Origin of the sequence: Halomicroarcula saliterrae, assembly GCF_031624395.1 — an archaeon.
GTDB classification, from domain to species: Archaea; Halobacteriota; Halobacteria; order Halobacteriales; family Haloarculaceae; genus Haloarcula; species Haloarcula saliterrae.
The window spans coordinates 55,817-110,927 of the sequence record NZ_JAMQON010000007.1 but is presented as its reverse complement, the minus strand read 5'-3'; the positions used below and the strand labels follow the sequence as shown (position 1 = coordinate 110,927).

The window sequence follows — 55,111 nt, the reverse complement described above, 5'->3', positions numbered from 1 at the left end:
TCCGCCTCTTCTTCTTCGCGGACCTGCTCGGCGCCGCCGTCGCCGTCCCACTTATCTACGGCCTCTACTCCCGGCGGCTCACTGGCCGGGGCGCACTGGCCAGCAGTCTCGCCGGTCTGGCCGTCGGGCTGGCCTTCTTCCCGGACTTCCGGGGCGTCATCACGGCCGTCCCGTTCGTGGGCGACCTGCTGCCCGCCGCCGACCCGCTGTATCTCACCGCCTTCGGCGGCGCCGTCGTCGTCTCCTCGACCTGTACCGTCGTGGCCGCTCGCCTCTCTACGGCCACGTTCGACTTCGACCGGCTCGCCGACGCGGTTGCGATGGCTGACGGTGGCGAAGAAGCGAGCGACTGACCGACTGTTTCACAACCGCCCGTTACGACGTGGCACGACAGCCCGTTTGTTCCGCCAGCCATGCCGTGACCCGGCCGCTCAGTACGTCTGTGCATATTACCGCGGCGGGGTCGCGAGACCCGTCTCAGGACTCGCGCCACTTGTGGCCACACGCTGTGCAGGTGAACAGCCGAACCTCGTAGGAGCCGCCCGGCTTCGGCAGCATCTCGTAGGAGGCCCGGTTGCCGTCGCAGTCGTCCGCCGGACAGGGCTCTTGCATCGTCTCGGTGGCGTCCTGAGTCGCGTCGGCCACGGCGGGTGCCCCGTCGTCTCGCTGTCCGTCCCGGGTCGCCATCGCCGCTTCTGCTTGCGAGTCCCGCGGCTCCTCGTTCTCACAGGAGCGACACACCCACCTGTCGCCCTCCGTGTGCATGATCGAACCACACTCGTCACAGAAGTGCATATCACGTAGGGATACGCGGTTGTCGGATATATCTGTTAATTTCCGACCGTCGTGGATTTCAGGCAGCTGTTCACGCTGACTGTACTGACCGCTCCTATATCTCGAGGTCGGCAGTCTCGAACGACCCCTCGTCGATAGCTGGGTCGTACTCGCGGATGGCCGAGCGGACGATGTCGAGCGTCCCGGCCGGACTCCAGCGACCGGTGTTGACCACGAGGTCGTAAAAGGAGCGGTCCGAGAGGTCGATGTCGTAGTAGGACTCGTAGCGGGACTCCTCGATGACCTCCCGGACCTGCATCTCGGCGGTCATCTCCTCGCGGTCCTGGGTCCGGTCGGCGCGGACGTCCGCCGGCGCGTCGAGCCAGATACGGAGGTCCGCGCGGTTGCCGGCGACCCACCCCGCCAGCCGGGATTCGAGGATAAAGGCCTTGTTCGCGGCCCCCCACTTCTCGGAGATGGTCCGGAGGCGCCGGTCCAGCGCCCGGTCGATCTCTTCGGACGTGCCGGCCTCCGCGATGAGTTGTGTCAGGGTCATATCCCTCTCTTCGGCCATCTCACGGAACACTTCCCCGCCCGAGACGTAGCCACAGTCGAGCGCCGAGGCGAGCCCCTCACAGAGCGTGGTGACGCCCGACCCCGGTGGGCCCGAGACGGTTACGAAGAGATTCGAGTCGCTCAACCGGTCCGAACCGCCGTCGGTGTCAGCCATGTCCCGTCTGTCCGACCGGGTCCACATAAACGCGGGGGCTCCGTCGCCCAATCGGCTGACAGGTCGCCCCGCTCCGACGTGGTCCCGTGTTCGGCCAGCCGCCCTCGGCTCGGCCACCGGGGGCGCTACTGGTCCGCGATAGCGTCTCCAGCAATCGACCGTCCGCGCGCCTCCAGTTGCACTTCCCGGCGGGTCCGGACGGGCTCTAGGATATCCGCCTCCATCAGCCGGTCGTACACGGCCTCGACCTCGTCGATGTCCATATCGACGAAGTCGGGAATCTTGAACGGGGAGATGCCCGAGTACAGCGCCATCAACACCTGCGTCTCCTCGTCCGAGAGGTCCACGTCGTCGGCGGCGTTGCGCTGCTCGCCCTGCCGCACGAGCCCGCCGATGAGCGAGACGTGCCGGGGCGAACCGGAGATGTGGGTCTCGACGGAGGTCCCGTCGATGGTGTGTTCGACTTCCAGGAGCGGCCGCTCCTGCCCGCGAATCTCCTTCTGTTTCTGCTCGACGGTGCCCACGTCGTCGATGTCGAGTTCGACGAACGTCCCGCTGGAGATGGCGATGTTGACGGTGTCGTCCTGTTCCTCGTCTATCTTGAACCGGGCCTTCTCCCAGGTGGCCTCCTGGACGACGCCGCCTTTCAGCGCGGGGTGTTTGACGAGGACGACGATCTGGTCCAGCAGCGTGCTGTACAGCGCCGACTCGAACTTCTCGGCCGCAGCCGCGGAGACGAGCCAGGCGTCCCGGCCGGCCTGTAGCTTCACGTAGCCGTCGACCTGTGCCAGCTGCTGGTTCATCTGGCTGGCGGTGACGCTGGTGAGTTTCGACAGCGGGACGGTCCGCTTGCCGTCGTTGGTCGCGAGGACGAGCCGCTTGTTCGAGAGGAGGATGCGACCCGGTAGCCACTCGATGTCGTTTCGCTTGCGTCCGTCCGTGACGACCTGGACGAACTTCCCCTTGGTGTCGACCAGTGCGTGTTCCCCGCTCATCTACCCGGAATACCTCCTATTCGCCCTCACTCATCTTAACCGGCTCGGCCGACGGACCGCTCATATCCGGCCCCCGAGCTTCGAGATGGCCGAGAAGGCCTTCTTCCGGACGACGTCGTGTTCGGTGTCGTCGATGAGCTTGTCGAGCACTTTCCGGGAGCGGTCACCGCCGACCTTCCCGAGCGTGAAGATGGCCTGTCCCTTCACCGCGGGGTCGACGCCGTCGTCCTCGACGAGTTTCAACAGCCGACGCTCGACCATGTTGTCCTCGCCGCCCAGCTCGGCCAGGCTGGTGGCGGCGAACTGCCGGAGCATCTGGTCGTCGTCCGCCAGCGCTTCGACCAGCGAGTCGATGACGCGGCCCCGCTCGGCCTGACCGGCGACCCGACCCAGCAGCCACGCGGTGTTGCGCCGCTGGGCCGCCTGCGTGCTCTCCTCCAGTATCTCGACCAGCGGGACGACGACGCTCTGGTCGTCCGTGCTCGACAGCGTCTCGACGACGGTGTCGCGGATGTCGTGGCTCCGGTCGGTCGGGACGTTCGAGAGCAGTTCGACGAGCGAGTACACCGCCGTTCGCCGCACGGCCGCCGAGTCGTCCGAGAGCGCCTCGACGAGGTAGTCGACCGGCTTGTCGTTCTCGAAGTTGCCGAAGGCGCCGACGGCGATGCGCCGGACCTGCTCGTTGTCGTCCTCGTACATCGGCAACAGCGTCTGGAGCGCCTGCCGGTTCCCGATGTTGCCCAGGGCCTCGGCGGCCTCCCGTCGCACCGAGCCCTTCGGGTCACGCAACAGCGATTCGAGGGGGTCTGTCGCCCGCGAATCGCCGATTTTCCCGGCCGAACGGACGGCCCGTGCCCGCACCCGCGGGTCCGGGTCCTCGAACCGCTCGGCGAGCTTCGGGACGCTGTCGGCCTCCTCCAGCCGCCCCAGCCCGTTGGCGGCGGCCATCCGCAGCTCTGGCACGTCCGAATCGAGCGCCCGCACGAACGCCTTGGCTTTCATCCAGTCGGCCGCGTCCGCGTCGAGGTCGACGCCGGCCATGCTCCCGATGAGCTGCTCGATGGCGTCGCCCCCGAGCTCGTCCAGCGAGTCGATGGCTGCCGCCGTCACCGCGTCGCTGTCTCGCTTCGCGGCGCTTACGAGCGCGTTGACCACGTCCCGGCGGTCGTCGTGGTCCGGGAAGTTCCCGAGCAACTCCGCCGCCCGGAGCTGGACCCGTTCCGTGTCCGTCTCCCGGAGGACGCGGATGAGCTCCTGGACGTCGCCGTCGCGTTCGAGTTGATAGAGGCTCATACCCGTCGGTAGATGCGGTGTTGCTTGTCCACCGGCTCGAACTCCTCGCGACACTCCGCGGGGAGCGTCTCGGTCATCCCGATCATGAGATACCGATCCGCTTGCAGCGACCCGTGGATGGTCTCGAAGATGGGCACCTTGAACTCGGCGTCGATGTAGATGAGCAGGTTCCGACAGAAGACGAGGTCGAAGTCCCGCTTCGTCTCGCCGCGGATGAGGTCGTGTTGCTCGAAGGTGACCATCTCCGTCACGCGGTCCTTGACGCGGAAGGTGTTGCCCTCCTCCTCGACGTACTCCGCGTAGCTGTCGAGCGGGGCGAGCTCCTCGGCGATATCCGTCGTGTGGGAGGTCTCGTAGGTCGCCGCCCGGGCCGCATCGAGGATGTCGGCGTTGATGTCGGTCCCGAGAATCTCGACACGGCTCGCGTCGATTTCCGGGTCGTCCAGCGCGAGCATCGCCGCCGAGTACGGTTCACGGCCGTCCGCGCTCGGGGCCGACCAGAGCCGCACCGTCCGGTTGTTCGCGGTCAGCTCCCGGAGGACGGGCCGCAGCGCCTCCCACGCCTCGGGGTTCCGGAAGAACCCGGTGACGTTGATAGAGAGGGAGTCGAGCAGGGCATCGCGCTCGTCGTCTTCGCGCTGGAGCAGCTGCTTGTACTGCCGGTAGCTGTCGGTGTCGGTCCGTCGCATCCGGGCCGTGATGCGGCGGTCGAGATACGCGTCGTTGTAGAACCCGGACTCGAACTCCATCTCGGCCTCGATAAAGCCCAGCAGGCGCTGGAACTGGCGGCTGTCGGCGCTCATAGCGTGACCACGTCCAAGATGTGCACGATGTTGCCGTCACCGAGCACCGCGGTCCCCGACAGTCCCGGCGTCCCCGAGAGGATTCCTTCGAGGGGTTTGACGACCACCTCCTCCTGGCTGTTGACCGAGTCACAGTGCAGGGCGACCTGTCGCTCCGACTCCCTGATGCGAACGAGCATGCCGTCGCCGTTCTTGGTCTCGCCTGGCACGTCGAAGGTGTCGTCCAGGTGGATGACCGGGTAGATGTCGTCGTTGTGTTTGATGACCTCGGTGCCGTTGACCTGCTTCACGGCGGACGTGGCGGTTATCTCGTCGACGTTCTTGATAGGGACGCCGTACTCCTCGTCGCCCACCTCGACGAACAGCACCTTCACGATGGCCATTGTCACCGGGAGCCGCAGGGCGACGGTCGTGCCGGTACCGGGCTCGGAGTCGACGTTGACCGACCCGTCGAGCTGCGTGACGGTGTCGTGGACGACGTCCATCCCGACGCCGCGGCCGCTCGTGTCGGTCACTTCGTCGGCCGTCGAGAAGCCCGGGTGGAAGATGAGGTCGTAGATGGCCGAATCGTCCATCGCCTCCAGTTCCTCGGGCGAGCGCACGCCCTTCTCGATGGCCTTGTTCTGGATGCCCTCGACGTCGAGTCCGGCGCCGTCGTCTTCGACCTCGATGATGACGTGGTCGCGCTCCCGGGAGGCCCGCAGCGTGATGTGGCCGGTCGGGTCCTTTCCGGCGGCCTCGCGCACGGCGGGCGACTCGATGCCGTGGTCGACCGAGTTCCGGAGAATGTGCATCAGCGGGTCCGATATCTCGGTCAGAATCGTCCGGTCGAGCTCGATGTCCTCGCCCGCTATCTCGAACTCGATGTCCTTGTCCAGTTCGCGGGCCAGGTCCCGGACCAGCCGCGGGAACTTCCCGACGACCTTCTTCAGCGGGATGAGCCGCATGTCCATCACCGTGTTCTGGAGGTTCGCCGTTATCTTGTCCAGTTCGTTGAGCGTCTCGCCGGCCGAATCGAGGTCCTCGGTCTCGACGGCACGGCGCAGCTTGATTCGGCTGGTGACCAGCTGCTCGACGAGGCCGTGGAGGTCGTCGAGCTGGTCGACGTCGACGCGGACCGACTTGATCTCGTCGACGCTGTGTTCCTCTTCGCCGCCGTCGCCGGACTCGGTCGCCGCCGGCGCGGGGTCGGGCGCCGCCGCGCTCAGCTGGTCGGTCACGTCGGTCGCGGTGAACGACTCGATCTTGCCGACCGAGGCGAGCTCGGCGTCGACCGTCGCGGCGTCGCCCGCGTCGAGATAGAGGTCGAAGGTGTCCTCGAAGTTCCCGTCCTCGATATCGGCCCGCGGGGGGTCGAACGCGACGACGCCGAAGATGTCCTCGACGGCTTCCAGCGCCAGCATCGAGTCCACACCGAGCATATCCGACTCGCCCACGTCGACGGCGACGTGGACGACGCGGCCGTCGGCCACAGTCGGGTCGATATCGGCGTCGATGTCAGCGTTCGCGGCGGCCCCGCCCCCGGCCGCCGGCTCCGAACCGCCGTCGTCGCCCGCTGCGTCGGCCCCCTCTTCGAGGACGGTGCGCAGCTGCGCGACCAGGTCGTCGGCGGTGGTGTCTGACTCCCCCTCGGCCTCGATCTCGGTGACGATGACCTCGATTTCGTCGACGCCGGCGAAGACGAGGTCCATCACGTCCGGGGTGACCTGCATCTCCCCTTGCCGCATGGCGTCGAGTAGGTCCTCCATCGCGTGGGCGAGATTCGCCGCGTCGTCGAAGCCCATCGCGCCGAAGTTCCCCTTCAGCGTGTGTGCGGTCCGGAAGATGGAGTCCATCGCCTCCTCGTCGGAGGGGTCCGATTCGAGGTCCAGCAAGGAGTTGTTCAGCTCGGTTATCGCCTCCTCGCTTTCGCGGATGAATGCGTCGAGATACTGGTCGTCCATTATGAGCTCACCTCGGTCGTTATCGCGTCGAGAATCCCGTTCGCCATCTCGTCGATGGGGAGCACGCTGTCCACGCAGCCGGTCTCGACGGCCCGCTTTGGCATCCCGTACACCGCTGACGTGGCCTCGTCCTGTGCGATAGTGCGCGCGCCCGCGTCTTTCAGCCGTACGATGCCGTCGGCCCCGTCCCCGCCCATCCCGGTAAGGATGACGCCCACCAGCGGGTCGTCGATGACTGCCGCGGCCGTCCGCATCGTCACGTCGACGGCGGGTCGGACGCTGTTTTCGGGCGGGTCCTGTGTCAGCTTCACCCGGAGCCGGCCGTTCCGGTAGTTCTTGACCTCCATGTGTCGGTCGCCGGCAGCGACGAGCGCCTCGCCGCCGGCGAGGCGAGCGCCGTCGGTCGCCTCCCGCACGTCGTAGTCGCTCCGGTCGTCGATGCGCTCGGAGAAGCGGCCGGTAAAGCCCTCGGGCATGTGCTGGACGACGAGCACCCGGAAGTCGGCCTCCCGGGGCAGCTCCGCCATCACCTGCTCGACCATCTTCGGCCCGCCGGTCGAGGAGCCGACGACCAGCGTCGGGTTCGCGGTGTAGCTCCGGTTGCGGGTGCTCGCCCCGCTCGTCCCCCGGCCCGCCCGCGGGGTCGAGGACTGCGTGCCGACGTCGACCCGCGCGACCGACGAGACGATGTCGACGAGCTGGTCTTTCAGCCGCGACATCTCCATCGACACCTCGCCGCCGGGCTTGGTGAAGAAATCGACGGCGCCCTTATCCAGCGCCTCGAAGGTCACGTCGGCGTTCTCGTCCGTGTGCGCGGAGAGCATGAGCACGGGCGTCGGCCGTTCGGCCATGATCTGTTCCGTGGCCTCGATACCGTTCATCTCGGGCATCTCTACGTCCATCGTCACCACGTCCGGCTCGTGTGTGCGGACGGCCTCGACGGCCTCGCGGCCGTTCTTCGCCTCGGTGGCGACCTCGATACCCCCCTCTTCGAGGATGTCTGAGATGACACTCCGCATGAAATGCGAGTCGTCGGCCACTACCGCACGCGTCCCGCCGGTCATCGTCAGGCGTGTCCCGGCGGGGTGGTTCTCGTGTGTGGACGGAACATCTGTATGCTACGCCGAACTCCCAACTGGCCCAAAATAAAGACTCCGCCCACGTAATCAAAGTTGATAGTCCAGCAAGCAGCCTTTTATAGGCCCATCGACGACGTTCAGGTAATCCGGAGCCATGGCAGCCCAGTCAACTACCACCGGTCAGGTGCTCGAATTCCAACTCGGCGAGGAGACGTACTGTGTCAGCATCGGTTACGTGACCGAAATCGTCGACATCGGCGACCTGACACAGGTCCCGAACGCCCCGGCCCACGTCGAAGGGGTGATGGACCTCCGCGGGCGGACGACGTCCATCGTCGACCCGAAGACCGTCTTCGGCATCCACGGCGACAGCGAGGGCCAGCGGATTATCGTCTTCGACCCGGATATCGTCCAAGACCAGGGCGCAGCGGGGTGGCTGGTCGACGAGGTGTATCAGGTCGTCCAGGTCACACCGGAACAGATAGACCAGTCTCCGGCGAACGACTCCGGTTCGATACGCGGCGTCGTCAAGCGCGACGACGAGTTCGTCATCTGGGTCGACCCGGCTGTCGTTCACAGCACACAGTAGCGAGCCAAAGCGTGTCGGGCAACAAGAGTTTTTAACACCCGACAACGACGAACAGGTAACCAACCACAAACATCCCGAATATGATACAGCTAACCAAGACTGGCATCGACGGTCTCGATGCCATCCTCAACGGTGGTATCGTCAAGAACTCCACGACCCTGATAAGCGGTAATCCCGGTGCCGGGAAGTCGATACTCTGTCTCCAGTATATCTACAACGGCGTCGAGATGTTCGACGAGAAAGGCATCTACCTCTCCTTCGAGGAAAACGAGTCGGACCTCCGGCAGGCCGCCGAGTCCATCGGCTTCGACAAGTGGCCCGAGTACGTCGAAAACGGCGATATCAAGGTGTACGACAAGCAGGTGCTGCTCCGGGAGAACGACTTCTCCTCCTCGCTCGAAATCCTGCTGGACGACCTCGAAAACGACGACTACGACCGGCTGGTGCTCGACTCGCTGGCGATGTTCCAGCTCTTCTTCGAGAGCGAGAAGGAGAAGCGAACCTACCTGCTGAAACTCACCGATATTCTCCGGGAGAACGGGCTGACGACGCTGCTGACAAACGAACAGGGAGCGGTGTTCCCGGACACGGAGATCGGGCTGGAGAACTACCTCACCGACGGGAACATCTACCTCATCCAGACCCCGACCGACTCCGGTGTCAGCCGGTACGTCTGGGTCGCAAAGATGCGAAAGCAAAACATCGAGACGGATATCTACCCGATGGAGATCGACTGGGGCGGCCTCAAGGTCCACCAGAACGCGAGCGCCTTCTCGATGATGAGCGAGGAGGAGTCGCCGATATAGTCGCCGTTATTAGGACGTGAAATGTCGCCGAGGAACTCTCTGTCAGTTGGTATCGCGCTCTCCGCGAAAATTCTATCGTCGCTCGAATCGGACAGTATCATCGCCGATAGCTTTATTAAAGTCTGAATTTATGATTTGATAACGATGGCATCCGCGGAGTTGCTCCAGACGCTGGGAAACAAATACAGCGCCGAGATACTGGACGCGACGGACGAACCCATCTCGGCACAGGACCTGAGCGACGAACTCGAGATTCCTATCGCGACCTGTTACCGGCGTATCGACGAGTTGACCGAACACGATCTGCTCGAACTCCACGACAACATCCTCTCGGACGACCGGCGGCGTATCAAAGTATATCGACGTAACGTCGACGAAGTACGGGTCGATTTCGACGAGGGGCTGAGCGTGCAGGTCGAGGAGCGTTCCGAAGTCACGAACAAGCTCGACGAGGCCTGGCGCACCCTCTCGGACAGATAAGCGGGCCGATTATCAGCGTAGATATTTTCGAGCGTGGATTTAATACGGGGGTTCGCCTACGTGGTCCCAGTGCAGATGATAGAACTCCTCTATGCCGTCTCGACGCTCGTGTTCGTCGTCGCCGGACTCACGATGGTCGGGATGGCGATGCGGGCGTACGTCCAGACGTCCAGGCAGGCGATGCTCTACCTGTCGCTCGGTTTCTCGCTCGCGGTCGCGGGCGCGGCGGCGACGATGATAAGCGCGTTCATCAACGACTTCCAGGGCGTCCGGTCGCTCCTGCTCGTCAACAGCGGACTGACGACCTTCGGCTACCTGTTCGTGATGTACAGTCTCGTCACGTACGAGTGACGGGCGTTCCGACACCGCAGTTCTACGCAGTTTCGCTCGGTAGCGACTGTCGACGCGCCGCCACTCGTCCCACGGCCGCTGGGAATCACGGTACCGGATACACCACTCTATCGGGAAAAATCGGGTGTAGAGCGCCATAGAAGCTTATTATCAGCAATAAATACTCGGGGAAAGGGATTATCAGTAGCGAAAAGAACACTCGGATAGGGTAGTACAACCCGGAATATACATGCTCGAAGCTTTCAGACCCAACGACGACGACCGCGGGCAGGTCGGTATCGGCACCCTCATCGTGTTCATCGCGATGGTGCTGGTGGCGGCCATCGCCGCGGGCGTCCTGATCAACACGGCCGGATTCCTGCAAAGCGGTGCCGAGGAAACCGGACAACAGAGCAGCGACCAGGTCACCAACCGACTCCAGGTGGTCAGTGCCGTCGGCACCGACGTCAGCTCGGACGGTGTCGATACGGTCTCGATTACGGTGAAGAAGGCGCCCGGCGCCAACAACATCGACCTGAGCAGTACGACGCTGCAGTTCGTCCACTCCAGCGGGTCGACCGACATCACCTTCGGGACGTACGCGGCCGACGAGTCGACGCTCGACCCGTCCGGGACGGCGTTCGACGTCACCGACGTTCAGGACGAGGGCGGCCAGTCCATCGAGGGTGACGCCCCGGTGCTGAACGACCCCGCGGACCGCGCACAGATCATCCTCGACACCCAGGAGATAACCGGTGGCTTCGCCGAGGGCGATACGGCGACGATCCAGATCAACACCCAGTCCGGTGGCACCACGGAACTGCGACTCGTGGTCCCAGAGACGCTATCCGGCTCCTCCGCGGTCAACCTGTAACGCCACAGGTCCCCTTTTCGGTCTCGACGCTTGACCCCGCAGCTGCTGCGCTCCTCGCGTGTGCGTACCGACACACCGGGCCCGTCGACCACATCCCGGTTCGGTCCCACCGCTTTCTGTCTACAGACTGCCACTCCGCCCCTTCGCGAACGTGAGCTTCGTCTGGAGATTAAGCCGAAAAGCGATGGAAGAGCGCCCACAACGTCTGTTATCAGGAGAGATATTTTGGGGAGAGGTATTATTACTGGTGAAAGGCAGACTGACTGTAGGGTCAGACAGACCCGGAATATACATGTTCAACGAATTACGGAACGACGACGACCGCGGGCAGGTCGGTATCGGCACCCTCATCGTGTTCATCGCGATGGTGCTGGTGGCGGCCATCGCCGCGGGCGTCCTGATCAACACGGCCGGGTTCCTGCAGAGCGGTGCCGAGGAAACCGGACAGCAGAGTAGTGACCAAGTGACCAACCGGCTCCAGGTTGTGAGCGCCGTCGGTGAAGACATCAACTCCGGCAGCGTACAGACCGTCCGCATCACGGTGAAGAAGGCCCCCGGTGCGGGGAACATCGACCTCGGGACGACGACGCTGCAGTTCGTCCACTCCAGCGGGTCGACTGACCTGACCTACGGGAGCTACAACACCGATGGCACTGCCCTCTCGCCCGGTGGCGAGAACTTCGGTGTGACCGACGTGCAAGACGAGGACGGTTCGCTCAGCTCTACCGGTGTCGTGCTCAACGACCCCGCGGACCGCGCACAGCTCATCCTCGACACCAGCAACATCGTCTCCACCACCAGCGGCCTCGAAGAGGGTGACACGGCGACGATCCAGATCAACACCCAGTCCGGTGGCACCACGGAACTGCGACTCGTGGTCCCGGAGACCCTGTCTGGCGCCTCTGCGGTCAACCTCTAAATCCGCGCGACTTCTCTTTTCGGTAGCTCGACGCCCACCAGCGACGGAATTATAGTTCTTCCTCTCACACTGTGGGGTATGGACCGGGGGCCCGACGAACCGAATCCGGAAGACGGGAAGATTCTCTCCCCCGACGAGCTCGATCTGGAAGACGACGAGCACGTCACCCAGATCGACGAGGGTCGGTACGTCGTCTCACCGGACGTGCGCGAGGACGACACCGCCGGCAGCGGGCCGACGCCGCCGCGACCCCGCACCGAGCGGGAACCGGACCCACAGACTCCGGCGTTCACCGACGGGAACGTCCACGAGTGGCTCGCCGAGCAGATGGCCGACTCGAACGCCCGCTACGGGTTCGACGTGACCGCGAAGTTCGACGGCGAGGTCGACCAGCAGCGCCTCTCCTCGAACGACATCGTCACCGTCTTCGAGAGCCTCATGCTCTGGTACGGCCGCCAGATGGACGGGTCGACCGACGTCGAGGACGTCCTCGGTATCCTGCTCTCGGAGTCGAACGTCCCGGTGAAGTACCCGCCGGGCAGCGTCAAATCCCTGGCCCGGTCGGTCGGACTGAGCCCCGACGACAGTATCGCGGACCTCGTCGACGCGGTCGAGGAGCGCGACGGCGCACAGCTGTAGCGGCGAGGGGTTTAAGCCACGGGACAGTCGTTGGTAGCACACGCGATGGTTCGATGGGTGACTGTGGCCGGACTCTTCGTCGTCTTCGCCCTCGTCGGGACCGGACCCCTGACCGGGGTCGACGTGACGAGTGCCGCCGACACCTCCTTCGGTGACGGTGACGCGACAGTCACCGACATCACCGTCGACCGGTCCGAACTGGCACTGACGCCCGGGCGCTTCGGGGCGAACGTCACGTACCTCCGTGTGCCGACGGCCACGGTCACCGTCGGCGGCGTCACCGACCGCCCGCGGCTGCTCTACGTCGTCTCGGTGCCGGCGCTGGATATCAGGCTTATCGAGAGCCGCGTCGTGACCGGCCCGGGAACCTACCGGCTGGCGCCCGACGACCGGGCGATACCGCCGGGCACCGCCGGTGGGTCCTACGACGCGACGCTGTCCGTCCGCGTCCAGAGTTTCACCGGCGACCGTCCCCTCACCAGAGCGACCGTCACCGTCGGGGGGCAGCCGTGACGGACGACCCCCGGGGTCGGCTGGTCGACGGCGGCCGCTGGCTCTTTGGCGACCGGCAGGGCCTCGTACTGTGGCTCGGGCTCGTCTGCTGGTTCGGGCTGGCCTGGCGGGTCGGCTTCTTCATCCAGGACACCTACGCGGTCGCGAACACCTTGGTCGCGCTGGCCGACGGGCAGCTCCACGTCACGGAGCTGCGCTACTCGCTCACGCTCGGTTCCCAGCCCGGCCTCCACGAACACGCCGGCCGGTTCTACGGCCGGAACTACGGCCAGCTCGCGCTCGCGGTCCCGCTGGTGTGGGTTCTCGAAGGGCTCTCGACGGTCGTGGCTCCGCGCGTGTTGCTCGCCGGGCTCTGGGCCGGCGTCGGACTGGCCCTCGTGACCCAGCTGAGCGAGTTCGAGCGCTTCGACCGCGGACGGACCCGCGCCGTCGGTGCCGCTGTCGTCACCCTGCTGTTCGTCGCGAGCGTCCTGACCGCGACCGCGCTTCCGACCGACCGCCTCGCGCTCGTGGCGCTCCAGCTCTCGACGCTGCTGGTGGCGGCGACGGCGGGACTGGTCGTGTACCGCCTCTTCGCGCTCTTACACGGGCGCCGCGTGGGGCTGGCCGCGGGTGTCGCGCTCGGCGTGGCGACGCCCGTGGGCTTCTGGGCGACGCTCCCAAAGCGCCACACGATAGTCGCGACGCTGGTTCTGGGCGCGGTGTACGCGTTCGCGGTGAGTCGGCACCGGGAGGGCGACGCCGCCCTGCGAGCCCGGGCCGGGGCCTACGCCCTCGCCGGCTACATCACCTGGGTCCACGCCTTCGAGGCGCTGTTCGTCGTCGCCGTGCTGGGGGTCGTCGACCTGCTGACGACGCGGGACTACAGCGTCCGGTCGCTGCTGGTCGTGGGGCTCGTCCTGCTGGTGGCGTCGACGCCGATGCTCGCGACGAACTACGCCATCAGCGGGAACCCCGCGAAACCGCCGCGTCTGCTGTCCCCCGTGGACAGCGACGCCGAGTTCTCGCCGCCGCCGGACGACACGAGCGGGGGCGAGGGCGGGAACGATACGACTGTCGGCGGGAACGGCAGTAGCGACAGCGCCGGTGGCGGTGGCCCCGGGGGTGGACAGCCCGCTCCGCCGCTGGTCGATGTCGCCCGGGACGCCGTCGGAACGGTGTCGACGTTCGCCGGTGAGTCCGTCGGCGGCGGCCTCGCAGTGTTGAGCGAGCCCGACCGGCTCTGGCATATCTTCGTCCGGAGCGGGACGATTCCGAGCGTCAGCTACGGTAACAACGACTACGAGCCCATCGACCTCACCGTGCTCGAAGCGATGCCGATTCTGGGCGCGCTGGCGGCGCTGCCAGCGCTCGCGGGGCGTCGCGCTCGGCGCCTCGTCGACGGCCCGCTGGGGGCGCTCGATCCGCGGGCCTGGCGGCCGGCTCGCCAGACCGACCTGCTCGTGGTCACACTCGCGGCGGTGTTGACCCTTGTCTATCTGCCCCGACTCCCACTCTACAGCATGCTCACCGTCCGGTATCTCCACCCCGCCATCGCGCTCAGCGCGTACGGCGTCTGTCGCATCCCGGCGGTCCGGGCGGGCCTGTCCCGGTCGCGGTGGCTCGCGGGGTCGTTTCTCGCCGGTCTCGTCGCCGCTCTGGTCGTCCTGCTCGGCGGAATCGTCGGTCTGGAGCTGGCGGTCGGCGAGGCGGTCCAGTACAGCGCGCTGTGGCAACTCGCAGCCGCGACCGGCTGTGCGGTCGTCACCGTCGGCCGGACCGTCACGGACCGTGTCCCGGACCGGGCCGTCACCGTCGCCGTCGCCGTGTCGGCCGGGTTCACCGCCGCGTATCTCCTGCTTTCCGCGCTGGTCTACTTCCGCTATGGCAGCTACGCGTTCGACCTCGTCGCGCTCGTCGCCGACGCCCTCCCCGCGCTGTGACACCCGGCCGAACCGCTCGCAGCCGGTGGTATCACAAGCGATAATTTACGGGTCAGGTTTATGCCGGTTATTCCGGTAGTAGCTGGCAACATGCCAGACGTACTGATAGCCGACGACTCGGAGTTTATGCGGAACCTGCTACGGGAGATTCTCGAAGAGGACCACACTATCGTTGGGGAAGTCGAGAACGGCGTGGAGGCGGTCGAAGTGTACAAAGAACAGACCCCGGATCTGGTGATGATGGACATCGTGATGCCGATTCGGGACGGCATCGAGGCGACGAGCGAGATCAAGTCCTCGAACCCGAACGCCAACGTCATCATGTGTACCAGCGTCGGGCAGGAGGAGAAGATGAAAGAGGCCGTCAAGGCCGGCGCCGACGGCTACATCACCAAGCCCTTCCAGAAACCCAGCGTGATGGAGGCTATCGAGGACGTCGTCCCGTCATAGATGAACGTCGATATCCAGTCGCTGGGCACGTTCAACCAGCTCGCCCACGAGGGCGCCCAGCAGGCCACCCGGGCGCTGGCCCAGATGACCGGCATCGACGCCGCCGTCGACGTGACCAAAATCACGTTGCTCGACCGCGCCGACATCGGCGAGGACCTCGCGGGCCGGGAGTTCGTCGGCGTCCAGTTCGGCTACGAGGGCGTCCTGCAGGGCGACACCGTGCTGGTGTTCGACGCCGAATCCGCCGAGACTATCGCCGACTCGTTGACGGGCGGCGCCAGCGACGACCCGGCGATGGCCCGCAGTGCGGTCAACGAGATCGGCAACATCATGATGAGCGGCTTCATCGACGGCTGGGCCGACTATCTGGATTCGACTATCGACCACTCGCCGCCCGAATACATCGAGAAGTCCGGGGCCGAGGTGTTGCCGGCGGCCCCCGAAGCCGACGACCACCGGCAGGTGTTCGTCTTCAAATCGGCGATCGAGTGGGTCGGGGAGTCCGTGAACTTCTACATCTACATGCTGCCCGAGTACGAACCGCTCGCGGACGCGATGATGGACAGCGCCGACACGGACGGCGACGCCATCCCCATCGACAAGCTCCAGACGTTCAACGAGATGACGACCAGCGGCACACAGCAGGCCGCCGACAACGTCGAGATGCTGACGGGCATCCCGACCGAAGCCGAAGTGACCCAGATAAGCTTCGCACCCATCGAGGACGTGCCAAAGCAGATCGGCACGGAGACGTACGTCGGCACCGTCGTGGAGTTCACCGGCGTCCCCAGTGGCTACCTGATGGTCCTCTTCGACGAGGTGTCGGCCGAGAACGTCGCCGAGGCGATGATGCCCGTCGAAATCGAGGGCGAGGGGCTGACCGAGCAACACGAGGCCGCTATCGAGGAGCTGGGCAACATCATGACCAGCGGCTTCGTCGACGGCTGGGCGAACGTGTTGCAGACCTCGGTCGACCACACGCCGCCGAAACTCGTTCACGACATGGGGCGGTCTATCGTGGACCCGCTCGCCGCACAGGTCGGCCAGCACCAGGAGCACGCCTTCATCATCGACTCGAAGATGGAGACCGACGACATCGAGTTCCGTGCCGAGATTCACGCCCTGCCAAACGAGAAGGAACTGCGCGTGGCGCTCGACGACTTAGACGTGGACCGCGCCGACGAGACCGAGGCCGACGTCGAACAGATATTCGAATAATGAAAGTGTACGACGGCAGCCAGACCGACGGGGCCCGAGCGACGAAGCCCGAGCGGCTGAAAGTCGGTATCGCCGAGTACGAGGTGACCACCGACGCGGCGGTGCTGACGACGAGCGGGCTGGGCTCCTGTATCGGCATCGCGCTGTACGACGAACCGACGGGGGCCGCCGGGCTCGTCCACATCATGTTGCCGACCGCGGAGAACGTCGAGGGCGGCAACCGGGCGAAGTTCGCGGACACCGGGGTAGCCGAACTCGTCGAGGCGCTCGAAGCTGTCGGGGCCTCGACGACGACGATGGAGGCGAAGATCGCCGGCGGGAGCGACATGCTCGACTTCTCGGAGAACGGCTCCTCCATCGGGGCGCGCAACCTCGACCAGGTCCGAACGACCCTCTCGGAGTACGACATCCCCGTCACCGGCGAGGACGTCGGCGGGGACCACGGTCGCTCGCTCCGACTGGAGGCCGACTCCGGTGACCTCGTGGTCAAGAGCGCGAACACCGGGTCTGTCGTCCTTTGATTTTCGATTTCTGAAATACGACGAGGCGCTCTGCGCAGCGGGACCGTCTGACGGATGTCTGCCGCAGGCGCACTTCTCAGACGCTCTACTTCTAAATCTCCATATGAAACGGAGGCGGAACCGATACTCCGTGAGAGAATGGCTTTATTTAACAAGGAATATATGTTAAACAACGATTTTGTTATCAATTATGATAGGCTAGACGGAATATTCAAGGGCGTCTGCGGAAATCATGGTAGACGATGAGTAGTTTCGCTCTCGTGCCGACGCTGCAGGCACTTACCCCCGACGTGGCCGCGCTCGTGCCGGCGCTGGTCGTGTTGCTTTCGGGCGGCCTGGTCGGGATGAGCATCAAGAACATGTTCGACTCTATCATGTCGGACGACGAGGGCGACGACGACAGCGGCGGTGACGAGATGGGTGGCGGCGGGCTGATGGGTGACGACGGCGGTGGCGGCGGCGACGACCTCGGCGGGCTGGGCGGCCTCGATGACGACGACGACATGGGCGGTTTCGGCGACGACGAGTTCGGCGACATGGAGGACGCCACCGGGCCGGACAACGACGAGCTGGAACACCGGATCGACGAACTGGAAAACGAGGTTGGCAGCCTCTCGTCGACGGTCAACACCGTCCGTACGGAAAACGAGTCGATCTCCGAGTCCGTCGACGAGGTCCAGGAGAACGTCCGGAAGCTGCTCGACATCTACGAGATGGTCACGCGCGGCGTGAACCCCTTCGCCGACGACGTCGACGCCGGTATGGGCGGGGGCGGTATGGGCGATGGCTCGTTCGGTCTGTTCGACGACGACGGTGGCGACGACGAACCCGACGACATCGACGACGACGTGGCCAGCGCCGACGCTGAGGGGTTTTTCGACGAAGACCTCGTCGAGGACGACATGTCGATGGACGACGAGGTGTCCATGGACGACGGCGACGACATGTTCGGGGACGACCTCGACGAGGAGTTCGAGGACGACGGCGGCGCGTTCGACGAGGAGTTCGAGGAGGAAGATGACATGAGTATGGACGACGGGCTCGATATGGACGACGAGAACAGCGACGACGGGGAGGGCGGCAAGTCCTTCGCCGAGCTGAAAGACGAGTACGAGTCGGGCGACGCCGAGTGGGCCGACGGTGAGGCGGAACCGGGGGACGACGAGGAGCTGCTGGAGGACGACGGCGACGACCTTCTGGGCGACGACGAGATGTTCGACGACGACGAAGGCGACCTCGAAGACGACGACCTCTTCGACGAGGTCATCGAGGACGAGGCCGACGAAGCGGCCGACGGGGACGGCATGGGCGCGGTCGAAGCGGAACCGGAGCCGGAACCCGTGGCAGACCCCGAGCCGGAGCCAGAACCGGAGCCCGAGGCAGCCCCCGAGCCGGAGCCAGAACCGACGGCGGAGACGGCCCCGGAGCCCGCCGCCGACAGCGACGACGGCAAACCCTATCTGGCGGCGATGCCGGAGGGGTTCGCGGCGGACATGATAATCATCGAGTGGCTGGAGTTCCTGGTCAGTCAGGCCGGCTACCGCGAGACGTCCCGCGCGATCGACTACTACGAGACCATCGGCTGGATCGACCAGTCCGTCGCCGACGACCTCGCGGACTACCTCCGCGGCTTCGACGACGTCGACGATTCCGGCAGCGGTCTGACTATCGACCACCACACCGAGAGTCTTCGCTACATCTCCCAGCTCGACGAGGACAGCGGCGCGGAGGCCGTCGCGCTCTCGAAGCTCGTGGGAGGTGGCTCGGATGGGATTCAGCGTTAGCGGCTCGGCCGCGCTCATCTTCGTAGCCGCCTTCATCGGCTTCGGGATGTTCTACTCGGCGACCGCAAACAGCATCGAGACCGTCAACGACGCCCGCGAGGACCGGGCCGACCGGAGCCTCGACCGAACCAACACCGAGATTCGGATGACCAACGTGAGCTACAACGCGACCCCGCAGTACGTCAACGTCACCGTCGAGAACACCGGTACCACGGAGCTCTCGGTGCGAGACGTCGACGTGCTGTTCGACAACAGCTACCAGACGGGTTACCGGACGGCCGTCGAGGGCGACACCGCGACGGACCTCTGGCTGCCCGGGGAGACGCTGGCTATTAACGCGACGGTGTCGGCCCGACCCAACCGCGTCAAACTCGTCACGGGGCCGGGCGTCGCGGCGACGGAGGTGGTCTGACGTGGCGAGCGTCTCGGTCTCCCATCTCATCCTGTTTATCGCCTCGATGATGATCGCCGCGAGCGTCGCCGGCGTGTTCACCAGCAGCATCGGACAGCTGAGCGGCGCGATATCGGAGCAGGGGCTCGACGTCAGTCAGGACGTGCGGACCGACGTGGAGGTGATTTCCGACAGCGGCAGCGACGCGATCTACGACAGCGGCAACATCACGCTGTACGTGAAAAACACCGGCACGGAACGGCTGGCCGCCGACCCCGGACAGATGGACGTGCTCGTCGACGGCCAGTTCGTCACGGCCTACGAGGTGACGAGGGCCGACGGGAACGGGGCCTGGCAGCCCGGGACCGTCGTCCGCGTCGAGATAGCACAGTCGCTGGACCCGGGTGACCACCGCGTCCAGCTCACCGTCAACAACGACGAGGAGGTGTTCGAGTTCCGCCTATGAGTCTCGCAAGTACCGACCTGTTCTCGCTCGGACTGGACGACCACGACCGACTGAACAAGGAACTCGGCGGCGGCATTCCGCCGGGGAGCATCATCCTCGTCGAGGGCGACTACGGCGCCGGGAAGTCCGCGATGAGCCAGCGGTTCACGTACGGGCTCTGCCAGGAGGGCCACGACGTGACCTACCTCTCGACGGAGCTCACCGTCGGCAGCTTCCTCGACCAGATGCACTCGCTGTCGTACGATATGGTCGACCACATACTCGACGAGAACGTCCTCTTCCTGCACGCCGATATCGGGGACTCGAACACGTTCTCCGGTACCGACGAGCCACAGGAGCGAAAGGAGCTACTCCGCCGGCTGATGGAAGCCGAGGTGATGTGGGACGCCGACGTCGTCGTCATCGACACCTTCGACGCCATCCTCCGGAACGACCCCAAGTTCGAGGCGCTGGTCCGCAACAACGACGAACGCCAGGCGGCCCTGGAGATAATCTCGTATTTCAGGGACATCATCTCGGAAGGCAAGTGCATCATGATAACCGTCGACCCGTCGACGCTGGACGAGGAGGCCATCGGCCCGTTCCGCGCAATCGCCGACGTGTTCATCGAACTGGAGATGATCGAGGTCGGCAACGACACCCGCCGCCAGATTAACGTCCTCCGGTTTGCCGGGATGGGCGAACAGGTCGGTGACACCATCGGGTTCTCGGTGCGGTCGGGCACCGGCATCGTCATCGAATCGCGGAGCGTCGCATAGGAGGGTTCCAAGATATGACCGACCACGGACGCGCGAAACCGTCGGACGAACTGCGACAGATAGCGGCTCGCCGACCCCACCTCCGGGACCACCTGAAGAAGTTCAAGCAGATCACCGGCGAGTTCCCGATGCTCATCGACGAGGCCGACGGCGAGTACGAGTCCGACCGACCCAACGTCCTCTACCCGGTCGGTGGCCCCATCTTCTGTCACGTCTACGGCGACATCGGGCAGGACACGAAATACTACGCCATCGAGCCCGAACTGGACGAAGACGAGGGCGTCGTCTTCGACAAGGTCCGCAACCGCCTCCTCCAGAAGAGCGTCAACAAGCCCGCCCCCGAGAGCGAGTCCGAGTACGACGACCGCATCGAGGAGCTCCTCCAGGAGACGACCCGCATTCGCGACGAGGACAGCGACAGCGGCGTCCTCACCCGCCTCCAGAACATCACCGACGTGGGCAGCGTCGAGGTCACCCAGTCGACCTACGAGAACATCCTCTACCGGCTGAACCGCGACATCGTCGGCCTCGGTCCGCTGGAGCCGGTGATGCGCGACCCGGCCAACGAGGACATCCACGTCATCGGCCGCAGCGAGTGCCACGTCGACCACGGCGTCTACGGCATGCTCCAGACCACTGTCGAGTGGCAAACCGAGGAGGCGTTCGACCAGTGGCTGCGCAACATGGGCGAACGGATGGGCGACCCCGTCTCCGACTCCGACCCCATCGTCGACTCGACGCTGCCGGACGGCTCCCGTCTGAACCTCATCTACTCCGACGACGTGAGCCTGAAAGGCCCTTCACTCACCATCCGGCAGGGCGACGAGATCCCCCTCTCCATCTTCCAGATCACGAAGTGGATGACCCTCTCGCCCGAGCTGGCGGCGTATCTCTGGCTCTGTCTGGAGAACGAACAGACCGTCTTCGTGGTCGGCGAGACCGCGTCCGGGAAGACCACGACGCTGAACGCCATCACCTCGTTCATCCCCGACGACGCCAAGATATACACCGCGGAGGACACCGCCGAGGTCCTGCCGCCCCACAACACGTGGCAGCAACTGCTGACCCGTGAGGGCGAGGACGAGGGCACGAGCATCGACATGTTCGACCTCGTCGCCGCCGCGCTGCGGTCCCGTCCCGACTACATCATCGTGGGCGAGGTCCGTGGCGAGGAGGGGCGGATGGCGTTCCAGGCCGCCCAGACCGGCCACCCCGTCATGCTGACCTTCCACGCGAGCGACATCGTCTCGATGATTCAGCGCTTCACCGGCGAGCCCATCAACGTCCCCGAGACGTTCATGGACGTGGCCGACGTGGCGCTGTTCCAGAACCGCGTCAAGCAGGGCGACAACGTGCTTCGCCGCGTCACCAGCGTCCAGGAGATAGAGGGCTACTCCAAGGAGATGGACGGTGTCGTCACCCGGCAGGTGTTCAACTGGGACCCAGTCGAGGACGAGATCGTCTTTCAGGGCATGAACAACTCCTTCGTGCTCGAAGAACAGATCGCGACGCTGCTGGGGTACGAGGACACTCGCGACATCTACGACGACCTCCAGTTCCGCGCGAACATGATAGAGCGCGCGATTCAGGAGGGTATCGTCGGCTACCACGAAGTCAACGATTTCATCTCGGACTTCCAGCGCGACGGCGTCGAAGGAATCCCGTTCAACATCTCCAGACCCGACTGACCATGGCCCAGAGCGAGGCGGACAGCGGCATCGAACTGACCATCTCCGAGACCGTTCAGGGACTGGTCGAGTCGTACCGCCAGATGACGATTCCCCTGGAGCGGTACCTCTTTTTCATCCTCGTCCCCTCCGTCGTGTTCTTCCTCCTCTCGACGGTGGCGGCGCTGTTGCTCGACCTGCCGATGATGATTCGAGCGCCCATCCCGCTGCTTGGCTTTCTGGCCATGGCCTCCGCGGTTTTCTACCCCAAGATACTGCTCTCCCAGCGCAAGCGCGAGCTCAACAACCGGTTCCACCTCATGATCACCCACATGACGGTGCTGGCGACGACGAAAATCGACCGGATGGAGGTGTTCCGCACGCTCGCAAAGGAGGACGAGTACGGCGAACTCGCCATGGAGATGCACCGCATCGTCCAGCTCGTCGACACGTGGAACCAGAGCCTCGACGACGCCTGTCGCCGCCGGGCCAAGGAGGTGCCGAGCGACGCCTTCTCGGACTTCCTCGACCGGCTCGCCTACACGCTCGGGGCCGGTCAGTCCCTCGAAGACTACCTGCTGTCCGAACAGGAGCAGATTATCCAGCACTACACGACGGTGTACCGGAGCTCGCTGGACAGTCTGGAGGTCATGAAGGACCTCTATCTGTCGATGATCCTCTCGATGACGTTCGCGCTGGTCTTTGCCGTCGTGCTCCCCGTCCTGACCGGCACGAACCCGACGATGACTGTCAGCGCCGTTATCGTGATGTACATCTTCGTCCAGACCGGCTTCTACCTCGCCATCCGCTCGATGGCCCCCTACGACCCGGTGTGGTTCCACCCCGAGGAGTACCCCTCGCCCACCGAGGAGCGCCTCGACAAGTCGATGTACGCCGGCGTCGGCCTCTCGACGGTCCTCCTGTTCGTCACCGTCGGGGGGATGTTCGGCGTTTCGCCCATCGCGCTCGAAGACATCTTTTTCTTCCTCGACAGCGTCCCCCTCCCGTTCTACGCCGTCGTTCCCATCACCCCGATGCTCATCCCCGGCATCGTCTTCCGGCAGGAAGAGGGGAAAGTCAAGGACCGCGACGGGGAGTTCCCCAGCTTCATCCGTGCGCTGGGGGCCACCGAAGGGGCGAAACAGTCTACTACCGGGCAGGTGCTTCGCACGCTCCGCAAGAAGGACTTCGGCTCGCTGACCCCGAACATCAACGACCTCTACAAACGGCTCAACATGCGCATCGAACCGACCGCTGCGTGGCGCTTTTTCACCGCCGACTGTCGCTCCTATCTCATCCAGACGTTCTCCGAGATGTACCTCATCGGCCGCGAGATGGGTGGCTCGCCCAAACAGCTCGGCGAGCTCATCGCCGCGAACATGAACCAGGTGCTGCAGTTGCGCCAGAAGCGCAAACAGGCGACGACGACGATGGTGGGTCTGCTGTACGGGATTACGGCCGCCTCGACGTTCGCCTTCTTCATCGGCCTGCAGGTCGTCAACATCCTCGCCGAGATGTCACTGGACCTCAACGCCGGCAGCCGGCTCGACGTCAACTCCCTCATCAACACCAGCGTCTACAACATCCCGCTCATCGAGTTCCTGCTCGTCGTCATCATCATGTTCTCGGCCATGCTGTCGGCGCTGATGATCCGGACCATCGACGGCGGCCACAAGGCAAACACCTATCTGCACTTCGTCCTGCTCGCCTGGATCGGCGGTATCACGGGGACCTTCACCAAGTGGCTGGTGACGCAGTTTCTGCAAATCTGAGCCCACTTTTTGCACCGTCGCGAGCGCGCGGTCGGCGCGCTCGCTCGGGCAAAAACATGGGGAAAAATCGCGACTTCGCCTCCTGTCGCCCGCCGGAGGCGGGCGGTAGTCGGCTCGTCGCGGTGGAACCGACTCGCTACGCTCGTCTGATGACGAACAGTTCTCTTTCGGCGGCGCTAACGGAACCCGCAAAAGCTGACAGCGACCTCGTGCGAGATACTGAGTGTAGTCAGTATGACGAGTTCAATTGGTCCAGACGCGTCCGTCTGAATCCGCTGCTCAGTGCGCGGATTCATCGAGCAGATATTCCACTGTGCTCTCCCTGAAAGCAGCAGTTACGACTCTTCAGTATAGTCGTAAATCGTCAGTACAGCAGATACATACTCCATAGTCAGCAAGTGTCGACGATGTCGATAGCCATCAGTTCGTGAATCACCGTCTTGTCGAAATCGTTCTTGTCCGCGGTTACGAACGTCGCTTGGTGTTGACGCGCTGTCGCGGCAATAAGCAGATCGGCAGCGTCGAGTGAGACACCAGCCGCATCGAGCGAGCGCTCCATACTGGCCGCCTCCGCAGCAGTGTCCGCATCGAAGCTAATCACGTCATCGACGGCCTGGGTCAGTTGGTTTCGTTGGGCCCGTTGTTCTGACTGGCTATCGTAATAGCTCAGAAATTCGAAAAGGACGAGAGCTGAGATACTCCACGGTTCAGTGCGATGCTCAGATAGATATGTGAGAACGGCTTCATCTGGGTTCGGACGGGCGTATTTCCGGATAATGTTGTTGTCGAGCAGGATCATTCCGCGCCCGATGTCCGGGCCTCAAACGAGTCGTTGAGGTCCGCGCGTTTCTGTTCCATGTGTTCGTCGATGCCTTCCGCAGCGAAGCCAGCCATCTCACGAACGTCCTCTTCAGTCCGGGTGATAGCAAGGCGGTCCAGTAGTTCGTCGAACGTTTCGTCTTCGCGCTTGACCGCTTCCAGTTTCCGTTTGGTCTCAGCAGAGATGCGGATGGATGAGCTCATACCGAATACAACGTATTCGAGTGTGTTAGTGATTGCGCTGCTGGAATCTGCGGTACCGACTTGTCCGGTTGATCGCGACAAGCGCTGCACACGCGCGTTCTATACAGCACGCCTGCCCTTCCCCGTCTTCGCTCGGGACCGGCGATGCCGGTCCACTCGCGCACGGCCACAGCGGTCAGCGGCCGTACAGCAGATACGAGAGAGCGACGAAGGCGGCTGCTGTCCCGACGGCGAAGGCCAGCAGCGTGACCGCTGGCCCGAACTGTGAGACTATCGCCGCTGGAATCACCCCCAGAACGAGCGCGGCGAAGAGCAACAGGACGCCGTTCTGCCACTCGTTGACGAACTCGCCGAACGTCTGCCCGGACATGTGGCCGAGTTGTCGACAGTCCGTCAAATAGTTTCCGTCACTCGGCGACGCTCACGGAACAGCCCGAAAGAAAATCCGATTGGGATACCGACTCAGTCGTCTGCGGGCGCAGCGCCGCCTTCCTCGTGCTGGGCCTTCGTGTGGGAGAGCTTCCCACCGGCGGCGAGGATCTCGCGTTCTCGCTCGGAGGCGTCGAGGTAGCCCGAGGCCTCCCAGTCGTCGTTGACGCGGATGGTGAACTCCTCCTGGCCGGAGCGGACGGCGTCGGCGGCGTCGTCGACGATCTCGATGTCGTCGCCCTGCTCGATCTTCTCGTAGGTCTCCTCGTTGATCTCCAGCGGGACGATGCCGAAGTTGAAGAGGTTCGCCTTGTGGATGCGGGCGAAGCTCTGTGCGAGGACGGTCTCGATACCGAGATACATCGGACACAGCGCCGCGTGCTCGCGCGAGGAGCCCTGACCGTAGTTCTCGCCGGCGACGAGGACGCCGCCGTCAGAGTCGAGCGCGCGCTGGGCGAACGTGTCGTCCACTCGCGAGAGCGTGAACTCCGAGAGCTTCGGGACGTTCGACCGGTACATCAGGATGTCCTGCGTGGCCGGGATGATGTGGTCCGTGGTGATGTTGTCCGTCATCTTCAGCAGCGCCTCGCCGCCGACTTCGGTCTCCAGCGGGTCCTTCAGCGGCACGTCGCCGATGTTGGGGCCCTTGATGAGTTCGTCGTCGACGGCCTCGTCGGGGGCGATGAGGTCCGATTCGGAGTTGCCGATGTACTGGTCGGGCATCTCCAGACCGGGGGCCTCGAGGTCGCCGAGCTCCTCGGCGAGGTCGCGCGGGTCGACGATTTCGCCGGCGATGGCCGCCGCGGTGGCGACTTCCGGCGAACAGAGGTAGACGTTGTCGTCCTCGATACCGGAGCGACCCTCGAAGTTGCGGTTGAAGGTCCGCAGCGAGACGGAGTCGGAGGCGGGAACGTGGCCGATGCCGATACAGGCACCACACGTCGCTTCCGAGAAGTTGACGCCGGCCGCCATCATCTCGGCGGTCCAGCCCTCGCGGGCCAGCATCTCGGAGGCCTGCTTGGAGCCGGGGGCGACGATCATCTCGGTCTTCTTGTCGATGTTGCGCCCTTCGAGCATCTTCGCGCCCGGGAGGATGTCCTCGTAGGAGCCGTTCGTACAGGAGCCGATCATCACCTGGTCGACGTCGGTGCCGGCGACCTCGCTGACCGGGACGACGTTGTCCGGCATGGAGGGCTTGGCGATGAGCGGTTCGAGCTCCGAGAGGTCGACGACGATTTCGTCGGCGTACTCGGCGTCCTCGTCGGGGCCGATGTCCACGTGGACGTCCTCGCGGCCGAGCCGTTCGAGGTAGTCCTTCGTGTTCTCGTCGGTCGGGAAGATGGAGGAGGTCGCGCCGAGCTCGGTCCCCATGTTAGTGATGGTGGTCCGCTCGGGGACGGTCAGGGTCTCGACACCGGGGCCGGTGTATTCGAGCACCTTGCCGACGCCGCCCTTGACCGAGAGACGGCGGAGCAGCTCTAGGATGACGTCCTTGGCGGTGGCCCACTCGGGCAGCTCGCCTTCGAGTCGGACGTTGACGACCTCGGGCATCTCGATGTAGTAGGCGCCGCCACCCATGGCGACGGCCACGTCGAGGCCGCCCGAGCCGATTGCGAGCTCGCCCAGGCCGCCGGGGGTCGGCGTGTGGGAGTCGGAGCCGAGCATCGTCTTGCCGGGCGCGGCGAAGTTCTCCTTGTGGACGTTGTGACAGATACCGTTGCCCGGGCGCGAGAAGTGCGCGCCGAACGTGCCTGCGGCCGAACGCAGGAAGCGGTGGTCGTCCGTGTTCTTGAAGTCGAACTGGTAGGTCTGGTGGTCGCAGTACTGTGCGGCGAGTTCGGTCTGGACCTCTTCGAGGCCGAGGGCCTCGAACTGCAGCCAGACGAGCGTCCCCGTCGTGTCCTGTGTGAGCACCTGGTCGATCTCGATACCGATCTCCTCGCCGGGTGTAAGCTCCCCTTCGACGAGATGGTCGTCGAGAATTTTTTCCGTGAGCGTCTGTCCCATAACGTCCGACAATCGACGACGCGCGGGTATAAATCCCGCGTATCCCACCCTATTTGTCACCATCCCACAACCGCCGCACGTCGCTTTGCCACGTTCGGAACCGATTGGGGACTTCGGAACAGCAGCGTTTTCGCTGTGGCGGTGCCAGCGACGGTATGTTCAAGAGCGGGCAGTTCGTGGCCGACAGACTCGAAGCGCTCTCGGCGACACAGGTACAGCCAAACGGCGTCGACCTCCGACTGGGTGCGGTGTACGAGCAGGTCGAGCCCGGGCGCATCGGGCGCGAGGGCAAGACCGTCGGGGAGCGCCGGGAAATCGAGCCCGATGACGGCGTCTACACGCTGGAGACGGGCGGCTACATCGTCGAGTACGCGGACACGGTCGTCATCCCGGAGGGTCACGTCGGCTTCCTCTACCCCCGGTCGTCGCTGCTGCGCAACTCCTGTATGCTGGATACGGCGGTCTGGGACGCCGGCTACGAGGGTCGCGGCGAGGGGCTGCTGGAGGTCCACCATCCCATCGACATCGAATCGGGCGCGCGCATCGCCCAGCTCGTCCTCGCCGAGGCGGCCCACGAGGGGACCTACGAAGGGAGTTATCAGGGCGAGAATCTGGAGTGAGCGAGCTGCTTCCCTCCGCTCAGCACCTCGGAGCGGAACGGCGGGCAGCGGGAGCCGCGTCGGTGTCGCGAGACCGACCGACGGCGGCGCCAAAGACCACCCGGTGACCGCGGGAGCCGCAGTTCTACCGCGCACCAGTCGCGTAAATTTAAGCGGTCCCACCGAGTACGGCCGATGGGTGGTGGTGTGACGAGCCACGCGTGTCTGCCGCGCCCGGGATTTGGGCCGCGCCAGAGCGCCGAACGCCGGCGGCGTTTGCCAGAGTTTTATATAAGTTGCAGTCGCAATCTGTTACGTGATAGTCACATTTCACATAGAGACAGGGTTCCTTCGAGAGGCCGCGGGGCGAGTCCCCGACGGCGCACTCTCGATACAGCGTCTCCACAGTGTCGATGGCGGCTGTCGGACCACCGTCTGGGTCGACGTGGCCGACCGAGACGCCATCGACGCGGCGCTGGCCGACGACGGCACCGCCGGTCCGGTGTCGCATTTGGGTCCCGAGGCAGAGGGTCACTGGTACGTCGTCAAGACGGTGGACGAACCGCTCGAAGCCATGAGCCGCGGGCTGCTCACGGCCGACGGAATGCTGGTCCGGGCGGACCTGATAGACGACGAGTGGGTCGTTCAGGCGCGGTTCCCCGACCGCAGCTCATTGCTCACGTTCCGTGAGGACCTCGTCGCCGACGGCTTCGACGTAGAGGTAAAGCGGATGCGCGAGGACGACGACGAAGCGTCGACCCAGTTCGGCGTGACCGACCCACAGCGGGAAGTCCTCCTGCTCGCGCTGGAGCGGGGGTACTACACCGTGCCGCGGAACGCGTCGCTCTCGGACCTCGCGGACAACCTCGGTATCTCCAGCCAGGCGGCCTCGGAACGGCTCCGTCGCGGGACACAGACGCTCGTCGCGAACACGCTCGCCGCGCCCGCCCGGCCCTCTATCGGCTCACGACAGCACTGAGACGACTGCCGCCCCGCCGAGTGGCGCCGGCCCAGCCGTAGCGACTGCTGGACGCCACTGCGGGGTGGTTTCACGTTCTGAAACCGCTCGTACGTCGTTATGTGAGTTGTGGGTGTACATCTGCACATGAAATCGGAGAACGGAACAGTGTACATGATACGGGGCCACGACGAGGACGAGTGGGTCAGCCCCGAACCCGCCGAGGCCGTCATCACCGAGGCGCTGTTCGACGCGACGGCGCTCACGGACGACGATATCGACTACATCGGCAGCTACGTCGACGCCGCGAGGCTGCGCGCGGTCGTCGGCGAGGGCGACGAGGAGACGATAACGTTCGACGTCGAGGGCAACGAAGTCACCGTGACCGCCGGCGGCGACGTGACCGTGGCGTAGCGGCCATCCAGTAGCGATATATCTCCCGGCGCAGTCGCCCCATCTGTGACACGAGTCGCACTCATCGCACACGACGACAAGAAGTCGACGATGATAGATCTCGTACAGGAGTACGAGGCGGTTCTCTCGTCGTTCGACCTCGTCGCGACTGGGACGACCGGCCAGCGTATCATGGCAGAGGCTGACCTCGACGTCGAGCGCAAGGAGAGCGGCCCCGTCGGCGGTGACACGCAGATCGGCGCGGAGGTCGTCGAGGGACGTCTCGACGGCATCGTCTTCCTGCAGGACCCGATGACGGCCCAGCCCCACGAACCCGACATCGGGGCGCTGATGCGTATCTGCAATGTCCACGACGTCCCGCTCGCGACCTGTCGTTCGGCGGGCGAGTACGTCGTTCGGGGGCTCGCTCGCGACGAGGAGACGCGCCGTCAGTCGGCGTAATCGGGTCGCTGTTCGTACGCCACCGGGTCGCGTTCGCCCAGTCGCTGGAACGCGGCCAGCCGGAACGCACAGGCGTCACAGGTCCCGCAGGCGGGCTGGTCGCTGCGGTAACAGCTCCACGTGTCTTCGTAGGGCACCCCCAGTTCCAGCCCGCGCTCGGCGATGTCGGTCTTCGACCACTCGACGAATGGCGCGACGAGTTCGATGTCGGTGTCGGGTTTCGTCCCCACGTCGACCACGGTCTGGAACGCCTCGAAGAAGGCGGGCCGGCAGTCCGGATACCCGGAGAAGTCCTCGCTGTGGGCGCCGATGAAGACGGCTCCACAGTCGTTCGCCTCGGCGTAGGAGACGGCCATCGACAGCAGGTTCGCGTTCCGGAAGGGGACGTAGGAGGTGGGTATCTCGTCGCTGTCGACGTCGGCGTCCGCGACGGCCATCTCGTCGTCGGTGAGCGAGGAGCCGCCTATCTGCTGGAGGTGGCTCGTCTCGACGTGACAGAAATCGGCCGCCTCGACGTGGTCGGCGAGCGCCGTCGCACACTCGGACTCGCGCTGTGCCGTGTTCTGGCCGTAGCTCGTGTGGAGGAGATACAGCTGGTCGTAGCCGCGGGACTGTGCCTCGTAGGCCGCCGTGGCGCTGTCCATGCCGCCCGAGGCGAGCACGACAGCGCGGGTGTCGTTGGTAGTCATCGTCGTCTCAGGTGCCCGGCGCGTCGTTCCAGAGGTCCACGTGGAGCCGGGGGGTGTAGCGGTAGCCGTACTCCAGGGCCAGGTCCGCGACGACGCGGCGGGTCTCCGTTAGCTGCTCGCGGGTCTGTCCTTCCGGCATCAGCAACACGCTGTCGTCCGGCACCGGGGCGTCGGCCGCGTCGCGCACGCGGGCGACCGCATCCTCGATTTCGCCCATGTCGTCGGGCCCCGTGACGACGAACTTCAGCTGCGTGTCGTAGCGTTCGACGAACTCGGCCAGCACGTCCACGTCGAGCCGGCGTGCCTCGTGGCGGTCGGCCCACTCGCCGTCGCCCTTCGGGTCCCGCTCCGCGGTCGGGGTGCTCGATTCGAGTTTGGGGCTCACGCTCGCCAGGTCGATGGGCGCGTCGACGGCGATGGTGCCGTTGGTCTCGACGGTGGTGTGGTACCCCCGGTCGGCCAGCGCCTCCAGGAGGGCGACGCTGGCGTCGTGGACCAGCGGTTCGCCGCCGGTCAACACGACGTGGTCGGCGTCGTATTCGTCGACGGCCGCCAGGACGTCGTCGACGCTGTACCAGTCGCCGGTCGGCTCCCAGGAGGTGTGATAGGAGTCACAGAACCAACACCGCAAGTTACAGCCGCTCGTTCGGACGAAGACGCTGGGAACGCCCGCCAGACGGCCCTCGCCCTGCAGCGAGCGGAACAGCTCGTTGATCGGGAGGTCGCCCTCGCTCGCCTCGGCGCTCCGGCCGACGGCCTCTGCCAGCCCGTCGGTGTCGCTCGCGACCGGCATCAGCGCGTACAGAGCTCGCTCGTCTCCCGTACCGTGACACGGATGTCGGAGACGGTGTCGGGGAGTCGGTCGGCCAGTCGCTGTTCGAGCACCACGGCCATCACCTCGGCTGTCGGCGGCTGCTCCAGCACCACGAGCGCGTCGCCGTCGCCGCTTTCCCTGAAGGCCTCGACGAGCGGGTCGCCCGCTTCCAGCAGAAAACGGTGGTCCCACTCGTCGATGACCGCGGTGACCTCGCCCTTGTCGACGACCCACCCGTCGGCGGTGAGCTCGCCGGTGAGTTCGACGGTGACCTCGTAGTTGTGGCCGTGCGGGCGCGAGCACTTCCCGTCGTGGTGCATGAGCCGGTGACCCGTCGAGATGCGGATGGGCCGGTCGCCGCCGACGACGAGCTCGCGCTCGCCCGCCGCCGCGACCGGGTCTTCCGAGTTCGATATTCGCTGGGGCATATCCTGTGATTATCCGACGCTGGCATAAGTCGTTCGGCAGGTCGACACCGTGTGTCGACGGCACAAACGATAGGACGCTGCAGTCCGCAGGGACGTGTATGACCCGAGACGCCGTCGAGCAGGGGTTCGAGCGGTATCTCGCCGACCTCGTCGACGAGACCTACCACGCCTTCGACGTGGCGGCCGTGCTGCGGGGCTCGCGTAGCGGCCGCTCCCGCGCCGTGAGCAAACTGCTCAAGAACAGCCGACCTCTAGAGCGCCACGTCGTCCGCCCGAAGCTCCGGGAGTACCAGCGGACCATCCTCCGGCAGTTCGACCCCGTGCTCGACTACGCCGCCGACGCCGACGCCTCCTTCGAGGCGTACGCCGACGAAGTGCTGGCCCGGGACCTCTACTGGGACTCGCTCCGGCAGGAGGTCCGCGGGGAGCGACGCGAGGCGATTCGGGAGCGGCTGCTCGCCCGCCAGCACGCCTTCGGTGACGCCCTCGCGCCGCTCGTCGCGGCCGACAGCGACGACTTCTTCGAGGCCGTCGTTGCGGCCTACGACCGCGAGCCGGCCCTCGCCATGGTCGAGGAGCATTTCGTGTTCAGCACGCCGCTCCGGGAAGAGCGGGACGCCTTCGCCTTCGAACTGGAGATAGACCCCGGCGACGTCCTCGGCGTGCTCGCCCGGGCGCTCCCGACGCTGGAGGTGGAGTTCACCGACGAGGCGCTGCGGTCGATGCGCCGGGCGGAAAAGCAGGTCCTCCCGCAGGCGAAGTCCGACATTGAGCGGGCCTACGAGGGGTGACTACCCGACGGCCTCGAACGCCTGTGCGACCAGTTCCGGATTGTAGGTCCAGACGCCCTGATATTTCCCGCCCTCGGTCTCTCTGGCGATGAGCGCGCAGTTCTGGGCCCCGCTCGCCCCGTCGTCGAACAGGACGAACCAGTAGCGGTCCAGGTCGCTGTCCGGGTCAGTGTGGACCGTCACGGGTGTGTCATCAAGCGGGGCTCCCGAAACGCCCCCGGGCACGTAGACGTCGATATCGATGTCGGTGGCCGACAGCTCGCGGTAGACGTCGGTCTGGGCCTCGAAGGCGTCCGCCCGCTGGAACCCGGCGCGGAGGCGGCCACGCCCGGTGCGCCACGCCCGGTCCTCGAGCTCGCGGGAAGTGGCGAGCAGCTGTCGACGGTCCAGCGAGACGAAGACGGTGTCGTCGAGCAACTCGTACACCGCCCGGTGTTTCGGGGCGAGCGCGTCGAGGTTCTGGGGCCGACGAATCGGCGGCGAGATGAACTCCAGCAGGTCGGGCAGCGACATCGCGCCCTGGAACTCCCCGCCGTCCCGAATGATGACGAAGGATTCGCTGCTGATCGACGGGAGCCGCCGGTGGTCGATAGTGAGGTTCCGCGTCGCCAGCACCTCCGCGAGGTCGGTGCCGGTGTCGTCGGGCGCGTAGACGATGACCTGTTTCTCTCGGCCGGAGATGTCCGATAAGATCTCCCCGAAGCTCATGAGCGGGGGCCGTCCCCCGCGGTCACCTCCTCGTACTCGCCTGCGAACGTCACTAGCTCTTCGACCGGCTCCGGGTACGAGACGCGCTCTACCTCCCCGTCCTCGTAGGTGATGAGGTCCGCGTCGGCGAGCAGCGGCAGATGTGCGTGTACGAGTTCGATCTTGACTTTCGCCCACTCGTCGGGCCCGACGGGGCCGTCAGTCGTGGTCTGCCAGCCGGCGAGGATATCCGTGAGTTCGTCGAGCGACATCGCCGACTGGGCCGGCAGCGCCGTCAGGAGGTGGCGGCGCTTGCGGTTTGCCAGCGCTCTAAAGAGGTCGTCGGGCGGCGGATAGCTGCTATCGCTTTCCGAGATGGAGAGAGTGAGGCCGGTCGTTCGTTCTTCAGAGGGAGTCATTTGTTGGTCGTCTCTATCTTGGCCTACGCAACTAATATATGTTGCTCAAGAATCACTACTATGTTACAGCCGTGCTTGCAGCAGTTGGTCTCGCCCAGTTCACCACTCCAATCCACCCGTCCGGGACGGCCGCGAGATGTTCGGATTTTTAACTAAACGGCGCGTGCAACGGGGGACATCGGCGAGTTTCGCCAGACTCTCGTCGACCCCGTGCTGTGCGCGACCGGTTCGCGTCCCACTCCACCAGCTCGGCTCCTGTGGTGACAGGGCGGGTGGCGAGGGATTCGAACCGAGCGGAGACATTCCGGGTCGCTCGCTCCGCTCGCGTCCCGGGCTGTGACTCCCCGGGTTCGAATCCTCGCTGCCGGTTGGCTCGACGGGTCGCGTTGCTCTCCGTCTCACTGCACGGGCGGCGAGGGATTCGAACCCCCGACCATCTGGTCCGGAACCAGGCGTTCTGTCCACTGAACTAGCCGCCCTCACCGAACGTAGTCGCGACAGACAGATGAAAATTTCCCAGCTACGGCGATTCGCTCGTCTCCAAGGTGAACTCCTGTGTCGGGTAGGCGACACAGGTGAGACAGTAGCCCTCCTCCATGTCGTCGTCCATCAGCGAGTCGTTCTGGCTGTGGCGGACGTACTCCTCGGCCGGGCCGTCGGTAACCTGGCCGGCACAGGAGATACACTGGCCCTCGCGGCAGGCGTAGGGGAGGTCCCAGCCCTCCTCTTCGCCGGCGTCGAGCAGCGTCTCGTTGTTGGCGACCTCGATGGTCTCGCCCTCTTTCGCGAACTCGATTTCGTAGTACTCGACCTCGTCGTCGGCGATGTCGTCGGGGTCGAAGCCGGCTTCCTCTTCCTCCTCCTCGGACTCGCCGAGCTCGCCCTCGGCCTCGCCGGCCGGAATCGCCGCTGCGCCGCCGCCACCGATACCGCGGTTGTACGGCTCCGGGAACTCCGTCTCCGGCACCGTCGCGGCGCGCTGTTCGAGGACCTCCTGTGAGATGTCCTCCGGTGCCTCCCAGCCGGTCCCCTTCGCGTAGTGTAAGGCTACGACGATGAGGGTAAGCGTGAGCCCGGAGAGGACGCCTACGAGTGATACCATGTGCGACGCTTTGGAGTACTGATTTAATTAGCTGTTGTTTTTTCGGTCGTGTCGTCGGCCGACGGTGAATCCGGACGCTGACCGAAACGCTTTATTTCGACCACTCAGTTCGGTATTTATGGGGTTCAGAGAGCAGTGGTCCGGTCTCGGTACGGGTGTGAAGATTCTTATCGGGCTCGGACTGCTCGCCGTGATAATTCCGCTTTTGCTCATCCTCGCGGCGGTCGTCGCCTCGTTCGTCCTCGGGTTCGGTGACGGTGGGGCCGCGTCCGCGCCACAGGCGAGCTGGGAGTTCGATTACACAGCGACGAACGCGTCCTCGGGCGAACTGGCCATCACGCACGATGGCGGCGACTCAGTCGACGCATCACGTCTCACCATCGAAGTCGACTACGCGCAACATCAGTGGCAAGACGGGGATGGAACCGTCACAGAGGGGGACAGTACGACCGTCGAGGCCGGGCCCAACGATGCGGTCACGCTGCTGTGGGAACGAAACGATGAGACGCGAATCATGGCGACATACGGCCCGTGACCCTCGGATGTGACGCCGACGATTGCTCACTCCCTGCGGGGGACCTCGTGGCGACCGAAGCCGTAGCGTAGCCGGTTCGCGAGCCGCCGGGAGAAGCGGCCGTCGTCGGCCCGCGAGCCGAAGCGTTCGCCCAGCGCCTGGTAGATGAGCGGCACCGGGACCTCCTGTTCGAGAGCCTCCTGGACGGTCCAGGTTCCCGTCGAGCCGCCCTCGACGCGGTCGGCGACGGTGCCCAGGCTGTTCCCCTCCTCGCGGAACGCCTCCTCACACAGCTCCAGCAGCCACGACCGGATGACGGCGCCGTTGTTCCACGTTCGCGCGACGGCTTCGAGGTCGAGGTCGTAGCGGCCGTTGGCCAGCAGCTCGAACCCCTCGCCGTAGGTCTGCATCAGCGCGTACTCGACGCCGTTGTGGACCATCTTCACGTAGTGGCCAGAGCCCGCCGGGCCCATGCGGTCGTGACCGTCGGGTCCCGTGGCGACGGCGTCGAAGACGGGGACGAGTTCGTCGTAGGCCCACTGCTTGCCGCCGACCATCAGCGAGAAGCCGGACTCGGCGCTCGCGGGACCGCCGGAGGTCCCACAGTCCAGATAGGTCGCGTCGGTCCTGGCCGCGCGGCGGACCGAGTCCTCGAAGTGGGAGTTCCCCCCGTCGACGACGATGTCGTCGCCCTCGACGTGCCCGTCGAGTTCGGAAAGCGCCGCGTCGACGGGGTCGCCAGCGGGGACCATCAGCCAGATGCGTTTCTCGCCCGACAGCGACTGCGCGACGTCGGGAATGGACTCCGCCGGGCGAGCGCCCGCGTCGGCGGCGTCTGCGACCGCTTCCTCGTCGATATCGAAGACGACTACCTCGTGGCCCGCGGCGAGCACGCGGTCGACGACGATACGCCCCATGCGTCCGAGTCCGATGACGCCAAGTTCCATACGTCAGGCTCAGTGAGCGGGCAGGTAGGGGTTGCGGTTCGGACCGTCGCGGGACTCCCTACCCGATAGTCAACATCTCGTACCCATCGTCGGCCAGCTCCGCGACCGACGGGGCGTGTTCCGTCTCGTCGCTGAGGAGGTCGATGCCCGACCGCTCACAGGAGTCGACGACGTCGAACGCGTTCGCACAGTAGCCACAGGCGCCGGCGAGCAGCCCCCGCTGTTCTATCTGTTCCCAGTCGTAGCTGAAGGGGAGGTCGGGGTTCTCCTCGAACGCCGAGGGCCACTTGGTCGCCTGCCCGTCGAGGAACACCTGGACCTCGTAGCCGGCGTCGTCGAACTCCAGCGCGTAGTTGAAGCCGTTGTTGGCGACTGGGGCGTCCTCGGGGCCCGCGCTCAGCAGTATCGCGTACCTGTTCTCCGTCTCCGCGGTGGCGTCCGAGCCACCGACAAGTGCGTCGAGCAGTCCCATGTATACTCATGGTATGATTGTCGAGGGTTCGGATAAGCGATTGCCAGATTTACCCCCAATTCTGTTCCGTCTTGCCGGCTGTGCGTCCGTTCGGTTCCGCGAGGTGCCCGGACTCTCGAAGCCCGGCCGCGCGGTCGCCGCTGGGCGGTACCCTTTCCACCCCAGCCACCCTCCCCACGCCCATGGACGACCGGATACGCGACCACGCACGCACGCTCGTCGAGTGGAGCGCTCGCATCGAGGCCGGCGACGACGTCGTCGTCGAGGTCGGAGAGGGCGCACACGACCTGGGCGTCGCCGTCGCCGAGCGACTCGGCGAGACGGGCGCGAACCTGCTCGCGACCTACCGCTCGCCCGAACTCCAGCGGGCCTATCTCCGGGCGGGCGACGGCGAGTTCGAGACGGACCCCGACTACGAACTGGCGCTGTACGAGCGGGCGGACAGCGTCCTGATTCTCAAGGGGTCGAACAACACCGCGGGGAGTGCCGACGTGCCGGGCGGGCGCCGGCAGGCCCACTCGAAGGCGCGCCAGGCCATCCGCGAGGCGCGGCTGGACACCGACTGGGTCTCCACTCAGCACCCGACGCGGGCGATGGCCCAGCAGGCCGGGATGGCCTACGCGGCGTATCAGGACTTCGTCTACGACGCGACGCTGCGGGACTGGGAATCGCTGGCCGAGGAGCAGGCCCGGTTGAAGGGTATCCTCGACGACGGCGAGACGGTCCGCATCCGCGCCGACGGCACCGACCTCACGCTCGACATCGGCGGGCGCACGGCGGTCAACTCCGCGGCCAGCGTCGCCTACGACTCCCACAACCTCCCCTCGGGCGAGGTCTTTACCGCTCCGGCCGACACCGCCGGCGTCGTCACGTTCGACGTGCCGATGACGATACAGGGCCAGCGGGTCCGGGACGTGAAACTGACGTTCAAGGACGGCGTCGTCGTCGACTTCTCGGCCGAGCAGGGCGCGGGCGTCGTCGAGGAGGTCATCGAGACCGACGGGGGATCACGACGGCTGGGCGAGCTCGGCATCGGCATGAACCGCGGCGTCGACCGTATCACCGACAACATCCTCTTCGACGAGAAGATGGGCGGCACCGTCCACCTCGCGCTGGGTCGCGCGTACGACGCCTGCCTGCCCGCGGGGGTGTCCGGCAACGAGAGCGCGGTCCACGAGGACCTCATCACGACGATGGGCGAGGGGTCGCTACTGGAGGTCGACGGGGAGACGGTGCAGGAAGACGGCCGATTCGTCTGGGAGTGAACGAACCCTTCGGGTTCGCGAACATCGCGGGACGCCGGCGTCCCGCGGAAGTGAGCAATCGCTTTGCGATTGCGAACACCGATGGCGAATCCATCGGAAGTGAGCGAACCAACTCCAGTTACCGGGAATATGCCGCCCGCTGTGTGGCGCAGCCACTCGGGAGTCAGTCGTCTCGTCCGCGAAAGGGGTGGGGGGTGGGGGGTGGTGGCACCCAAAGTGGGTGCACCCGGAGCTTCGACAGTGGTAGTAAAGAAGTTTCCGGCCGACGGCTGTCGGTTTCGCGCTTCGGGTGACGGCCGGTCCGGCGGCGATAACACCTATGTGCCGGCGACGCATACCTCCCACCGTGACGACGGTGTCGTCGGACGGGGCAGACAGCGCCACCGACCTTCGGATTCGCACGGCCGAACGGGCCGACCTGCTCGGGATTCACCGCATCGAGCAGGCGGTGTTCCCACAGCCGTGGCCGTTCTCGGCCCTCGAGAGCTATCTGGGCGAGGCGGGCTTTCTCGTCGCCACGACCGACGCCGACGACGGGCCGCGAGTCGTCGGCTACGTCATCGCCGACACGGTGCCCAACCACGGGACGCCGCTGGGCCACGTCAAGGACCTCGCTGTCCGGCCCGACCACCGGCGCGAGGGCGTCGCGACGGCGCTGCTGAAGCGGGCCCTCGCGCTGCTCGAATCGGTCGGCGCGGAGTCGGCCAAGCTCGAAGTGCGGGCGGACAACGAGGGCGCGCGACGGCTCTACCGCCACTTCGGTTTCGAGCACCGCAAGACCATCCCGAACTACTACAGCAACGGCGAGGACGCGCTGGTGATGGTCCGGTCGCTGCCGAATCCGACCTGATTATACGGCTCGGGCGCCTCCGCTCACGTACAATGGGCTATGCCTGTCCCGTCTGTGCGGAGCCACAGGCCGACGCGACCCACCTCGCGAACCACCTCGCCTTCACCGCGCTGACCGGCGGCGCCGACCACGAGGCGTGGCTGGACGACAACGTCGACGAGTGGGACCAGCTCGGCGAGTCCGAACTGTCCGAAATCGTCGTCGAGCACGCCGACGAGACGGAGTTCCCGCAGGTGTTCGAGGAGAGCGGCACCCACGACCACGCCGACGACCTGCCGCCGGGGGCTCGGAGCCGGCCCGACACGGGGTCGATGAGCGACGACGACGCGGCCGTCCTCGAAGCGGCCCGCGAGCTCACGAGGGAGATGCTGTCGGAGTCGGCGGACGACGACGAAGGCGAAACCGAGTAGTCCCGCGAGCCGCTATCGCCCCCCATGGATACCGAGGGGCAGTTCTCGCCGACGACAGTCGCCGCGGCGCGTGACCGCTACGATGCGCTGGGGTCGACCGCACAGGTCGTCGTCAAAGAGGTGGCCAAAGCCATGGGCCTTTCCGCCGAGGAGTACCGCGAGCGGGTGACCGGCGAGGTCGTCGAGACCGCCCGCGACGCCCTGTTCGCGGAGTCGCTGTCGGTGACTGTCGGCAGTCACGAGGAGTTCGAGACCTGGCGCGAGGACACCGACCACGCCGTCGAGGTCATCGGTTCGGAGCACGTGGACAACGTCGTCTGGCACGCGCCCGAATTCGCCGACGACGCCGTCGCCGCCACTTTCCAGTCCGAACGGGACGCGGCCGTCGGCACCCTCCGCCGGCAGGCGTTCGGCCGTCTCTACAGCGAGGTCGTCTGATGCGTCCGGTCACCCGGAACTTCCTGCTGGCCATGGGCGTCCTCGCCGTCCTACTGCTGGCGCTTGGCGCCCTGCCGAGCTACCTCAAGAGCGGTGATCCCTACTACATGACCGCGACGCCAGTGGGCGACGTCGCCAACAGCTCCGCCGGAAACGACACGACCGCGAACGGCACCGCCGGGACCGCGACTGCCGTGACCGAGACCGGGGCGAACGGGAGCATCGACGCAGCGGCCCTCTCGGACCAGCGCTACCCCTACACGACCGGGGCGCTGGACAACGCGACCGCGAACACGTCGGGCCGGTCCGACCCCTACTGGCGGGGTCCCGTCGGCGTCAAGGGCGCCTTCACTCACTCGCCGTTCGACGAGTACGACTCGCTCGCCCAGTCGCGCCCGGACGCGGTCGACGGCGAGGGCGTTCGCGTCCGTAGCGACGGAACCGTTTACCGGCTGGCGGTGACACAGCAACCATGAGCCGCGACCCGACCCACGAGTGGCCCGTTCTCGAATCGGTCGCCGAGTACGAGACCGGCTGGTACACCGGCGGCTACGACCGCGTGCGCCAGCCCGACGGCTCGGAGAAGGACTACTACTGGGCGGAACTCCCCGACGCCGTCGTCGTGGTCGCCCGCACCGGCGACGAACTCGTCCTGGTCGACCAGTACCGCCCGACCATCCGCGAGCAGTGTCTGGAACTCCCCGCCGGCATCGTCGAGGACGGCGAGTCCTACACCACCGCCGGTGCCCGGGAACTCCGCGAGGAGACCGGCTTCGAGCCCGCCGGCGTCTCCCTGCTGGAGGAGTTCGACTGCGCGACCGGCGTGCTCCGGCACCGACGGGGCATCGTCTTCGCCGAGGGGCTCACTCCGACGGACCGGGAACTCGACGACAACGAGTTCCTCTCGGTGACGACGGTCCCCGTCGAAGACGCGCTCGACGTCGCCCGACGCGAACCCGCCAACGACGCCACCATCGAGGGGATTTTGCTCGCACAGGCCGACGGACTGCTCTGAGTCGTTGTCCGCCGATACCCGGCTGCACCGACGGTTCCGGACCGGCCCGACACGGTTCGCGGACTCCGGTGCCGATTTATCTCTCGACGGCCACGAACGGGTATGGACGGCGAAATCGGGAACGAGGAGATGCACGAACTGGTCGAGGCCGAGGACGCGCACGTCATCGACATCCGCTCGCCGGCGGCGTTCCAGCGGGGCCACATCCCCGGGAGCGAGAACGTCCCGCTCCCTTCGCTGGTCGACACCGTCGAGCGCTTCGAGGGCGCCGACCGGGTGGTCACGGTCTGTCCCAAGGGGAAATCCAGCGTACAGGCGGCCCGGCTCATCGCGTCCTACGAGGGGTTCGACGGTCGCGTCGAGAGCTTCGAGCCGGGGCTGTCGGGCTGGGAGGGGCCCATCGAGGACGGCGGCGAAGCGGCCACTGACGGGGCGGGCGACGAAGGCCCCGACGCGCCGTTCTGACTCCCGAGGTCACAGTAGGCTATTGGGGGTCGTTTCGTCTGCGTCAGTTCGCCGCCGAGTGACACTGCTGTCCCGCGGTTCTCCACGCGATACGTTCGGGTTCGGGAACTACCGGAGCTCGCTCAGCCGGCCGCCGAGTACCTCGCGGACGGCGCCGGCGTCGCCGCCGATACGAACGACCTGATAACCGTCGTCGACGGCCGCCTGAGCCGCCATCGGGTCGTTCTGGATGCGGCCGATGGGGACCTCGGCGTCGAGACAGGCCCCGCGGGTCCGTTCGATGGCGTCCTCGACGGCCTCGCTGTTGTCCGCCAGCGGGTCGCCCGCCGAGAGCGACATCGAGAGGTCGGCCGGCCCGACGAAGGCGAATCCCAGCCGCGGGACGGCGAGGATCTCCTCGACGTGCTCGACGGCGGTGGCGTTCTCTATCATCGTTCCGACCAGTATCTCGCTGTCCTCGCCGCCGACGAAGCTGTCGACGTAGCCCGCCCAGGTGCCCGACCGGCCGACGCCGACGCCCCGGTCGCCGACGTCGCCGTCGTAGGCGAAGTAGGCCGCCTCGACCGCCGGGCGCAGGTCGGCCGCCGTCTCGATGCGGGGCAGGAGGACGGTCCGGACACCGGCGTCGAGCACCTTCCTGACGAGCGCCGGGTCGGGTTTGGGGAGGCGGACGAGCAGTTCGATGTCGGCGGTTTCCGCGGCGCGGGTCAGCTCCGCGACGGCGGTGCTGTCGTAGGGGCTCGGGCCGGCGTGCTCGAAGTCCAGCCAGACGAAGTCCAGCCCGATATCGCCCAGTATCTCGATGACCGTCGGCGAGAACGTCGCGGCGCTCGCCCCGAACACCGTCTCACCGCGTTCGAGCGCGTGCCGGAGCGCGTTCTCGGTCCTCACGGCGGCCACGCTCCCGTCCCGGCCGGGACCGCCCGACGGCGAACTGGTGTGGACTCGCCGTAGCAGTCCGGGCCCGACTCGGAACCGCGTGGCGGTCGAAGCGTGCGCCGACTACGTGTCATGGTACTACGTATCACGGTGGCGGGACTTAAATTGTTGGCCACTCAACTATTCTCCCGCCGACCACACGGCCACCTCTAGGGAAGCCGGAGCGGCAGTGACGGGGGGAATCGGACCCGCAGTGGTGGGATGTCGCCGCGCACACGACCGGCTGGACCGACGCCTCCCAAACGGTAATGTCCGTGTCACCGATAGTGAAGGTACACCATGGAGACAGCGAACACGCTCGCCACGGACCTCGTCGTCATCGGTGCCGGCCCGGGCGGCTATACAGCGGCGATCCGGGGCGCACAGCGGGGCCTCGACGTCGTGCTGGTCGAGCGCGAGACCGTCGGCGGCGTCTGTGTCAACCACGGCTGCATCCCGGCCAAGTCGCTCATCCACGCGGCCGGCTTCCAGAAAGACATCCGGCAGTGGAACGACATCGGCATCGAGACGGGGGAGGTGACGGTCGATTTCCAGGCGGTTCAGGAGTGGAAGAACGAGGTCGTCCGCCGGCTGGACGAGGACATCCTGGCGGCGCTGGACCAGCACGACGTGACGCTGCTCGACGGGACCGCCCGCTTTCGCGATTCGACGACGGTCGTCGTCGACGGCGAGACGGGCGACCGGACCGTGACCTTCGACCACGCCGTCGTCGCGACCGGCTCCCAGCCCCTCGAAATCCCGGGGCTGGAGTTCGACCGGGACGGCGTCATCTCCTCGCGGGACCTCCTTCAGGTCGAGACGGTGCCCGACGAGATAATCGTCGTCGGCGGGGGGTACATCGGGATGGAGGCCGTCACGAAGTTCGCCAAGTTCGGCTCGTCGGTCAGGGTCGTCGAGGCGCGCGACCGCGTGCTGGGGGCGTTCGAGCGGGAGGTCGTCGACGCCATCCAGGAGACCAGCGAGATGTACACCGACGGCATCTACACGTCGGCGCTGGCCAGAGGGGTCGAACACGAGGACGGCAAGCCGGTGCTCGTCGTCGACCACGAGGGCGAGGAACGCCGGTTCTCGGGTGACTACGTCGTCGTCGCGGCCGGCCGGGACACGGCGGCGGCCCGCGACCGCCTCGCGCTCGAACACACCGCTGTCGAGCTGAGCGACGACGGCTCCATCGCGACCGACGACCAGATGCGCACGACGGACGACCACATCTTCGCCGTCGGCGACGCCGCGGGCGAGCCGTTCCTGGCCCACGTCGCCTACCGGGAGGGGAAGGTCGCCGCCGCCGTCGCGGCGGGCGACGACGACAGCTTCGACACCCAATACGTCCCCGCGGTGATGTACACCGACCCGGAGGTCGCGGTGGTCGGGCTCAGCGAGGCCGCGGCCCGGGAGGCACACGACACGATACAGGTCGGGCGGGTCCCGATGGCGACCTCGGGACGGGCGCTCTCGGCCAACAAACCGGCCGGCCACGTCAAGGTCGTCGCGGACGGCGAGGGGACGCTGCTCGGCGCACAGGTCGTCGGCGCGCGGGCGTCCGACACGGTCGCCGAGGCCACTCTCGCGCTGGAACTGGACGCGTCGCTCGACGACATCCGGACCACGCTGCACGGCCATCCGACCTTCCCCGAAGCGCTGGCGGACGCCGCCGACGACGCGGTCGGCGAATCCATCCACTCCCACTAGCGAGGCGCGTGCGTCTCCCGGATTCGCCCTGACTCGTCCAGCCAGCGACCCGGTTCACTCCTCCGGTCTTTGCCACTTGGTAGCACATCCAAAACAGCTATAGACACATCGACGGATTATCAGTTCATGTCGCAAACAGGAACTGAGACAGTTCGAATCGGGCTGAACGGTTTCGGACGCATCGGCCGCACCGTCTTCCGCGCGGCGCTCGAAGACGACCGGGTCGAAATCGTCGGTATCAACGACGTCATGGACGACGAGGAGATCGCCTACCTCGCGAAGTACGACACGGTCATGGGGACTCTCGACGGCGTCGAACTCCGCGACGGCGAACTGACCGTCGACCCGGCCGACTTCTCCGCGCCGCTGTACGGTGAAACGTCGCCGGCGGACCTCCCGTGGGACGACCGCGATGTCGACGTCGCCTTCGAGTGTACCGGCATCTTCCGGACCCGGGACGACGCGGCCCAGTATCTCGACGCCGGTGCCGACAAGGTGGTCATCTCCGCGCCACCGAAAGGCGAGGAGCCGGTCAAACAGATAGTGTACGGCGTCAACGAGGACGAGTACGACGGCGAGGAGATCGTCTCGAACGCCTCCTGTACGACGAACTCCGTCACGCCGGTCGTGAAGGTGCTCGACGACCAGTTCGGCATCGAGTTCGGCCAGCTCACCACCGTCCACGCCTACACCGGGTCCCAGAACCTCGTCGACGGCCCCAGCGGGAAGCCCCGTCGCCGCCGCGCGGCCGCCGAGAACATCATTCCCACGAGCACCGGCGCCGCGAAGGCGGTCACCGAGGTCCTCCCGCAACTGGCGGGGAAACTCGACGGGATGGCCATCCGCGTCCCGGTTCCGGCGGGCTCGGTCACCGAACTCATCGTGAACCTCGAGGCAGACGTGACCGCGGGCGACGTGAACGCGGCGTTCCGCGAGGCGGCCGACGGCGACCTCGCGGGCGTGCTGGGCTACACCGACGAAGCGGTCGTCTCCTCGGACATCGTCGGGCTCCCGTTCTCGACGTACGTCGACCTCGACCTGACGAACGTGGTCGGCGGGATGACCAAGATATTCACGTGGTACGACAACGAGTACGGCTTCTCCAGCCGGATGCTCGACGTGGCGGTACACGTCGCCGAGGACTGAGACAGTCCCGCACTCCCGATGGGCGGACGCTACTCGCCGTGGCTGCGCCGGTGTATCGCGTCGTCGTAGATGACGCCCCGCTCGGCGTCCAGCGTCACCACGTCCCCCTCGACCGCGTTGTCGGAGACGGTGGCCGACGACACCATCGGAATCGACAGTTCGCGCGCGACCATCGCGGCGTAGCCGGTGGTGCCCTGGTGTGCGTCGACGATGCCGGCGACGTTCTCCACGTCGCCGGAGAACTCCCCGTCGAACCCTTCGGGGACGCCGAGTATCGCCCCCTCGGGCACGTCCCCGAGGTCGCCGTCGTCGACCCAGTGGAACGGGCCGGAGACGAGCCCCGAGACGACCGACTGTCCCCGGCCGACGGTCTCGGAGGCGACGTGGATTTTCAGCACGTTCGAGGTGTTGACGCCTTCGAGCTCGGTCATCATCCCCGAGAGGACGACGACCGTGTCGCCGCTCTCGGCCGCCCCCGTCTCCAGGGCCGACTGGACGGCGCTGTTGATGACGGCGCCCGCGCCCTCCGCGGTGTATGGAGTCGTCGCCGGCAAGATGCCCCACGAGAGGGTCAGCCGGCGGCGGACCACGTCGTTCGGCGTCGACGCCACCACCGGAATCGACGGCCGGAACTTCGCGGCTTTCAGCGCCGTGTAGCCGGATTCGCTGGCGACGACGATGGCCTCCGCGCCGATGTCGCGCGCGAGAAAGCGCGCCGACCGGGCCAGCGCGTCGGCCCGGGACTCGTCGGCGTCAGGGACGTGCTGTTCGAGGTTCTGGTCGTACTCCGGCGCGGACTCCACGTCGCTGACGATGTTGGCCATCGTCTCCACGACGCGGACCGGGTGGTTGCCCATGGCCGTCTCGCCCGAGAGCATCACGGCGTCGGTGCCGTCGAGCACCGCGTTGGCCACGTCCGAGGCCTCCGCCCGCGTGGGCCGGCGGGCCGTGGTCATCGAGTCCAGCATCTCTGTCGCGGTGATGACCGGGACGCCCGCGACGTTGCACTTGCGGATGATGCGTTTCTGTATCATCGGGACGTCTTCGAGGGGTAACTCCACGCCGAGGTCGCCCCGGGCGACCATCACACCGTAGGCCGCGTCGACGATGCTGTCGATGTTCTCGACGGCGATGTCGCGCTCTATCTTCGCGATGATGGGGATGTCCGCATCGAGGTCGGCCAGCGTCCGCTCTATCTCGCGGACGAACTCGCCGTCACGGACGAAACTCGCCGCGACGAAGTCCACCTCCTTCTCTGCCGCGACCTCCAGTTCGCGTCGGTCCTTCTCGGTGACGGTGGGCAGGCCCAGTTCGACGCCAGGGACGATGACGCCCTTCCGCCCGCCCAGCTTCCCGCCGTTCTCGACGGTCGCGGTGACCGTGCCGTCCGTGACCGACGCCACCGTCGCCGCGATGCGGGCGTCGTCGAGCAGTATCCGGTCCCCGGGCTCGACCGCGCTGATGTCGTGTGAGAGGCCGATCTCCTCGGGGGTCGCGTCGGTCCCGACGACGAACCTGACGGTCGAATCGGCCGCGAGCTGGATGGGCTCTTCCAGGGGCGCCGTCCGGACCTCGGGGCCGGGCAGGTCGTGCATCACCGCGACCGGGTGGGCGGTCGCTTCGTCGACCTTTCGGACCCGGTCGATGACGGTCCGCCGGTGTTCCGGCGTGCCGTGGCTCGCGTTCATGCGGGCGACGGACATCCCCGCCTCGGCCAGACCGGTCAGCGTCTCCACCGAGTCCGACGCCGGTCCGATGGTACAGACGATCTTCGCCGACCGCATCTCAGGCCCGCCCCTCGATTCGCAGCAGTTCGTTCAGCTTCGCCGTCCGCTCGCCGCCCACCGTGCCGGTCTTGATGAAGGGCGCGCCGACGCCGACCGCGAGGTGCGCGATGGTGGTGTCCTCGGTCTCGCCGCTCCGGTGGGAGACGACCGACTCGACGCCGTGGGCGGCGCCGCGCTCGATGGCGTCGACGGCGTCGGTCAGCGTCCCTATCTGGTTGGGCTTGATGAGGATGCTGTTGGCCGACCCCCGCTCGATACCCTCCTGCAGGCGGGCGACGTTGGTCACGAAGAGGTCGTCCCCGCAGACGAGCGTCTCCGACCCGACCTCGTCGGTCAGCTCGGCCCACTCGCCGAAGGCGTTCTCGTCGAGGGGGTCCTCGACGTAGCGCAGGTCGTACTCCCGGACCATCTCCGCGACGTAGTCGATCTGCTCGGCCGTCGACCTGGTGCGGTCGCCGTAGACGTAGTCGCCGTCCTCGTGGAGCTCCGAGGCGGCCACGTCAAGCCCGAACCCGATGTCGAAGCCGACCTCCTCGGCGACCGACGCGGTCGCCTCGTCGACGATTTCGAAGGCCCTGTCGTCCCCGATTGGCGGCGCCCACGCCCCCTCGTCGCCCTTGTTCGTCGGGACGTCCTCGGCCCGGAGCAGTTCCTTGATGTGGGCGTGGACCCGCGCGTTGGCGAGGACGGCGTCCTCGACCGACGGGGCGCCGACCGGCACCGAGAGGAACTCCTGGATGTCGGTCGCCTCCGCCGCGTGGGCGCCGCCGCCGATGACGTTGCCAAGCGGCGTGGGGGCGCTCCCGCGGAAGGTGCCGCCCAGATGCTGATACAGCGGGACGCCCACGCTGTCGGCGCCGGCCTTCGCCGCGGCCATGCTGATTGCGACGGCCGAGTTCGCGCCGATTTCGGAGAAGTTGTCGGTCCCGTCGGCGTCGTGGAGCGCGGCGTCGACCGCACGCTGGTCCGTGCTGTCGACCTCCCCTTCGAGCCGGGAGAGCGCGTGGTCCCGGGCCCGTGCGATGGCTTCCTGGGCCGGCAGCTCGATGGCCTCGTGCTCGCCGGTGCTCGCCCCGCTCGGGGCGGCCGCGCGGCCGAACCCGCCGTTCGTCGTCGACACGTCGGCCTCCACGGTAGTGTTCCCTCTCGAATCGAGTACGCGCCGCAGTCGAACGTCGGTGATGCGTGTCATATGTGGGGTAACGGTTCGAGAACGCCCACCGGCCCGAGGCGGGGCGCCGCGGCGGTTGTTACCAGTGGTGAAATTCTCGCCCGTTGTCACAACACTTCAGTCATCCAGATGAAAGGTGTTCCGGTGGACCGGCTCCGGCCGTTTCATGAAACCCGTCGCTGCCGGAAACACGGCGGTAAAACCGACAGATGGCGCGCAGACGGCCCCGGTACCGCCCGTTCGGCGACTGCTTTCCGGAAACGACCCGATGAGGCTTTTGTCGCTCCACGCGGAATCTCCCCGTATGATCCGTGATGCTCGTGTGCTGCGTGCCGGGTTCGTCCCACGCGAACTCGAGCATCGCGACGCCGAGGTCAACCACCTCTCCAGCGTGCTCCGGCCCATCACCGAGAGCGAACCGGCCGACACCGCCATCGTGACCGGCCCCAGCGGGACGGGCAAGAGCTGCGTCTCGCAGTTCGTCACCGAGCGCCTGCGCGAGGAGGCCCTGGACATCCGCGCCACCTACGTCAACTGCTGGCGCAACTACACCCGCTTTCGGACGCTGTACTCCATCCTCGACGACCTCGGCGAGACGCTCGACATCCATCGCCAGTCGACCCCGCACGACGAACTCGTCGACCGGCTCCAGCGGTACGACGGCCCCCGGACCGTCGTCATCCTCGACGAGGTCGACCAGCTCGACGAGCCCGGCGTCATCTACGACCTCCACAGCTTAGAGCAGTTCGCGCTTATCTGTATCGCCAACGAGGAGGCCACCCTGTTCAACCGGCTGGACGACCGGCTGGTCAGCCGGCTCCGGGCCAGCGAGCACGTCCGGATGGACCGCTATCACGACGGCCAGCTCGAAGACATCCTCGCGGCCCGCGTGAAGTGGGGGCTCGACCCTGACGCCGTCACCGACGCCCAGCTGTCCCGCATCGCCGACGCCGCGGCCGGCGACGCCCGCCTCGCCATCGGCATCCTCCGGACGGCGGCGAGCGCGGCCGACCGCGAGAACGCGACGCGGCTCACGGACGAGCGCATCGAGCGGGCGGCGACCGACGCCCGCGCGGAGATACAGCAGGCGAACCTCGACGCGCTCACGCCACACCAGCGGGTCGTCTACGACATCGTCGCCGACCGCGGCCCGCTCGGCCCGAGCGACATCCACGACCGCTACGCCGACGCGGTCGACGACCCCCGGACCACGCGGACCGTCCGCTCGTACCTCTCGAAGATGGTCCAGTACAACCTGCTGGAGGCCGACGGGCAGACACAGGACCGGCGCTACGAGGTCGTCCAGCGGGCCGACCCCTCGCCCAGCGAGTAGGCTCGGCGCTGCGGGCGGCGCTTTTGGCCCACCGCCGCTTCTGAAACCCGTCCGGAAACGTCGTCAGCCAGCGCGCCGCCCGCGAGCGCGCCGCAGCGACCGGTTCAGCCGGCTCCTGAAACTCCGGAACCGACACGCCGCGGCTTACGTGGCTCCTCGACATCGTTCCGTGCATGCCAAATCATGCTTCAGAGAACTCGACCGGTCGGCCGAGGCGTGGCACCGACTCGCTGGTCGACCGACAGCGCGACCGACCCAGTCTGCTCCCCGACCTCGACCCCGGCGTGACGCTGCTGGACGTCGACGGGGGACGGGGCGTCCCGGTCGTCCAGTCGCTCGTCCTCGACCGGCTGCTCACCTGTGCGGGACCGGCCTTCTGGGTCGACGCGCGGGGGTACGCCACGACGACGGCGCTGGCCCGACTGGCCCCGAGTCGCCGCCTGCTCGACCGCGTCCACGTCGCCCGCGGCTTCACGGCCTACCAGCACTACAGCGCGGTCCGGGACCTGCCGGGCGCTGTCAGCGACCACGTGACCACCGCTGCCGATTCCGCCGACCGCGCCGGACCGCTCCCGGCCGGGGACGCCGACGCGCCCACGCCGTCGCTCGTCGTCGCGCCGGCCGTCGACGCTTTCTACCGCGCGGACGACGCGCTCACTGACGCCCAATCCGAGACGCTACAGACCCGGACGCTCGCCGCGCTCGCCCGCTACGCCGACGGCTACGACGTACCGGTGCTGGTCACGCGCACGGCCGACGACGCGTTCGCCGCGCCCGTGGCCGCGGCGGCGGACCGCCGCCTCCGCTGTGAGCGCACGTCGATGGGCCCGCGCTTCGTCGGCGAGGAGTTCGAGACGCTCGTCTACCCCGTCGGCGACGGCAGCCACTACCAGACGACGCTGGCGTACTGGCGGGACATCCTCGCGACGCGTGCCCGGCGGGTCGGCGTCGAACCGACGCCCGCGCCGGCACGGGAGGCGAGCGCCGCTCCGACTGTCGACCCCATCGCCGACGCCTTCGCCGGCCCGGGAGGGCGGTGACCGTGGGCCGCACGAACCCCACCTTCCGGGACGCGCTGGGGGCCATCGAGGACCGCTGGCAGACCTACCGACGGGCGCTGCGCAGGCGCGACCAGCCCCGTTTCGACCGGCTCTTCGCCTACGCCCGGGCCCACGCCGACGCCGCCGGCCTCCTGAACCACGGGACGCCGCTGTTGCCGACGCTACTTTCGGTCGCCCTCGAACAGGAGCGGCGCCTCGACGACCACGCCGAGCGCCTCGACGCGCTGGAGGCCGCCCTCGACGACGAACTCCGAGCGGCGGCCCCGGACCGGTCGACGGCCGCGCCCGGCGACCGCTCGGATGTCCCGGCCGAGACAGGCGACGACAGCTGATGGCGTTCACCGTCGACTTCCTCGACGACGGCCGCGTCGTCGAGTGGACCGCGACCGCGAACGGCGCCGAGCCGACCGTCCGGACGGGCTACTCGCCGCGGTTCTACGTCGCCGCCCGGGAGCCCGAACTGGACGTGGACCTCGGCGCCGTCCGGTCGATGTACGCCCGCCACCCCGAGGTCGTCGGGACCGAGTTCGTCGAGCGCCGACCGGGCTTTCGCCGGGGCGACGAGCGCGTCCTCGCGGTCGACGCCGCCCACGTCGGCCGCGTCCGTTCGCTGGCGAGCCGGGCCCACCGGATCGACGGCCACCCCGTCGGCGACCTCGCGTGCTTCGACGTCGACCTCTCGCGGCAGTTCCGCTACTGCCTAGAGACCGGCGCGGACCCGACGCCGGCGACCGAGCTGACGACGCTTCGCCTCGCCGTCCCGCTGGCCGAAACCGCGGGCGAGACGTACGGCGAACTCGCTGTCGGCGACGACCGGGTCACCGGCGACCCCGAGGATATCCTCACAGCGGTTCAGACAGCCGTCGACGCCCGCGACCCGGACGTGCTCGTCTGCTCGACGGCCGACATCGTGCCGACGCTGTCGGAGATGGCCGCGGCGGCCGGGCTGGCCGACTTCTCGCTGTCCCGGTGGCCCGGCGTCGACTACCGGCAACTCGCCGGGGCGTCCACCTACGCCAGCTACGGCCGCGTCGGCCACTCGCCGGCCCGCTACAGCGTCCCCGGGCGGGCCGTCGTCGACGAGTCGAACACGTTCTTCTACGGCGAGACGAACCTGGCCGGCGTGCTGGACCTGGTCTCGCGGTCACAGAAGCCGCTCCAGGAGACGGCGTGGGCCTCCATCGGCAACGTCCTCACGGCCATCCAGATACGCGAGGCCCACGACCGGGGCGTGCTGGTCCCCTGGCACTCCTGGCGCCACGAGCTGTTCAAGCCCATGGGGACGCTCCACGACGCCGACCGCGGCGGCTTCGTCTTCGCTCCCGAGGTCGGCGTCCACGAGGACGTCCACGAACTGGACTTCTCGTCGCTCTACCCCAACATCATCTGTACGCGCAACGTCTCACCCGACGTGGTCCGCTGTGACTGCCATCACGACCGCGAGGACGTCCCGGAACTCGGCTACGCCGTCTGTGACGACCGCGGCTATCTCGTCGACGTGCTCCGGCCCCTCGTCGACGCCCGCGACGAGCTCAAGGCCGACATCCGGCGCGAACGGGCGCGCGACGACCCCGACGACGACCGTATCGCCGAGCTGGAAGGGCGCTCCGGCGCGCTGAAGTGGATTCTCGTCGCCTGCTTCGGCTATCAGGGCTTCTCCAACGCGAAGTTCGGCCGCATCGAGTGCCACGAGGCCATCAACGCCTACGCCCGCGAGATACTGCTGACCGCCAAGGAACGCCTCGAAGCCGGCGGCTGGCGCGTCGTCCACGGCATCGTCGACTCCGTCTGGGTGACGCCCGCCCCCGACGCCGCCGCGCGGACCGACCTCGAATCGCTCGCCGGCGAGATAACCGACACCGTCGGCGTCCGCCTCGAACACGAGGCCCGCTACGACTGGGTCGCCTTCGTCCCACAGCGAAACAGCGACGCCGGCGCGCTGACGAAGTACTTCGGGAGCGTCGCGGGGTCGGACACGTTCAAATACCGCGGTATCGAGGCCCGCCAGCGGTCCACGCCGCCCTTCGTCGCCGATGTCCAGCGGGACTGCATCGAGCGCTTCGACGCGACCCGGGACCCCGAGGCCGTCCTCGACCGGCTCGCCCGGGCCTGCGCGACGCTCCGGGCCGGCGACGTGGCCGCCGAGCGCCTCGTCGAGCGCAACCGCGTCTCCAGACCCCTCGAAGCGTACACGCAGTCGACGACCAACGTCGCGGCGCTGGAACGCGCCCGCGACCAGGGCCTGTCGGTCCATCCCGGCCAGTCGGTCGCGTACGTCGTCGTCGACGACGGCAAATCCTCCCGCGACCGCGTCGCGCTGGCCCACGAAGACATCGACCGCTACGACGCGGACTACTACGCCACCCAGCTCGTCCGGGCCGTCGAGAGCGTCCTCTCGCCGCTGGGCTGGGACCGGGCGGACATCCGGCAGGCACTCGCCGGGACGCGGGACGGCGACCTGCGCCGCTACAGCTGACACTGTCCGGTCGAACTCGTCATACGGGGCTCAGCGGGGGTAACTGCTCGTCATCGCCACCACGACCAAATAAATCGTCGTCGCTGAAAAGTTCGTCTATTAACGAGGGGCTGTTACCGAGATGCAAGACCTACGGCGGTACCGTCTTCAGTGTGAGACGACCTACGGCGCGATAGGGGCGTCACTGTCGGTATCGAGCCCGTGCAACGGGACATCACCGGAGAACTCGAATTCGTCGTACCAGACCGTCGGTCGTTTTGCTCGCCCCTCGTCTTCCAGCTCGATGAGCCCGTAGTCGGCGAGTTCGTGAACGTTTTCGGTTACTTCCGGTGGATGTCGATCGACGATACGTGCGAGCTCGCGGATGCTCGCGGGCTCGTATTCCACGATGGCTTCGAGCAGTTCGAGATTCGTGGGTCGGAAGATACGGCCGAACGTTGCGAGGCTCTCGATGCTGAGTCGGGACGGGTTCGGGTCCACCGCTTCGCCGTCGTCGATGGATGCGAGCCTCTCCTCGAGGCCGGTGCGGTTGGGGCGCGTGCCGATCGTGATGTGGAGCGTTTGGGTCATGGATGGTGTAGTGATGTGGTTGGCTACCATTCGATGCGTTTCTCGGGCGGGAGTGCAGCACGCCACACCTGATAGAGTGGTTGGAGGCCTTCGTATTCGATTTCGAACACCTGTCCCGCGATATGCAGTTCGTGTGGACCGTGATGGTTGTCGAAGCGGATGATGGGCTCGCCAGCGCCGGCTTCGCCGTAGTGGAAGGCGTACTTGACACCCTCGGGATACTGGTCGGAGTCGGGCACATCGAGGACGCGTATCCGGACGACAGTTCCGTCGTCATAGGCTTGAATTTCATCTTCCAACACCTCGACATCGTCTCCCATCGATGGTTGTTAGTCTGTATCCTAACAACATGAGTGTTAGGGTATAAACTAACAGTGTAGAGACGAACGGCCCGTCGGTCAAATCGTGATTTGGTCAATATCGTGTCTGTGTTGACCGAATCCAGTAGCTCGAGATAGAGCACTCTCGATTCTGCATGCGCCGTATAATTCAGCAAGGTTGAAGAGCCATACACTGACTACGGGTTCCAAAAATCTCGCCCCATAATCAGTGAGGACGACTAATCCCAAACCGCTCGCTGATCTATTAATAGAAAACAGGGCTCAGCGGGGGTAAATGCTCGTCATCGCCACCCGCATTCTGTAGCAGCCCGGGGCTGAAAAGCAGTCCGTTCCCGGAGTGGTATCCACTACGTAGTTTATACCTCGCTGCATAGCCTCGGACAGTGTCCGAGCTAACGAAACAGACCTCCACTGGCGTCGGCGCGGGGACCGACGTGTTCCCTCGTACACGACTGAACTGATACCATCGATATCGGTTTGGACTGCAATAGTCGAGATTTAGCACTACGACAATCCCAATTTTCAGAAAGATATTGTCATACTCTCTCTCAAGTGCGATTGCAGTTCTAATAATATGCAGAAATTTTTAATCAGATCGGGTTCAAGCATGCGCAATGAGAGACGGATACGATCTCCCTTCAACTGCACCCGGGCAGTACATGCCACTCCGGACCGATGAGCATCTATCGAAGGCGTACTTCCCGGATAAACTTCCTCCGACACTGGAACTATCGGATGCTGTTGTTGCGGAAGTCTCGAGAGCGATGTGGTCCCTCGGTCGGCTAGAGGGGCTCGGCAGCGAGATCGACAATCCTGGCGCTGTGTTCAGTTCGTTTGTCTACAAGGAGGCTGAGCAGTCGTCCCAGGTGGAAGGGACAGCTGTGACTGTGTTTGATCTCTACCGATACGATGTCGACGAACTCCAGATTCGAGAGGCAGTCGAGAGTGACCACGAAGCCGATGTGAGAGAAGCTCGAAACTATATCACCGCTCTCGACGATGCTATTTCGTTTCTCCAGACCGCCGGGATCGAACGGCAGAGCATCACGACGGAACTCATCAAGTCGCTTCATGAGCAGTTACTGATTAAAGGAAGATCAGATGACGACGAACCACTGCCTGGCGAGTTTCGACCGGGATATACCGCGATAGAAGAGGAGGGACCGCACGGAATCGGGAAGCAGATTCGGTTCGTTCCTCCGAAGCCAGATATGGTTCCGGGGCTGATAGACGATTTAGAGCGTTTCGTTCAGCAGGGTTCTGATTGGCCCGATCTAGTCGATATCGCAATCACACATTATCAGTTCGAAACAATCCATCCGTTCAAAGACGGTAACGGACGGGTGGGACGACTGCTCGTGGTCCTCATGCTCGTCTCGAGTGGATTACTCCATTACCCAATGCTCTATCTCAGTTCGTATATCGAACGACACCGAACTGAGTATGCCGATCGATTGCTTGCTGTGAGTGAAGAGGGTGCCTGGGATGAATGGCTCCAGTTCTTTCTCCGGGGAATCCGCGAGCAGGCAGAAGAGGCGTTCGTCCGAGCAAAGCTGCTCGTCGACAAGCGAAAAGAGTACGAGTCCCGATATTCGGACGCAGCGAAATCTGTCCGTCGCCTCTCCCTCGCACTGTTCGAAGATCCATATTTTACTGTCCGAGAAGCTAGCGAACGAATCGACGTTGTCTATCAGACGGCAAACAA

Annotated in this window: 63 protein-coding genes and 1 tRNA gene (2 of these 64 cut by a window edge); 39 read left to right on the top strand and 25 right to left on the bottom strand. The window is 66.0% G+C overall.

The features are described from left to right. Positions 1–353: the final stretch of a sodium:solute symporter family transporter gene (locus tag NDI56_RS19655; RefSeq protein ID WP_310921502.1), read on the top strand. It extends 1,168 nt beyond the left edge of the window; the window shows 353 of its 1,521 coding nt (coding positions 1,169–1,521); its start codon lies off the left edge, out of view; it ends in the stop codon at positions 351–353. 124 nt (positions 354–477) lie between these two features. Here the strand turns inward: NDI56_RS19655 and NDI56_RS19650 are convergent, their stop codons facing one another. The 7 genes from NDI56_RS19650 to NDI56_RS19620 all read right to left on the bottom strand — a co-directional run bounded on the left by NDI56_RS19650 (position 478) and on the right by NDI56_RS19620 (position 7,602). Then, entirely contained in the window at positions 478–795 is a 318-nt protein-coding gene (locus tag NDI56_RS19650; RefSeq protein ID WP_310921501.1) for an RPA12/RPB9/RPC11 RNA polymerase family protein, read from the bottom strand. A gap of 94 nt (positions 796–889) precedes the next feature. After that, a complete protein-coding gene (cmk, locus tag NDI56_RS19645; RefSeq protein ID WP_310921500.1) occupies positions 890–1,504 on the bottom strand; it encodes a (d)CMP kinase in 615 nt (204 codons plus the stop codon). A 125-nt stretch (positions 1,505–1,629) separates the two neighbouring features. Beyond that, positions 1,630–2,499, bottom strand: coding sequence for a CheF family chemotaxis protein (locus tag NDI56_RS19640; protein WP_310921499.1), 870 nt, complete (start codon positions 2,497–2,499; stop codon positions 1,630–1,632). Between the two features lie 60 nt (positions 2,500–2,559). Then, positions 2,560–3,792, bottom strand: coding sequence for a HEAT repeat domain-containing protein (locus NDI56_RS19635; RefSeq protein ID WP_310921498.1), 1,233 nt, complete (start codon positions 3,790–3,792; stop codon positions 2,560–2,562). After that, positions 3,789–4,595 (bottom strand): CheR family methyltransferase, encoded by an 807-nt coding sequence (locus tag NDI56_RS19630; RefSeq protein ID WP_310921497.1) that lies wholly within the window; start codon positions 4,593–4,595, stop codon positions 3,789–3,791. The genes NDI56_RS19635 and NDI56_RS19630 overlap by 4 nt, the downstream gene beginning before the upstream one ends. Beyond that, positions 4,592–6,538, bottom strand: coding sequence for a chemotaxis protein CheA (gene cheA, locus NDI56_RS19625; protein WP_310921496.1), 1,947 nt, complete (start codon positions 6,536–6,538; stop codon positions 4,592–4,594). Before cheA ends, NDI56_RS19630 begins: the two co-directional genes overlap by 4 nt. Continuing rightward, entirely contained in the window at positions 6,538–7,602 is a 1,065-nt protein-coding gene (locus NDI56_RS19620) for a protein-glutamate methylesterase/protein-glutamine glutaminase (protein ID WP_310921495.1), read from the bottom strand. The genes cheA and NDI56_RS19620 overlap by 1 nt, the downstream gene beginning before the upstream one ends. 169 nt (positions 7,603–7,771) lie before the next feature. On the opposite strand from NDI56_RS19620, the gene NDI56_RS19615 reads away from it, so the two are divergent. From NDI56_RS19615 to flaJ, 18 genes are all read left to right on the top strand, one after another. Beyond that, positions 7,772–8,206: a chemotaxis protein CheW gene (locus NDI56_RS19615; RefSeq protein WP_310921494.1), complete on the top strand. Its 435-nt coding sequence runs from the start codon at positions 7,772–7,774 to the stop codon at positions 8,204–8,206. Between the two features lie 80 nt (positions 8,207–8,286). Then, positions 8,287–9,012, top strand: a complete 726-nt coding sequence (locus tag NDI56_RS19610; RefSeq protein WP_310921493.1) for an RAD55 family ATPase — start codon at positions 8,287–8,289, stop codon at positions 9,010–9,012. Between the two features lie 144 nt (positions 9,013–9,156). Next, positions 9,157–9,492: a helix-turn-helix domain-containing protein gene (locus tag NDI56_RS19605; RefSeq protein ID WP_310921492.1), complete on the top strand. Its 336-nt coding sequence runs from the start codon at positions 9,157–9,159 to the stop codon at positions 9,490–9,492. Positions 9,493–9,567: 75 nt separating this feature from the next. After that, positions 9,568–9,843 carry a DUF7521 family protein gene (locus NDI56_RS19600; RefSeq protein ID WP_310921611.1) on the top strand — a complete coding sequence of 92 codons (276 nt, stop codon included), beginning with the start codon at positions 9,568–9,570 and terminating at the stop codon, positions 9,841–9,843. 229 nt (positions 9,844–10,072) lie between these two features. Then, entirely contained in the window at positions 10,073–10,696 is a 624-nt protein-coding gene (locus NDI56_RS19595; RefSeq protein WP_310921491.1) for an archaellin/type IV pilin N-terminal domain-containing protein, read from the top strand. A gap of 292 nt (positions 10,697–10,988) precedes the next feature. Next, entirely contained in the window at positions 10,989–11,615 is a 627-nt protein-coding gene (locus NDI56_RS19590) for an archaellin/type IV pilin N-terminal domain-containing protein (RefSeq protein ID WP_310921490.1), read from the top strand. 78 nt (positions 11,616–11,693) lie between these two features. Continuing rightward, entirely contained in the window at positions 11,694–12,254 is a 561-nt protein-coding gene (locus NDI56_RS19585) for a DUF7500 family protein (protein ID WP_310921489.1), read from the top strand. Between the two features lie 45 nt (positions 12,255–12,299). Then, positions 12,300–12,767, top strand: coding sequence for a hypothetical protein (locus NDI56_RS19580; RefSeq protein WP_310921488.1), 468 nt, complete (start codon positions 12,300–12,302; stop codon positions 12,765–12,767). Then, positions 12,764–14,689 (top strand): hypothetical protein, encoded by a 1,926-nt coding sequence (locus tag NDI56_RS19575; RefSeq protein WP_310921487.1) that lies wholly within the window; start codon positions 12,764–12,766, stop codon positions 14,687–14,689. Before NDI56_RS19580 ends, NDI56_RS19575 begins: the two co-directional genes overlap by 4 nt. Before the next feature lie 90 nt (positions 14,690–14,779). Beyond that, on the top strand, positions 14,780–15,139 hold the full coding sequence (gene cheY / locus NDI56_RS19570) for a chemotaxis protein CheY (RefSeq protein WP_220588638.1): 360 nt from the start codon (positions 14,780–14,782) through the stop codon (positions 15,137–15,139). Continuing rightward, positions 15,140–16,357, top strand: a complete 1,218-nt coding sequence (locus tag NDI56_RS19565; RefSeq protein WP_310921485.1) for a chemotaxis protein CheC — start codon at positions 15,140–15,142, stop codon at positions 16,355–16,357. Next, the gene (locus NDI56_RS19560; RefSeq protein ID WP_310921483.1) at positions 16,357–16,878 is read left to right on the top strand and encodes a chemotaxis protein CheD; all 522 of its coding nucleotides are present in this window, start codon (positions 16,357–16,359) and stop codon (positions 16,876–16,878) included. Before NDI56_RS19565 ends, NDI56_RS19560 begins: the two co-directional genes overlap by 1 nt. A gap of 242 nt (positions 16,879–17,120) precedes the next feature. After that, positions 17,121–18,662 carry a FlaD/FlaE family flagellar protein gene (locus NDI56_RS19555; protein WP_310921481.1) on the top strand — a complete coding sequence of 514 codons (1,542 nt, stop codon included), beginning with the start codon at positions 17,121–17,123 and terminating at the stop codon, positions 18,660–18,662. Beyond that, a complete protein-coding gene (gene arlF / locus NDI56_RS19550; protein ID WP_310921480.1) occupies positions 18,646–19,074 on the top strand; it encodes an archaellum stator protein ArlF in 429 nt (142 codons plus the stop codon). Before NDI56_RS19555 ends, arlF begins: the two co-directional genes overlap by 17 nt. A gap of 1 nt (position 19,075) precedes the next feature. Further along, positions 19,076–19,519: an archaellum stator protein ArlG gene (gene arlG, locus NDI56_RS19545; protein WP_310921479.1), complete on the top strand. Its 444-nt coding sequence runs from the start codon at positions 19,076–19,078 to the stop codon at positions 19,517–19,519. Continuing rightward, entirely contained in the window at positions 19,516–20,277 is a 762-nt protein-coding gene (gene arlH, locus NDI56_RS19540) for an archaellum protein ArlH (protein WP_310921478.1), read from the top strand. Before arlG ends, arlH begins: the two co-directional genes overlap by 4 nt. A gap of 14 nt (positions 20,278–20,291) precedes the next feature. After that, positions 20,292–21,965: a type II/IV secretion system ATPase subunit gene (locus tag NDI56_RS19535; RefSeq protein WP_310921477.1), complete on the top strand. Its 1,674-nt coding sequence runs from the start codon at positions 20,292–20,294 to the stop codon at positions 21,963–21,965. 2 nt (positions 21,966–21,967) lie between these two features. Next, complete coding sequence (flaJ, locus tag NDI56_RS19530; RefSeq protein WP_310921476.1) at positions 21,968–23,716, top strand: archaellar assembly protein FlaJ; 1,749 nt, start codon at positions 21,968–21,970, stop codon at positions 23,714–23,716. Positions 23,717–24,107: 391 nt separating this feature from the next. Here flaJ and NDI56_RS19525 read toward each other — a convergent pair whose 3' ends face one another. From NDI56_RS19525 to NDI56_RS19510, 4 genes are all read right to left on the bottom strand, one after another. Then, a complete protein-coding gene (locus NDI56_RS19525) occupies positions 24,108–24,515 on the bottom strand; it encodes a type II toxin-antitoxin system VapC family toxin (RefSeq protein ID WP_310921474.1) in 408 nt (135 codons plus the stop codon). Next, positions 24,512–24,739, bottom strand: a complete 228-nt coding sequence (locus NDI56_RS19520) for a DUF7557 family protein (RefSeq protein WP_310921471.1) — start codon at positions 24,737–24,739, stop codon at positions 24,512–24,514. The genes NDI56_RS19525 and NDI56_RS19520 overlap by 4 nt, the downstream gene beginning before the upstream one ends. A gap of 175 nt (positions 24,740–24,914) precedes the next feature. Beyond that, positions 24,915–25,109 (bottom strand): DUF8144 family membrane protein, encoded by a 195-nt coding sequence (locus NDI56_RS19515; RefSeq protein WP_310921469.1) that lies wholly within the window; start codon positions 25,107–25,109, stop codon positions 24,915–24,917. Between the two features lie 92 nt (positions 25,110–25,201). Then, complete coding sequence (locus NDI56_RS19510) at positions 25,202–27,175, bottom strand: aconitate hydratase (RefSeq protein WP_310921468.1); 1,974 nt, start codon at positions 27,173–27,175, stop codon at positions 25,202–25,204. Positions 27,176–27,330: 155 nt separating this feature from the next. Here NDI56_RS19510 and NDI56_RS19505 point away from each other — a divergent pair, with 155 nt between their 5' ends. From NDI56_RS19505 to NDI56_RS19490, 4 genes are all read left to right on the top strand, one after another. After that, entirely contained in the window at positions 27,331–27,795 is a 465-nt protein-coding gene (locus tag NDI56_RS19505) for a deoxyuridine 5'-triphosphate nucleotidohydrolase (RefSeq protein ID WP_310921466.1), read from the top strand. Positions 27,796–28,090: 295 nt separating this feature from the next. Beyond that, complete coding sequence (locus NDI56_RS19500) at positions 28,091–28,753, top strand: helix-turn-helix domain-containing protein (RefSeq protein WP_310921465.1); 663 nt, start codon at positions 28,091–28,093, stop codon at positions 28,751–28,753. 126 nt (positions 28,754–28,879) lie between these two features. Next, entirely contained in the window at positions 28,880–29,146 is a 267-nt protein-coding gene (locus tag NDI56_RS19495; RefSeq protein ID WP_310921463.1) for a hypothetical protein, read from the top strand. A 45-nt stretch (positions 29,147–29,191) separates the two neighbouring features. Further along, the gene (locus NDI56_RS19490) at positions 29,192–29,587 is read left to right on the top strand and encodes a methylglyoxal synthase (protein WP_310921461.1); all 396 of its coding nucleotides are present in this window, start codon (positions 29,192–29,194) and stop codon (positions 29,585–29,587) included. On the opposite strand, the gene queC is transcribed toward NDI56_RS19490, so the two are convergent. From queC to NDI56_RS19475, 3 genes are read right to left on the bottom strand one after another with little or no spacing between them, the layout of a single operon-like run. Next, positions 29,575–30,276 (bottom strand): 7-cyano-7-deazaguanine synthase QueC, encoded by a 702-nt coding sequence (gene queC, locus NDI56_RS19485; RefSeq protein ID WP_310921459.1) that lies wholly within the window; start codon positions 30,274–30,276, stop codon positions 29,575–29,577. The two genes, NDI56_RS19490 and queC, sit on opposite strands and share 13 nt — an antisense overlap. Positions 30,277–30,283: 7 nt before the next feature. After that, the gene (locus NDI56_RS19480) at positions 30,284–31,069 is read right to left on the bottom strand and encodes a 7-carboxy-7-deazaguanine synthase QueE (protein ID WP_310921457.1); all 786 of its coding nucleotides are present in this window, start codon (positions 31,067–31,069) and stop codon (positions 30,284–30,286) included. Next, positions 31,069–31,518, bottom strand: a complete 450-nt coding sequence (locus NDI56_RS19475; protein WP_310921456.1) for a 6-pyruvoyl trahydropterin synthase family protein — start codon at positions 31,516–31,518, stop codon at positions 31,069–31,071. Before NDI56_RS19475 ends, NDI56_RS19480 begins: the two co-directional genes overlap by 1 nt. Positions 31,519–31,616: 98 nt before the next feature. On the opposite strand from NDI56_RS19475, the gene NDI56_RS19470 reads away from it, so the two are divergent. Next, the gene (locus tag NDI56_RS19470) at positions 31,617–32,309 is read left to right on the top strand and encodes a hypothetical protein (RefSeq protein ID WP_310921454.1); all 693 of its coding nucleotides are present in this window, start codon (positions 31,617–31,619) and stop codon (positions 32,307–32,309) included. On the opposite strand, the gene NDI56_RS19465 is transcribed toward NDI56_RS19470, so the two are convergent. The 4 genes from NDI56_RS19465 to NDI56_RS19450 form a co-directional block, all read right to left on the bottom strand. Continuing rightward, a complete protein-coding gene (locus NDI56_RS19465; RefSeq protein WP_310921452.1) occupies positions 32,310–33,017 on the bottom strand; it encodes a DICT sensory domain-containing protein in 708 nt (235 codons plus the stop codon). Then, positions 33,014–33,415, bottom strand: coding sequence for a DUF7344 domain-containing protein (locus NDI56_RS19460; protein ID WP_310921450.1), 402 nt, complete (start codon positions 33,413–33,415; stop codon positions 33,014–33,016). The genes NDI56_RS19465 and NDI56_RS19460 overlap by 4 nt, the downstream gene beginning before the upstream one ends. 406 nt (positions 33,416–33,821) lie before the next feature. Continuing rightward, positions 33,822–33,894: transfer RNA gene (locus tag NDI56_RS19455), tRNA-Arg, on the bottom strand. Positions 33,895–33,935: 41 nt separating this feature from the next. Further along, positions 33,936–34,517, bottom strand: coding sequence for a 2Fe-2S iron-sulfur cluster-binding protein (locus NDI56_RS19450; protein WP_310921448.1), 582 nt, complete (start codon positions 34,515–34,517; stop codon positions 33,936–33,938). 118 nt (positions 34,518–34,635) lie between these two features. Here NDI56_RS19450 and NDI56_RS19445 point away from each other — a divergent pair, with 118 nt between their 5' ends. After that, a complete protein-coding gene (locus NDI56_RS19445) occupies positions 34,636–35,052 on the top strand; it encodes a type IV pilin domain-containing protein (RefSeq protein WP_310921446.1) in 417 nt (138 codons plus the stop codon). 26 nt (positions 35,053–35,078) lie between these two features. Here the strand turns inward: NDI56_RS19445 and NDI56_RS19440 are convergent, their stop codons facing one another. Continuing rightward, on the bottom strand, positions 35,079–35,978 hold the full coding sequence (locus tag NDI56_RS19440; RefSeq protein ID WP_310921444.1) for a decarboxylating 6-phosphogluconate dehydrogenase: 900 nt from the start codon (positions 35,976–35,978) through the stop codon (positions 35,079–35,081). Between the two features lie 58 nt (positions 35,979–36,036). Next, a complete protein-coding gene (locus tag NDI56_RS19435; protein WP_310921442.1) occupies positions 36,037–36,450 on the bottom strand; it encodes a DsrE family protein in 414 nt (137 codons plus the stop codon). Between the two features lie 182 nt (positions 36,451–36,632). On the opposite strand from NDI56_RS19435, the gene NDI56_RS19430 reads away from it, so the two are divergent. From NDI56_RS19430 to NDI56_RS19400, 7 genes are all read left to right on the top strand, one after another. After that, positions 36,633–37,715 (top strand): aminopeptidase, encoded by a 1,083-nt coding sequence (locus tag NDI56_RS19430; protein WP_310921440.1) that lies wholly within the window; start codon positions 36,633–36,635, stop codon positions 37,713–37,715. A 346-nt stretch (positions 37,716–38,061) separates the two neighbouring features. Continuing rightward, entirely contained in the window at positions 38,062–38,565 is a 504-nt protein-coding gene (gene rimI / locus NDI56_RS19425; RefSeq protein ID WP_310921437.1) for a ribosomal protein S18-alanine N-acetyltransferase, read from the top strand. Positions 38,566–38,597: 32 nt separating this feature from the next. Then, positions 38,598–38,975, top strand: a complete 378-nt coding sequence (locus NDI56_RS19420; RefSeq protein ID WP_310921435.1) for a DUF5810 domain-containing protein — start codon at positions 38,598–38,600, stop codon at positions 38,973–38,975. A 24-nt stretch (positions 38,976–38,999) separates the two neighbouring features. Then, complete coding sequence (locus tag NDI56_RS19415) at positions 39,000–39,413, top strand: DUF5809 family protein (protein WP_310921433.1); 414 nt, start codon at positions 39,000–39,002, stop codon at positions 39,411–39,413. Continuing rightward, entirely contained in the window at positions 39,413–39,889 is a 477-nt protein-coding gene (locus NDI56_RS19410) for a hypothetical protein (protein ID WP_310921431.1), read from the top strand. The genes NDI56_RS19415 and NDI56_RS19410 overlap by 1 nt, the downstream gene beginning before the upstream one ends. Then, positions 39,886–40,428 (top strand): NUDIX hydrolase, encoded by a 543-nt coding sequence (locus NDI56_RS19405; protein WP_310921430.1) that lies wholly within the window; start codon positions 39,886–39,888, stop codon positions 40,426–40,428. The genes NDI56_RS19410 and NDI56_RS19405 overlap by 4 nt, the downstream gene beginning before the upstream one ends. 102 nt (positions 40,429–40,530) lie before the next feature. After that, the gene (locus NDI56_RS19400) at positions 40,531–40,893 is read left to right on the top strand and encodes a rhodanese-like domain-containing protein (RefSeq protein WP_310921428.1); all 363 of its coding nucleotides are present in this window, start codon (positions 40,531–40,533) and stop codon (positions 40,891–40,893) included. 108 nt (positions 40,894–41,001) lie between these two features. Here the strand turns inward: NDI56_RS19400 and NDI56_RS19395 are convergent, their stop codons facing one another. Next, positions 41,002–41,784 (bottom strand): HpcH/HpaI aldolase family protein, encoded by a 783-nt coding sequence (locus NDI56_RS19395; RefSeq protein WP_310921426.1) that lies wholly within the window; start codon positions 41,782–41,784, stop codon positions 41,002–41,004. Between the two features lie 327 nt (positions 41,785–42,111). Here NDI56_RS19395 and lpdA point away from each other — a divergent pair, with 327 nt between their 5' ends. Together lpdA and gap are read left to right on the top strand one after the other, a co-directional pair. Next, the gene (lpdA, locus tag NDI56_RS19390) at positions 42,112–43,521 is read left to right on the top strand and encodes a dihydrolipoyl dehydrogenase (RefSeq protein WP_310921424.1); all 1,410 of its coding nucleotides are present in this window, start codon (positions 42,112–42,114) and stop codon (positions 43,519–43,521) included. Positions 43,522–43,647: 126 nt separating this feature from the next. After that, on the top strand, positions 43,648–44,667 hold the full coding sequence (gap, locus tag NDI56_RS19385; RefSeq protein WP_310921421.1) for a type I glyceraldehyde-3-phosphate dehydrogenase: 1,020 nt from the start codon (positions 43,648–43,650) through the stop codon (positions 44,665–44,667). A 29-nt stretch (positions 44,668–44,696) separates the two neighbouring features. Here the strand turns inward: gap and pyk are convergent, their stop codons facing one another. Next, the gene (gene pyk, locus NDI56_RS19380) at positions 44,697–46,451 is read right to left on the bottom strand and encodes a pyruvate kinase (RefSeq protein WP_310921420.1); all 1,755 of its coding nucleotides are present in this window, start codon (positions 46,449–46,451) and stop codon (positions 44,697–44,699) included. A 1-nt stretch (position 46,452) separates the two neighbouring features. After that, a complete protein-coding gene (gene eno, locus NDI56_RS19375; RefSeq protein ID WP_310921419.1) occupies positions 46,453–47,646 on the bottom strand; it encodes a phosphopyruvate hydratase in 1,194 nt (397 codons plus the stop codon). Positions 47,647–47,929: 283 nt separating this feature from the next. Between eno and NDI56_RS19370 the strand changes: the two genes are divergently transcribed. The 4 genes from NDI56_RS19370 (at position 47,930) to NDI56_RS19355 (ending at position 52,495) form a co-directional block, all read left to right on the top strand. Then, positions 47,930–48,958: a Cdc6/Cdc18 family protein gene (locus tag NDI56_RS19370; protein WP_310921417.1), complete on the top strand. Its 1,029-nt coding sequence runs from the start codon at positions 47,930–47,932 to the stop codon at positions 48,956–48,958. 173 nt (positions 48,959–49,131) lie between these two features. Continuing rightward, positions 49,132–49,998 (top strand): hypothetical protein, encoded by an 867-nt coding sequence (locus NDI56_RS19365; RefSeq protein WP_310921416.1) that lies wholly within the window; start codon positions 49,132–49,134, stop codon positions 49,996–49,998. 2 nt (positions 49,999–50,000) lie between these two features. Further along, complete coding sequence (locus tag NDI56_RS19360; protein WP_310921414.1) at positions 50,001–50,351, top strand: DUF8156 family protein; 351 nt, start codon at positions 50,001–50,003, stop codon at positions 50,349–50,351. Next, positions 50,351–52,495 (top strand): type B DNA-directed DNA polymerase, encoded by a 2,145-nt coding sequence (locus tag NDI56_RS19355; RefSeq protein WP_310921412.1) that lies wholly within the window; start codon positions 50,351–50,353, stop codon positions 52,493–52,495. The genes NDI56_RS19360 and NDI56_RS19355 overlap by 1 nt, the downstream gene beginning before the upstream one ends. A gap of 162 nt (positions 52,496–52,657) precedes the next feature. On the opposite strand, the gene NDI56_RS19350 is transcribed toward NDI56_RS19355, so the two are convergent. Continuing rightward, the gene (locus NDI56_RS19350) at positions 52,658–53,065 is read right to left on the bottom strand and encodes an HVO_A0114 family putative DNA-binding protein (protein ID WP_310921411.1); all 408 of its coding nucleotides are present in this window, start codon (positions 53,063–53,065) and stop codon (positions 52,658–52,660) included. 23 nt (positions 53,066–53,088) lie between these two features. Then, positions 53,089–53,385, bottom strand: a complete 297-nt coding sequence (locus NDI56_RS19345; protein ID WP_310921410.1) for a toxin-antitoxin system TumE family protein — start codon at positions 53,383–53,385, stop codon at positions 53,089–53,091. 635 nt (positions 53,386–54,020) lie between these two features. Between NDI56_RS19345 and NDI56_RS19340 the strand changes: the two genes are divergently transcribed. Further along, positions 54,021–55,111, top strand: the 5' portion of a protein-coding gene (locus NDI56_RS19340; protein ID WP_310921409.1) for a Fic family protein. The gene runs 175 nt beyond the window's last position; 1,091 of the gene's 1,266 nt are visible here — the first part of the coding sequence; its start codon is at positions 54,021–54,023; its stop codon lies beyond the right edge, outside the window.

Bases quoted from the DNA above. Each gene is read 5' to 3' on its own strand.
- NDI56_RS19650 (WP_310921501.1), bottom strand. From the start codon at position 795: ATGCACTTCTGTGACGAGTGTGGTTCGATCATGCACACGGAGGGCGAC.
- cmk (WP_310921500.1), bottom strand. From the start codon at position 1,504: ATGGCTGACACCGACGGCGGTTCGGACCGGTTGAGCGACTCGAATCTC.
- NDI56_RS19640 (WP_310921499.1), bottom strand. From the start codon at position 2,499: ATGAGCGGGGAACACGCACTGGTCGACACCAAGGGGAAGTTCGTCCAG.
- NDI56_RS19635 (WP_310921498.1), bottom strand. From the start codon at position 3,792: ATGAGCCTCTATCAACTCGAACGCGACGGCGACGTCCAGGAGCTCATC.
- NDI56_RS19630 (WP_310921497.1), bottom strand. From the start codon at position 4,595: ATGAGCGCCGACAGCCGCCAGTTCCAGCGCCTGCTGGGCTTTATCGAG.
- cheA (WP_310921496.1), bottom strand. From the start codon at position 6,538: ATGGACGACCAGTATCTCGACGCATTCATCCGCGAAAGCGAGGAGGCG.
- NDI56_RS19620 (WP_310921495.1), bottom strand. From the start codon at position 7,602: ATGACCGGCGGGACGCGTGCGGTAGTGGCCGACGACTCGCATTTCATG.
- NDI56_RS19615 (WP_310921494.1), top strand. From the start codon at position 7,772: ATGGCAGCCCAGTCAACTACCACCGGTCAGGTGCTCGAATTCCAACTC.
- NDI56_RS19610 (WP_310921493.1), top strand. From the start codon at position 8,287: ATGATACAGCTAACCAAGACTGGCATCGACGGTCTCGATGCCATCCTC.
- NDI56_RS19605 (WP_310921492.1), top strand. From the start codon at position 9,157: ATGGCATCCGCGGAGTTGCTCCAGACGCTGGGAAACAAATACAGCGCC.
- NDI56_RS19600 (WP_310921611.1), top strand. From the start codon at position 9,568: ATGATAGAACTCCTCTATGCCGTCTCGACGCTCGTGTTCGTCGTCGCC.
- NDI56_RS19595 (WP_310921491.1), top strand. From the start codon at position 10,073: ATGCTCGAAGCTTTCAGACCCAACGACGACGACCGCGGGCAGGTCGGT.
- NDI56_RS19590 (WP_310921490.1), top strand. From the start codon at position 10,989: ATGTTCAACGAATTACGGAACGACGACGACCGCGGGCAGGTCGGTATC.
- NDI56_RS19585 (WP_310921489.1), top strand. From the start codon at position 11,694: ATGGACCGGGGGCCCGACGAACCGAATCCGGAAGACGGGAAGATTCTC.
- NDI56_RS19580 (WP_310921488.1), top strand. From the start codon at position 12,300: ATGGTTCGATGGGTGACTGTGGCCGGACTCTTCGTCGTCTTCGCCCTC.
- cheY (WP_220588638.1), top strand. From the start codon at position 14,780: ATGCCAGACGTACTGATAGCCGACGACTCGGAGTTTATGCGGAACCTG.
- NDI56_RS19565 (WP_310921485.1), top strand. From the start codon at position 15,140: ATGAACGTCGATATCCAGTCGCTGGGCACGTTCAACCAGCTCGCCCAC.
- NDI56_RS19560 (WP_310921483.1), top strand. From the start codon at position 16,357: ATGAAAGTGTACGACGGCAGCCAGACCGACGGGGCCCGAGCGACGAAG.
- NDI56_RS19555 (WP_310921481.1), top strand. From the start codon at position 17,121: ATGAGTAGTTTCGCTCTCGTGCCGACGCTGCAGGCACTTACCCCCGAC.
- arlF (WP_310921480.1), top strand. From the start codon at position 18,646: ATGGGATTCAGCGTTAGCGGCTCGGCCGCGCTCATCTTCGTAGCCGCC.
- arlH (WP_310921478.1), top strand. From the start codon at position 19,516: ATGAGTCTCGCAAGTACCGACCTGTTCTCGCTCGGACTGGACGACCAC.
- NDI56_RS19535 (WP_310921477.1), top strand. From the start codon at position 20,292: ATGACCGACCACGGACGCGCGAAACCGTCGGACGAACTGCGACAGATA.
- flaJ (WP_310921476.1), top strand. From the start codon at position 21,968: ATGGCCCAGAGCGAGGCGGACAGCGGCATCGAACTGACCATCTCCGAG.
- NDI56_RS19525 (WP_310921474.1), bottom strand. From the start codon at position 24,515: ATGATCCTGCTCGACAACAACATTATCCGGAAATACGCCCGTCCGAAC.
- NDI56_RS19520 (WP_310921471.1), bottom strand. From the start codon at position 24,739: ATGAGCTCATCCATCCGCATCTCTGCTGAGACCAAACGGAAACTGGAA.
- NDI56_RS19515 (WP_310921469.1), bottom strand. From the start codon at position 25,109: ATGTCCGGGCAGACGTTCGGCGAGTTCGTCAACGAGTGGCAGAACGGC.
- NDI56_RS19510 (WP_310921468.1), bottom strand. From the start codon at position 27,175: ATGGGACAGACGCTCACGGAAAAAATTCTCGACGACCATCTCGTCGAA.
- NDI56_RS19505 (WP_310921466.1), top strand. From the start codon at position 27,331: ATGTTCAAGAGCGGGCAGTTCGTGGCCGACAGACTCGAAGCGCTCTCG.
- NDI56_RS19495 (WP_310921463.1), top strand. From the start codon at position 28,880: ATGAAATCGGAGAACGGAACAGTGTACATGATACGGGGCCACGACGAG.
- queC (WP_310921459.1), bottom strand. From the start codon at position 30,276: ATGACTACCAACGACACCCGCGCTGTCGTGCTCGCCTCGGGCGGCATG.
- NDI56_RS19480 (WP_310921457.1), bottom strand. From the start codon at position 31,069: ATGCCGGTCGCGAGCGACACCGACGGGCTGGCAGAGGCCGTCGGCCGG.
- NDI56_RS19475 (WP_310921456.1), bottom strand. From the start codon at position 31,518: ATGCCCCAGCGAATATCGAACTCGGAAGACCCGGTCGCGGCGGCGGGC.
- NDI56_RS19470 (WP_310921454.1), top strand. From the start codon at position 31,617: ATGACCCGAGACGCCGTCGAGCAGGGGTTCGAGCGGTATCTCGCCGAC.
- NDI56_RS19465 (WP_310921452.1), bottom strand. From the start codon at position 33,017: ATGAGCTTCGGGGAGATCTTATCGGACATCTCCGGCCGAGAGAAACAG.
- NDI56_RS19460 (WP_310921450.1), bottom strand. From the start codon at position 33,415: ATGACTCCCTCTGAAGAACGAACGACCGGCCTCACTCTCTCCATCTCG.
- NDI56_RS19450 (WP_310921448.1), bottom strand. From the start codon at position 34,517: ATGGTATCACTCGTAGGCGTCCTCTCCGGGCTCACGCTTACCCTCATC.
- NDI56_RS19445 (WP_310921446.1), top strand. From the start codon at position 34,636: ATGGGGTTCAGAGAGCAGTGGTCCGGTCTCGGTACGGGTGTGAAGATT.
- NDI56_RS19440 (WP_310921444.1), bottom strand. From the start codon at position 35,978: ATGGAACTTGGCGTCATCGGACTCGGACGCATGGGGCGTATCGTCGTC.
- NDI56_RS19435 (WP_310921442.1), bottom strand. From the start codon at position 36,450: ATGGGACTGCTCGACGCACTTGTCGGTGGCTCGGACGCCACCGCGGAG.
- NDI56_RS19430 (WP_310921440.1), top strand. From the start codon at position 36,633: ATGGACGACCGGATACGCGACCACGCACGCACGCTCGTCGAGTGGAGC.
- NDI56_RS19420 (WP_310921435.1), top strand. From the start codon at position 38,598: ATGGGCTATGCCTGTCCCGTCTGTGCGGAGCCACAGGCCGACGCGACC.
- NDI56_RS19415 (WP_310921433.1), top strand. From the start codon at position 39,000: ATGGATACCGAGGGGCAGTTCTCGCCGACGACAGTCGCCGCGGCGCGT.
- NDI56_RS19410 (WP_310921431.1), top strand. From the start codon at position 39,413: ATGCGTCCGGTCACCCGGAACTTCCTGCTGGCCATGGGCGTCCTCGCC.
- NDI56_RS19405 (WP_310921430.1), top strand. From the start codon at position 39,886: ATGAGCCGCGACCCGACCCACGAGTGGCCCGTTCTCGAATCGGTCGCC.
- NDI56_RS19400 (WP_310921428.1), top strand. From the start codon at position 40,531: ATGGACGGCGAAATCGGGAACGAGGAGATGCACGAACTGGTCGAGGCC.
- lpdA (WP_310921424.1), top strand. From the start codon at position 42,112: ATGGAGACAGCGAACACGCTCGCCACGGACCTCGTCGTCATCGGTGCC.
- gap (WP_310921421.1), top strand. From the start codon at position 43,648: ATGTCGCAAACAGGAACTGAGACAGTTCGAATCGGGCTGAACGGTTTC.
- pyk (WP_310921420.1), bottom strand. From the start codon at position 46,451: ATGCGGTCGGCGAAGATCGTCTGTACCATCGGACCGGCGTCGGACTCG.
- eno (WP_310921419.1), bottom strand. From the start codon at position 47,646: ATGACACGCATCACCGACGTTCGACTGCGGCGCGTACTCGATTCGAGA.
- NDI56_RS19370 (WP_310921417.1), top strand. From the start codon at position 47,930: ATGATCCGTGATGCTCGTGTGCTGCGTGCCGGGTTCGTCCCACGCGAA.
- NDI56_RS19365 (WP_310921416.1), top strand. From the start codon at position 49,132: ATGCCAAATCATGCTTCAGAGAACTCGACCGGTCGGCCGAGGCGTGGC.
- NDI56_RS19355 (WP_310921412.1), top strand. From the start codon at position 50,351: ATGGCGTTCACCGTCGACTTCCTCGACGACGGCCGCGTCGTCGAGTGG.
- NDI56_RS19350 (WP_310921411.1), bottom strand. From the start codon at position 53,065: ATGACCCAAACGCTCCACATCACGATCGGCACGCGCCCCAACCGCACC.
- NDI56_RS19345 (WP_310921410.1), bottom strand. From the start codon at position 53,385: ATGGGAGACGATGTCGAGGTGTTGGAAGATGAAATTCAAGCCTATGAC.